Annotated in this window: 56 protein-coding genes (2 of these 56 running past the window's edge); 17 read left to right on the forward strand and 39 right to left on the reverse strand. The window is 53.3% G+C overall.

The window, feature by feature from the left end; genetic code table 11:
• From PGR10_RS17180 to PGR10_RS17220, 9 genes are all read right to left on the reverse strand, one after another.
• Positions 1–2,253, reverse strand: the 5' portion of a protein-coding gene (locus PGR10_RS17180; protein WP_430923827.1) for a beta-ketoacyl synthase N-terminal-like domain-containing protein. The gene continues 306 nt to the left of window position 1, outside the view; 2,253 of the gene's 2,559 nt are visible here — the first part of the coding sequence; it begins with the start codon at positions 2,251–2,253; the stop codon falls past the left edge of the window.
• A 71-nt stretch (positions 2,254–2,324) separates the two neighbouring features.
• Positions 2,325–3,494 (reverse strand): aminomethyltransferase family protein, encoded by a 1,170-nt coding sequence (locus PGR10_RS17185; RefSeq protein ID WP_430923828.1) that lies wholly within the window; start codon positions 3,492–3,494, stop codon positions 2,325–2,327.
• A gap of 29 nt (positions 3,495–3,523) precedes the next feature.
• Complete coding sequence (locus tag PGR10_RS17190) at positions 3,524–3,805, reverse strand: acyl carrier protein (RefSeq protein ID WP_087860388.1); 282 nt, start codon at positions 3,803–3,805, stop codon at positions 3,524–3,526.
• 19 nt (positions 3,806–3,824) lie between these two features.
• Complete coding sequence (locus tag PGR10_RS17195; protein WP_087860389.1) at positions 3,825–4,373, reverse strand: 3-hydroxyacyl-ACP dehydratase FabZ family protein; 549 nt, start codon at positions 4,371–4,373, stop codon at positions 3,825–3,827.
• A gap of 3 nt (positions 4,374–4,376) precedes the next feature.
• Positions 4,377–5,132, reverse strand: coding sequence for an SDR family oxidoreductase (locus PGR10_RS17200; protein ID WP_087860390.1), 756 nt, complete (start codon positions 5,130–5,132; stop codon positions 4,377–4,379).
• 19 nt (positions 5,133–5,151) lie between these two features.
• Positions 5,152–5,520, reverse strand: a complete 369-nt coding sequence (acpS, locus tag PGR10_RS17205) for a holo-ACP synthase (protein ID WP_087860391.1) — start codon at positions 5,518–5,520, stop codon at positions 5,152–5,154.
• 18 nt (positions 5,521–5,538) lie between these two features.
• Positions 5,539–7,185: a ShlB/FhaC/HecB family hemolysin secretion/activation protein gene (locus PGR10_RS17210; RefSeq protein WP_087860392.1), complete on the reverse strand. Its 1,647-nt coding sequence runs from the start codon at positions 7,183–7,185 to the stop codon at positions 5,539–5,541.
• A gap of 58 nt (positions 7,186–7,243) precedes the next feature.
• Entirely contained in the window at positions 7,244–9,943 is a 2,700-nt protein-coding gene (locus PGR10_RS17215) for a filamentous hemagglutinin N-terminal domain-containing protein (protein WP_271031996.1), read from the reverse strand.
• Between the two features lie 735 nt (positions 9,944–10,678).
• Positions 10,679–11,170: a YajQ family cyclic di-GMP-binding protein gene (locus PGR10_RS17220; protein WP_087860394.1), complete on the reverse strand. Its 492-nt coding sequence runs from the start codon at positions 11,168–11,170 to the stop codon at positions 10,679–10,681.
• Between the two features lie 138 nt (positions 11,171–11,308).
• Between PGR10_RS17220 and panE the strand changes: the two genes are divergently transcribed.
• Genes panE through PGR10_RS17235 form a run of 3 tightly spaced genes read left to right on the forward strand, consistent with a single transcriptional unit; the run spans position 11,309 to position 13,305 of the window.
• Positions 11,309–12,220, forward strand: coding sequence for a 2-dehydropantoate 2-reductase (panE, locus tag PGR10_RS17225; protein WP_308958233.1), 912 nt, complete (start codon positions 11,309–11,311; stop codon positions 12,218–12,220).
• Positions 12,183–12,776, forward strand: a complete 594-nt coding sequence (gene yajL, locus PGR10_RS17230) for a protein deglycase YajL (protein WP_430923830.1) — start codon at positions 12,183–12,185, stop codon at positions 12,774–12,776. Before panE ends, yajL begins: the two co-directional genes overlap by 38 nt.
• Positions 12,777–12,828: 52 nt before the next feature.
• Positions 12,829–13,305: an SRPBCC family protein gene (locus tag PGR10_RS17235; RefSeq protein WP_395226812.1), complete on the forward strand. Its 477-nt coding sequence runs from the start codon at positions 12,829–12,831 to the stop codon at positions 13,303–13,305.
• Positions 13,306–13,362: 57 nt separating this feature from the next.
• On the opposite strand, the gene thiI is transcribed toward PGR10_RS17235, so the two are convergent.
• Complete coding sequence (gene thiI / locus PGR10_RS17240; RefSeq protein ID WP_087860398.1) at positions 13,363–14,811, reverse strand: tRNA uracil 4-sulfurtransferase ThiI; 1,449 nt, start codon at positions 14,809–14,811, stop codon at positions 13,363–13,365.
• A gap of 234 nt (positions 14,812–15,045) precedes the next feature.
• Here thiI and xseB point away from each other — a divergent pair, with 234 nt between their 5' ends.
• The 4 genes from xseB to PGR10_RS17260 are packed head-to-tail and all read left to right on the forward strand — an operon-like array spanning position 15,046 to position 19,103.
• Positions 15,046–15,288 (forward strand): exodeoxyribonuclease VII small subunit, encoded by a 243-nt coding sequence (gene xseB, locus PGR10_RS17245; protein ID WP_015367987.1) that lies wholly within the window; start codon positions 15,046–15,048, stop codon positions 15,286–15,288.
• Positions 15,289–16,188, forward strand: coding sequence for a (2E,6E)-farnesyl diphosphate synthase (ispA, locus tag PGR10_RS17250; RefSeq protein ID WP_087860399.1), 900 nt, complete (start codon positions 15,289–15,291; stop codon positions 16,186–16,188).
• Positions 16,189–16,206: 18 nt separating this feature from the next.
• Positions 16,207–18,069, forward strand: coding sequence for a 1-deoxy-D-xylulose-5-phosphate synthase (gene dxs, locus PGR10_RS17255; protein WP_430923831.1), 1,863 nt, complete (start codon positions 16,207–16,209; stop codon positions 18,067–18,069).
• 59 nt (positions 18,070–18,128) lie between these two features.
• Positions 18,129–19,103, forward strand: a complete 975-nt coding sequence (locus tag PGR10_RS17260; RefSeq protein WP_045381017.1) for an aldo/keto reductase — start codon at positions 18,129–18,131, stop codon at positions 19,101–19,103.
• A gap of 38 nt (positions 19,104–19,141) precedes the next feature.
• Here the strand turns inward: PGR10_RS17260 and pgpA are convergent, their stop codons facing one another.
• The 6 genes from pgpA to nrdR all read right to left on the reverse strand — a co-directional run bounded on the left by pgpA (position 19,142) and on the right by nrdR (position 23,239).
• Positions 19,142–19,654 carry a phosphatidylglycerophosphatase A gene (gene pgpA, locus PGR10_RS17265; RefSeq protein ID WP_259678433.1) on the reverse strand — a complete coding sequence of 171 codons (513 nt, stop codon included), beginning with the start codon at positions 19,652–19,654 and terminating at the stop codon, positions 19,142–19,144.
• Positions 19,635–20,612, reverse strand: coding sequence for a thiamine-phosphate kinase (thiL, locus tag PGR10_RS17270; RefSeq protein ID WP_430923832.1), 978 nt, complete (start codon positions 20,610–20,612; stop codon positions 19,635–19,637). The genes pgpA and thiL overlap by 20 nt, the downstream gene beginning before the upstream one ends.
• A 73-nt stretch (positions 20,613–20,685) precedes the next feature.
• On the reverse strand, positions 20,686–21,105 hold the full coding sequence (gene nusB / locus PGR10_RS17275; protein WP_015367993.1) for a transcription antitermination factor NusB: 420 nt from the start codon (positions 21,103–21,105) through the stop codon (positions 20,686–20,688).
• Positions 21,106–21,125: 20 nt separating this feature from the next.
• A complete protein-coding gene (gene ribH / locus PGR10_RS17280) occupies positions 21,126–21,596 on the reverse strand; it encodes a 6,7-dimethyl-8-ribityllumazine synthase (protein WP_001021161.1) in 471 nt (156 codons plus the stop codon).
• Between the two features lie 86 nt (positions 21,597–21,682).
• Entirely contained in the window at positions 21,683–22,786 is a 1,104-nt protein-coding gene (gene ribD / locus PGR10_RS17285; RefSeq protein WP_430923833.1) for a bifunctional diaminohydroxyphosphoribosylaminopyrimidine deaminase/5-amino-6-(5-phosphoribosylamino)uracil reductase RibD, read from the reverse strand.
• Positions 22,787–22,789: 3 nt separating this feature from the next.
• On the reverse strand, positions 22,790–23,239 hold the full coding sequence (nrdR, locus tag PGR10_RS17290) for a transcriptional regulator NrdR (protein ID WP_002890417.1): 450 nt from the start codon (positions 23,237–23,239) through the stop codon (positions 22,790–22,792).
• Positions 23,240–23,386: 147 nt separating this feature from the next.
• Here nrdR and PGR10_RS17295 point away from each other — a divergent pair, with 147 nt between their 5' ends.
• Complete coding sequence (locus PGR10_RS17295) at positions 23,387–23,926, forward strand: DUF3251 domain-containing protein (protein WP_316425285.1); 540 nt, start codon at positions 23,387–23,389, stop codon at positions 23,924–23,926.
• A 301-nt stretch (positions 23,927–24,227) separates the two neighbouring features.
• Positions 24,228–25,112 (forward strand): nucleoside-specific channel-forming protein Tsx, encoded by an 885-nt coding sequence (locus tag PGR10_RS17300; protein WP_015367996.1) that lies wholly within the window; start codon positions 24,228–24,230, stop codon positions 25,110–25,112.
• A 56-nt stretch (positions 25,113–25,168) separates the two neighbouring features.
• On the opposite strand, the gene PGR10_RS17305 is transcribed toward PGR10_RS17300, so the two are convergent.
• The 7 genes from PGR10_RS17305 to queA form a co-directional block, all read right to left on the reverse strand.
• Positions 25,169–25,858, reverse strand: a complete 690-nt coding sequence (locus PGR10_RS17305) for a helix-turn-helix transcriptional regulator (RefSeq protein ID WP_087860406.1) — start codon at positions 25,856–25,858, stop codon at positions 25,169–25,171.
• A 24-nt stretch (positions 25,859–25,882) separates the two neighbouring features.
• Positions 25,883–26,248 (reverse strand): VOC family protein, encoded by a 366-nt coding sequence (locus PGR10_RS17310; protein WP_015367998.1) that lies wholly within the window; start codon positions 26,246–26,248, stop codon positions 25,883–25,885.
• A gap of 568 nt (positions 26,249–26,816) precedes the next feature.
• Positions 26,817–27,788 carry a protein translocase subunit SecF gene (gene secF / locus PGR10_RS17315; protein ID WP_015367999.1) on the reverse strand — a complete coding sequence of 324 codons (972 nt, stop codon included), beginning with the start codon at positions 27,786–27,788 and terminating at the stop codon, positions 26,817–26,819.
• Between the two features lie 10 nt (positions 27,789–27,798).
• Entirely contained in the window at positions 27,799–29,646 is a 1,848-nt protein-coding gene (secD, locus tag PGR10_RS17320) for a protein translocase subunit SecD (RefSeq protein WP_015704558.1), read from the reverse strand.
• Between the two features lie 26 nt (positions 29,647–29,672).
• Positions 29,673–30,005, reverse strand: coding sequence for a preprotein translocase subunit YajC (yajC, locus tag PGR10_RS17325; RefSeq protein ID WP_003859109.1), 333 nt, complete (start codon positions 30,003–30,005; stop codon positions 29,673–29,675).
• 22 nt (positions 30,006–30,027) lie between these two features.
• Positions 30,028–31,155: a tRNA guanosine(34) transglycosylase Tgt gene (gene tgt, locus PGR10_RS17330; protein WP_015368001.1), complete on the reverse strand. Its 1,128-nt coding sequence runs from the start codon at positions 31,153–31,155 to the stop codon at positions 30,028–30,030.
• 108 nt (positions 31,156–31,263) lie between these two features.
• A complete protein-coding gene (queA, locus tag PGR10_RS17335; protein ID WP_015368002.1) occupies positions 31,264–32,328 on the reverse strand; it encodes a tRNA preQ1(34) S-adenosylmethionine ribosyltransferase-isomerase QueA in 1,065 nt (354 codons plus the stop codon).
• Between the two features lie 150 nt (positions 32,329–32,478).
• Here queA and acpH point away from each other — a divergent pair, with 150 nt between their 5' ends.
• Positions 32,479–33,060, forward strand: a complete 582-nt coding sequence (gene acpH, locus PGR10_RS17340) for an ACP phosphodiesterase (protein ID WP_430923834.1) — start codon at positions 32,479–32,481, stop codon at positions 33,058–33,060.
• Positions 33,061–33,229: 169 nt separating this feature from the next.
• Positions 33,230–33,832, forward strand: a complete 603-nt coding sequence (locus PGR10_RS17345; RefSeq protein WP_015368004.1) for a peroxiredoxin — start codon at positions 33,230–33,232, stop codon at positions 33,830–33,832.
• A 102-nt stretch (positions 33,833–33,934) separates the two neighbouring features.
• On the opposite strand, the gene PGR10_RS17350 is transcribed toward PGR10_RS17345, so the two are convergent.
• The 3 genes from PGR10_RS17350 to PGR10_RS17360 form a co-directional block, all read right to left on the reverse strand.
• On the reverse strand, positions 33,935–35,803 hold the full coding sequence (locus tag PGR10_RS17350) for an amidohydrolase (protein WP_430923835.1): 1,869 nt from the start codon (positions 35,801–35,803) through the stop codon (positions 33,935–33,937).
• 25 nt (positions 35,804–35,828) lie between these two features.
• Positions 35,829–36,374 (reverse strand): antibiotic biosynthesis monooxygenase, encoded by a 546-nt coding sequence (locus PGR10_RS17355; protein WP_015368006.1) that lies wholly within the window; start codon positions 36,372–36,374, stop codon positions 35,829–35,831.
• Between the two features lie 184 nt (positions 36,375–36,558).
• Positions 36,559–37,200 (reverse strand): hydrolase, encoded by a 642-nt coding sequence (locus PGR10_RS17360; RefSeq protein WP_020079504.1) that lies wholly within the window; start codon positions 37,198–37,200, stop codon positions 36,559–36,561.
• A 278-nt stretch (positions 37,201–37,478) separates the two neighbouring features.
• On the opposite strand from PGR10_RS17360, the gene PGR10_RS17365 reads away from it, so the two are divergent.
• Positions 37,479–38,381: a LysR family transcriptional regulator gene (locus PGR10_RS17365; protein WP_087860411.1), complete on the forward strand. Its 903-nt coding sequence runs from the start codon at positions 37,479–37,481 to the stop codon at positions 38,379–38,381.
• Here PGR10_RS17365 and malZ read toward each other — a convergent pair.
• From malZ to phoB, 5 genes are all read right to left on the reverse strand, one after another.
• Positions 38,378–40,195, reverse strand: coding sequence for a maltodextrin glucosidase (gene malZ / locus PGR10_RS17370; protein WP_430923867.1), 1,818 nt, complete (start codon positions 40,193–40,195; stop codon positions 38,378–38,380). The genes PGR10_RS17365 and malZ overlap by 4 nt on opposite strands.
• Before the next feature lie 146 nt (positions 40,196–40,341).
• Positions 40,342–41,715 (reverse strand): proline-specific permease ProY, encoded by a 1,374-nt coding sequence (gene proY / locus PGR10_RS17375; protein ID WP_430923836.1) that lies wholly within the window; start codon positions 41,713–41,715, stop codon positions 40,342–40,344.
• 123 nt (positions 41,716–41,838) lie between these two features.
• A complete protein-coding gene (brnQ, locus tag PGR10_RS17380) occupies positions 41,839–43,158 on the reverse strand; it encodes a branched-chain amino acid transporter carrier protein BrnQ (RefSeq protein ID WP_316425280.1) in 1,320 nt (439 codons plus the stop codon).
• Positions 43,159–43,571: 413 nt separating this feature from the next.
• The gene (phoR, locus tag PGR10_RS17385; RefSeq protein WP_015704551.1) at positions 43,572–44,867 is read right to left on the reverse strand and encodes a phosphate regulon sensor histidine kinase PhoR; all 1,296 of its coding nucleotides are present in this window, start codon (positions 44,865–44,867) and stop codon (positions 43,572–43,574) included.
• Positions 44,868–44,888: 21 nt separating this feature from the next.
• A complete protein-coding gene (gene phoB, locus PGR10_RS17390; protein ID WP_004099401.1) occupies positions 44,889–45,578 on the reverse strand; it encodes a phosphate response regulator transcription factor PhoB in 690 nt (229 codons plus the stop codon).
• A gap of 219 nt (positions 45,579–45,797) precedes the next feature.
• Between phoB and sbcD the strand changes: the two genes are divergently transcribed.
• The gene (sbcD, locus tag PGR10_RS17395) at positions 45,798–47,000 is read left to right on the forward strand and encodes an exonuclease subunit SbcD (protein ID WP_113373725.1); all 1,203 of its coding nucleotides are present in this window, start codon (positions 45,798–45,800) and stop codon (positions 46,998–47,000) included.
• Positions 46,997–50,131: an exonuclease subunit SbcC gene (gene sbcC, locus PGR10_RS17400; RefSeq protein ID WP_430923838.1), complete on the forward strand. Its 3,135-nt coding sequence runs from the start codon at positions 46,997–46,999 to the stop codon at positions 50,129–50,131. Before sbcD ends, sbcC begins: the two co-directional genes overlap by 4 nt.
• Before the next feature lie 36 nt (positions 50,132–50,167).
• On the opposite strand, the gene mak is transcribed toward sbcC, so the two are convergent.
• Positions 50,168–51,073, reverse strand: coding sequence for a fructokinase (gene mak / locus PGR10_RS17405; RefSeq protein WP_047740009.1), 906 nt, complete (start codon positions 51,071–51,073; stop codon positions 50,168–50,170).
• Positions 51,074–51,164: 91 nt separating this feature from the next.
• Between mak and rdgC the strand changes: the two genes are divergently transcribed.
• Positions 51,165–52,076 carry a recombination-associated protein RdgC gene (rdgC, locus tag PGR10_RS17410; RefSeq protein WP_047050739.1) on the forward strand — a complete coding sequence of 304 codons (912 nt, stop codon included), beginning with the start codon at positions 51,165–51,167 and terminating at the stop codon, positions 52,074–52,076.
• A 54-nt stretch (positions 52,077–52,130) separates the two neighbouring features.
• Here rdgC and ppnP read toward each other — a convergent pair whose 3' ends face one another.
• The 4 genes from ppnP to aroL all read right to left on the reverse strand — a co-directional run bounded on the left by ppnP (position 52,131) and on the right by aroL (position 54,219).
• A complete protein-coding gene (ppnP, locus tag PGR10_RS17415) occupies positions 52,131–52,415 on the reverse strand; it encodes a pyrimidine/purine nucleoside phosphorylase (protein WP_015368017.1) in 285 nt (94 codons plus the stop codon).
• Positions 52,416–52,502: 87 nt separating this feature from the next.
• A complete protein-coding gene (locus PGR10_RS17420; protein WP_015704547.1) occupies positions 52,503–53,180 on the reverse strand; it encodes an AroM family protein in 678 nt (225 codons plus the stop codon).
• Positions 53,181–53,431: 251 nt separating this feature from the next.
• Positions 53,432–53,623: a YaiA family protein gene (locus PGR10_RS17425; protein ID WP_015368019.1), complete on the reverse strand. Its 192-nt coding sequence runs from the start codon at positions 53,621–53,623 to the stop codon at positions 53,432–53,434.
• A gap of 71 nt (positions 53,624–53,694) precedes the next feature.
• Complete coding sequence (gene aroL, locus PGR10_RS17430) at positions 53,695–54,219, reverse strand: shikimate kinase AroL (protein WP_032707531.1); 525 nt, start codon at positions 54,217–54,219, stop codon at positions 53,695–53,697.
• A 334-nt stretch (positions 54,220–54,553) separates the two neighbouring features.
• Between aroL and PGR10_RS17435 the strand changes: the two genes are divergently transcribed.
• The gene (locus tag PGR10_RS17435) at positions 54,554–55,261 is read left to right on the forward strand and encodes a DUF2076 domain-containing protein (protein WP_047078667.1); all 708 of its coding nucleotides are present in this window, start codon (positions 54,554–54,556) and stop codon (positions 55,259–55,261) included.
• On the opposite strand, the gene PGR10_RS17440 is transcribed toward PGR10_RS17435, so the two are convergent.
• Positions 55,258–55,716: a YaiI/YqxD family protein gene (locus PGR10_RS17440; protein WP_015368022.1), complete on the reverse strand. Its 459-nt coding sequence runs from the start codon at positions 55,714–55,716 to the stop codon at positions 55,258–55,260. The genes PGR10_RS17435 and PGR10_RS17440 overlap by 4 nt on opposite strands.
• 115 nt (positions 55,717–55,831) lie before the next feature.
• Here PGR10_RS17440 and proC point away from each other — a divergent pair, with 115 nt between their 5' ends.
• Complete coding sequence (proC, locus tag PGR10_RS17445; protein ID WP_015368023.1) at positions 55,832–56,641, forward strand: pyrroline-5-carboxylate reductase; 810 nt, start codon at positions 55,832–55,834, stop codon at positions 56,639–56,641.
• Positions 56,642–56,687: 46 nt separating this feature from the next.
• On the opposite strand, the gene PGR10_RS17450 is transcribed toward proC, so the two are convergent.
• Positions 56,688–56,999 carry a PsiF family protein gene (locus PGR10_RS17450; RefSeq protein WP_045390969.1) on the reverse strand — a complete coding sequence of 104 codons (312 nt, stop codon included), beginning with the start codon at positions 56,997–56,999 and terminating at the stop codon, positions 56,688–56,690.
• 91 nt (positions 57,000–57,090) lie between these two features.
• Positions 57,091–57,671: the 3' end of an alkaline phosphatase gene (phoA, locus tag PGR10_RS17455; protein WP_087860418.1), read on the reverse strand. Its footprint extends 835 nt past the window's final position; 581 of the gene's 1,416 nt are visible here — the last part of the coding sequence; the start codon falls outside the window, past its right edge; the stop codon is at positions 57,091–57,093.

A 57,671-nucleotide genomic window follows, 5' to 3' on the forward strand; every position in this document is an offset into this window, starting at 1 on the left:
GCTACCATTACTGGTTCCACAGACTAGATCAATTTCCTTTGCGGTAATACCCGCGTCTGCAAGCGCGCGCGCGATCGCCAGAGACATCGCGATAGATTTTTCTTCAATTTGCGTTGCATCAAAGTAGGTATTACTGCATGACTTACCGTAACCCGCAATTTCCCCCAGTACTTCAGCGCCACGGGAAGCAGCGGCAAGCGCGTCTTCCAATAACAGCATACAAGCACCCTCACCCGGAACATATCCATGCGCTTCTTTGGCATATATCTGATAATCAGCGGCATTCGACGTCATATGAATCTTATTGGTCACCGCATCCATATACAGAGACATCGACGGAAAGTGTTCATCAGCTCCACCAACAATGACCTGCGGCTGTAGTTGCTGACGAACAATTTCGTAGCCATAGGTCAATGCGCCAAGTGCCGCATTTTCACCGGTCGCTAATGTTGTCGTATATCCTTTTATACCTTCTGAAATCCCACAAAACGTCGTCATCGAGTTCATCAGTGAACCAGGGAACTCTGATGTGCGTACTTTGCGCGGGTCAGGTTTTAAACTTTGTAAGTACTTATAGGTAGTTTCTTGCGGTCCACGGGCCATCCCCAGAACCATTCCCAGATCATCTCCATCGCGTTTAATCTTACGTTTCGCCAAATTCAGCGCTTCTGAAAGTGCCATCAGCGCAAACGTACCGCCACGTGTTGCTTTGCGCGGGTCATAGCGGCGTAGATGTTTACGTGGTTCGAGGTCTTTCACCTGATAAGTTTTAAAGTGCTTTTCTGACTCCGGTTGTTGATAGGCCGCGTCTTGATATTCTGCGCCAAATATTTCCGCAAATTGATGGGTTTTTGCCACAACGTCCAACAGCGCTTTAGCCTCATCGAGAGTGTCATCAGGAAAGACTACGCCGCTCAACTCCACCGTTTTGTCGCCTTCATGGATATAGCGAAGAATTTCATTAAGAGTATGTCCAATAGCCGATACGGCACCTATCCCAGTTATGGCAACACGTTTAGCATCATAGGTGGTAAGAGGAACTGAACATGGTTTCGTACTGACAATCATGCAGCAATTATTACCGCCGAATGCGTAGTTATTCTTCATAAAGATGTTGATATCTTTGTGTCGAAATTCATTCGCAACGTAGTCCAGATCGCAGTTAGGGCGCGGCTGCGAAAAATTCAACGTTGGCAAAACATGCTTCTGCGGAAGGGTGACTAAGCATGCAATGAGCTCGACAATACCGGCGGCGCCAATATTGTGACCAAAATAGGATTTAGTTGAGCTGATCAATATATGTTCGGCGCCAGAGAAAACTTTCTTCATCGCCAGAGTTTCTATTTGGTCATTAGCTTGCGTCCCCGTACCATGCGCATTAACGTAATCAATTTGCTCCGGTTTGAGACCTGCATTCGCCATAGCTTTTTGCATAACCTGCACTGCGCCGCTGGCGCGCGGATCGGGTCCCGTTTCATGATATGCATCACACGAGGTGGCGTAAGAGAGAATTTCTCCGAGAATCGTCGCGCCGCGTGCGACGGCATGCTCATACTCTTCCAGTACTATTGCCCCTGCACCTTCGCCAATAGACATCCCTGAATGTCCCGAAAATGGCGAACACGATTGCGGGTGCATAACATTCAGAGCATAAAAACCAGCAAAGGTTGGTAAATAAATGGGTTCCGTTCCAATAGCCAGCATAGCCTTGCTTTTGCCATTTTGAATGTAATCAAAAGCCATGCCGACGGCGTTCGGGCTCGCCGTACAAGCTGTTGCGACGAGTTCCACTCCCCCCTTCAAACCCAATAAGGTCGAGGCGCTGGAACAACACGATGAAAAGCTGCCTGAAAAAAGAGCCTTACGTAACGAAAAGTCCTGAATACGCTGCTCAAATAGCGGAAGGAAAGCTTCAGTACCCGCCGAAGAAACGCCAACAATCAGCCCCATCTGTTCCAGGCACGGTCGATTGGTCGCCAGTCCTGCCTGCTCGAGCGCTTCCTTGCCAACTTTGTAGGCCCAAAGCGCAGCATTATCTAGCGATGAGATAACCTCTTTTGATAATTCGGGGCAATGAATTTGATGCAGCATTTCAGCCGCACGAGCGTTCGCAAACCATTTAGAGAAACGCGCACTATCAGCGATGCCATTTTTTTTCTCCAGCAGTGCTTGCCTGAAGTCTGTTATATTGTCAGCCAGAGACGACAAAATCCCCATGCCGGTAATAACCACTCTTTTTCTGCTCGTTTCCATAATTTTATTTTCTATCCCGATTTTTATTCTCTACCGACCGATGCTGGATACAATATTGTCGTCGCTAAATGTTATACCGTGACAAGCGCGCTCTTTGCTTTCGACGCATCAACATAGCTATGTGTTGTTGGGTTAACCAATAAGCTCAAGTTATAAATAAATGGTAAATTTTGTGTTTTTGCGGTGATTTCGCCATTTGCGGTTTTAAGGCTAAAACCTGCAATATCAGCTAACGCATAACCCTCATCAATAAGGGCCAGCGCAATCCATGCTTGCTTTGCCGGAGAATATGCTGCATTGACAATAACTCCAACCTGACATCCATTAACTATCACCAGATCATCTGAGTCGATCCGGCTACATTCATCGCAGGGGGAGATCCCAACAAGCTTACGTTTTGCGCCATTTCGCGATAACTCCACTACTGCATTCTTACCTATGAAGTCCTCTTTGTCATACTGGATAGCCCACTGCATTTGTAGTTCAACAGGATTACTGGAATAGCGAGGATAAATACTTTCATCCCATCCTGTATTTTCAATCCTCACCAAACGTTGAAAATCTAAGCCACCGGTTTTCAGCGAATATCTGGCGCCTATTTCTTGTAATTTCATCCACATCGTAACAAGCGTTGCTTGTGCGCCAATCAATTGATATGCGAATTCGCCATGTTTTCCACAACGAAAAATCATTAGCCCATCATCGGTGTTCATATATTCATAATAAGGCAAGCCAATGATATCAAAACCATAAACCTCAGCCATTACCTCCCAGGCATACGGCCCTTCCAGCATAATGACGCCCCAGTCATCCTCTTCCATCGATTTTATCTCAGGAATTTCCTGGATATCTAAATCATCGGCCTTTATAAGGGTTTCATTCAGGATATCTACAACTTCTTTCGCGGTGAGATTCTCGGATAAAATATAATAACCTTCAGCGGCACACAGAATATAAGCATCACCGCGGATGGTTCCATCTGCGTTGAGCAGCAAAGAGTAAATACCCTGTTCATCACGAATGATTGATACATCAGCAGAGACCATATAGTTCACAAGCGCCCATGCATCTTCACCCATCACGCTGGTAATGGACATATGAGAATAATCTACCAACAAGACATTTTCACGAACGGCTTTATATTCTTCAAAAACATCATGATATGAAGATGGTACGCATTGATGATTATAGATTCCCATAACCGCATTGTTTTTAAAATGGAGGTCAGAAAGTAACTTCATAGAATGCCCTTCAATGTAACTGTTTCAATTCAGGATGCTTTTTTCTTTAGTATGAAAGATGCCAGATTATTTATACTTCGCATATAAGCGGGATCATCGCCTTCCGATACCTGGATGTTGAAGGTTTTATCAAGCATAACGATAATTTCCGTTGCATCTACAGAGTCAAGTTTCAATCCGTTACCAAACAACGGCGTGTCATCATCTATTTGATGAGCCTCACGCTGAACATTTAGACGTTGAATAATTTCGCTTTTAATCGTAACGATTATTTTTTTTCTTTCATTGATTTCATCATGGATGTTTGTCACACCGAATCTCCTTGGAAAACTAAATGGTTTCTCTAAAGTTAATAATGACGCCCTGACTAATGACTCTTTTGCCAACGTTGGCTGTAACTAAATAATGTTTAAACCCGCGTTCATCAGAAAATGAGAGTTTACTTACCACTTCAATCGTATCTCCCGGGTAAGCCGCTTCTTTAAACTTCAGGTTCTGTGAGGCTAATACACCCCGTACCTCAGCACGCCTTGTATGTATTATGTTCAACATATCCGGATGCTTGATATAAGTATGGATGTCACGCAATGTCCTGAGTTCTTCTCCCGTGTGATGTTGATAAATGTCACAGATATCAGTGAGGAAAGAATAATACTCGCTTGCCTGGCCAAATATTTCAGAAATGATAGCCCCCGGCATAATGGGGTCTTCTGGAAAATGCCCAAGCAGATAAGGATCATTATAAGTTACATGTTTTATAACTTTGATGAAGCCATTCTCTCCATATTTATAATCGACTATTTTATCTACCATAAGTAGAGGTTGACGCCAGCCGCCCATGGCAAGAAAAATTTTTGGCGGTATCGAATACTTAGACATAAATCACCGCATTACCATGCCACCATCGACCACGATGGTTTGCCCTATGATGTAGCTGGATGCCGTAGAGCTTAAATAAACAATAACGTTGGCTACTTCGTCACATTTCCCGAGTCGTTTTAAGGGAATTGAATTAGTCACTTCACGAACAACTGTACGTGGAACCTTCTTCGCCATTTTGGATTCAATCATCCCCGGCGCAACCGCATTAACGCGTACGCCCCGAGGCGCCAGCTCAGCTGCAAGAGTCCTGGTGAAACTTAATATTGCACCTTTTGATGCGCTATAGTTTGCCTGACCAACGCTTGGTACAAGAGCAGCCACAGATGCGACATTGATAACCACAGGGCTTTCTGCGGAACGTAATAACATTAATGCTTCTTTCGTTAACCGGAACAGGCTAAGTAAATTAATGTTGATAACCGAATAAAAATCATCAAAGGTCATTGATGCAAAAAGGCTATCCTTGACAATGCCCGTGTTATTCACCAGCACGTCCAGTCTTCCGGCTTCGATGGCCAACTGCTTACACAACGCAATGACTTCTTCCTGGCTTGTGAGATCACACGGAAAAATATTAAGTAAATCACCATTAGCATGATGTTCTTTCAGAGAAAGCAAGGGCTCGACATTTGATTTATATAACGCATAAACCGTGCATTTTTGCTCAAGAAATTTCGCACAAATTGCAAGACCTATATCGCCGCTGGCACCAGTAATCAGCACTTTTTTACTTACAAGATCGCTATACCTATACATTTTACATAAATGCCTTTAATTAATAGATTATGGTTGCGGCTATCGCATATGTCCGGCAGTGAGAAATACTTAATGATATATTCATAATATTTTGTTCGTTAAGTATGTACTTTACCCTCCCTGACAATAGAAACTCAGGTTTTCCATTTTCGTCATGGACAACCTCGATGTCATGGAAACGAATTCCGTGACTAAATCCATACCCAATAGCTTTTACCAGCGACTCCTTAGCAGCCCAAAAGCCTGATACTCGTTCGTAATTAATGGTAGTAATACCAATATCTTTTATTTCATTATCCGTAAATACTCGATGAAGAAATCCTGACTTATCATTAGCAATAGCTTTTTCTATTCTTGCCACTTCAACAATATCTGTACCAATACGCATTACAGAGTTCCCGATGAATTAAATCTGGTACGCAAGATTGAAATTAATTTTATATTTATCGACATCCAAATCATGGGGATATATAAAGGGCGCTGATATCGAACCATCATACTCCAAAGCTCTGACACTCCCTTTGACACCTAAAATACCACCCATTAATTTCTTGCCGCTAAGATTTTGTGAAGGTAACTCACCAATTATTTGACCGTAATCAGCGCCGATATAAGGTATGAGACCTTTATATCCTGTAACAACATTTAGCGTGTTTTGTAAAAAGAAGCCTTTATTGCCATAGATACCATCACTGTTTTGAAAGCCACGTACACTCCAACGATCGCCTATCGTGAATTGATCTTGTAACGTCAAATTATCTGGTGAGTATTGAGCTCCAAAATTAAGTTCATAATAGGCGTTAGTTGGCAGCATTGTTAACCATTTCACGTAATTAACATTAAGGTTCACAATCTGACTTTTCTTACTAACAGTGCCAGTGCGCATATCAGGCGTGTCGGTACCGCCAAAAGCTTTGGTAAACCGCTGCCAGCTCAGCGTTGAGTCCAGCGCAGCTCCGGTAAAGTTTCTCTTATAATTTAAACCTAACCGTACATTACCCATATCACGTTTTTGCAGTACCAGTTCTGTCCCGCCCAATGTGTAGTCATATTTACGTCTGATCAGTTCAGCACTGGTAGACAATTTTGAGTTCACATTGCGGTATAGCATTCTATTGCCCTTGAGACTGAAGTATTCCGTTTCTCCAACATAATCAAAAGTATATGCACCGATATCTATACCTTGATGGGATTTACTTTTACTATAATAAAGACTGAATTCAGAATATCCGAATGGCACACTATAATAAGTACTCACGTTCTTATAACCACCAGTGTGGCTACCTGTTCCTGCCAGATAAAAAAGGTCACTCAAGCCTGTAACATTATATAAATAACTTGTCCCACCTATAAGTTCACTACCAGTACTCTTATCCCCGAAATTATTATAAGAAGCCCTTAAGCTCCACTTTTTTTTACGCTGGGGATTTATTAGCACTTTGCTTGTACCATTTTCAGCGCCTGGTAGGATGTTTATCTTGACATCCACTTCAGGGGTTCTCTGGATATTTTCCAGCCCTTGCTCTAAATCTCTGATGTTTAGTATATCGCCATCTGAAAACGGTAAAATCCACCTGCTTACATCATTATCAGCCACAACAATCTCGGAAATTCTTCCTGGAACTACCGTCAGATTTAATTTTTTCGTTGACAAATCCTGTGAGGGAATTTCAACTCTCGTAGTTATATACCCGGCATTTATATAATAATCCTGGAACAACACAGCAGCCTTTTTGAGCCCATTCATTCCCAGGCATTTACCAATCACCTTATTTTTTATTTCCTTTAACCCATTGTTATCTAAAAAGTCATTATTAAGAATCAATTCATTGATCTGAAAACAAGGTGTTTCTTGCGGGAATGTGCTATCAGTGTGCTTCTTTGTCGTGGCATCAGAATACACATCTTTCTGCTCTATTTTTCTGTCTTGTAAGGACGCATTATCGTTACTTTGCTGTTCTTTTATAAGTCGCCCTAACTGAACATCAGCGGCGGTCACGGGTAGCGTGGCTAAAAAAAGAGAAGCAATGATAAAGGTGTATCGAATATCCATTTCATATCCTGATAATGTGAAAGCAGTAATCCCTTACTGCTTTCACCCACTACCTAATTTATTTACCGACAACGGTACCAAATACGTTTACAACATTGGCTGTAGTCTCAAACCCTTGAGCCCCACCTAATACAGCCCAGAAACCGGTATTGACGATTTTCTTAGCATTGATTACCGCCTTACCCGCTGTATAAAGATTGCCATAGTTGTAGATGTTATTACTTGCAGTGACATTCAACTGGCTATCAGCAACCAGGTTTGACCAGTTTGAGATATTTTTAGCGGTGACATTAGTAGTCTTAGCTGTAATATTCGCGCCGAGATTATTAGTCAAATCATTAGCAGTGGTGATATTAAGCGTATTACCCGCTGCAATGTCGCTGTTATTAGTAATAGTTTTGCCAGTCAGATTTAAATCACCACCTGCATTAAAGGCGTGATTATTTGTCAGGTAACCGGAAGTATTTACTGTCAGATTGCCTGCAGCATTCACCCATCCAGTGTTATTATAGTCACCAGTAATATTAATTAAAATATCACTATCTGAAGAGATGATGCCGGTAGCGGTATTTTTAGCAACAGAACCACTTGCTTTTGATGATATCGCAGTTGCGTCAATCTGCATATTTCCTGAACTATAAATTGTTGCGTAATCAGCAGCCACTTTCTTCGCAGCAATCGTCATCTTCCCTGAATTAGCAACAATCTGCCCTTTGTTACTTGCGAGATCGCCAGTCAGATTAATATTTACATCACCGGTTTGCGCAATGATACGACCTGATTCGTTATTCAGGCTTTTCGCCGTAATATCAACACCCTCACCACCAATTAAACCACCTTGTTGGTTTCCATAACCGAAGTATTGGCCGACATAGAAGCCAAACTTGTCGCTATCGGTGCTGGTGATTTTGCCTGCCGCATTAAGCGCTAGTTTTTGATCAGCAACCATCATAGTATACTTAGCATCGATATCAGCTCCGGACTCAATACTGATATTTTTAGCTTTAATGACTGAACTATCTGTGCTCACGGTGTTGGCTTTGATAGTAACATCACCGTTTACTGAAGTTATCACTCCCAATCGGCTGTAGTAATTATCGAGATCGATATTTACACCATCACCGCCGTTAATACCGGATTGGCTGGTATTTATGTCGCGACCAGTAATTGAAACAGTCTTACTGCTTTCAATTTTACCCATATAGTTATCAATATCACTGGTGGTTTGGATGCTCACATCACCATCTGAGGCAATTTCGCCAGCCCAGTTGAATAAGTAGTCAGCAGCAATCTCGATGCCGTTACCTGAGACGATGCCCAAGGATTCACCGCCCGTGGTATCGGCCGATTTGTTGTCGTTGTTTTTAACTGCTTTAGTTGTCGTTAATTTTACAGCACCAGCACTGGAGCGGATCAAACCAGTTACGTTTTCAATGTTTCCAGTACTTTCAACTTCGACATTGCCCGTTGAATCAATAGTGCCGCCATTATTGGTTAACGATGTATTTTTCAGGCCGACATAGCCAGCATGAATCTGACCGTCGTTATTATTAAAATCACCTGATTCGATTGCAACGACACCCGCCTCAATACCCGCCGTTTTAGCTTTGCCGGTATTGGTAAAAGTATTACCACTGGTATTGACAGCCAGCGTTTGTCCGGCAGCCAGTTTACCATTGCTATTATCGAATTTACCGCTGGTAATATAGTTATTAGTGGTTGCTAAAATATTGCCACCGTTGATATTACTAACTTTATTACCCGCAGTATCAATAGCGATCATTTTATCGCTGTTGATTTTCCCTGCGCTATTTTCTAAAACACCGTTGGTGTTCAGGGTGATATCGCCGCTGGATTGAATAACCGCATTGTTGTTAAGCAGTTTACCGTTACTGGTAATCTTAATACCGCTATCCCCGGCAGAAATCGTTCCCAGATTACGTACGCCTACGCCGCTTTCAGTGCTGACAAGGCTAATTTTATTCGCATACATACCACCGAGCTTAGAAACATCCACACCATAGGTACTTGCGTTACCGGTAGGCGTTACGGAGTCGGTGACTACACCGTCGGCGTTGACCGCATTACTCCCCGCGACGATCTTAAGCTCACTGGCAGAAAGCGCGCCATTCACAACGATACTACGCGCCAGGATTTCGGTTGGTGATTCGCTCTGAAATCCACTTACAGTAATCGTTCCGCCATTAACCGAATAGCCATTTAATAACCCATCGTCACCTATCTTTGGCGTACCCGTGGTTAATGTCCCTTTTTCAGCGTTGATGAACCCGCCTCCCTGAGTCGTGATGCCATTAGGGTTGGCAATGATCAAGTGAGCGGAATCACCGGCAACTTCCATCATGCCATTAATGGTACTGGCATTCGTTGAAGTCACCTCATTAAGAATAACCATTGCGCTGCCGTCCGTAAGGTTCGGGTTGGCTGCAATCTGTCCGGCCAGTACGGACTGTGCTGCGCTTGTCGCGTTATTAAAAATGACGCCTTCAGCGCCAACATTCAGCGTGTCGTATACGTTATGTGAAAGGCCATTGCTATTCGGTTTCGCGATATTAACAATCGGCACCCCATTGGAAGCTTCAGTAACGCTGCCATTTTTAATAGAAATTTCCGCTTGCGCCATTACGGGCATCAGCAGTAATAATGACGCTGCAATCGGGTTTAACTTCACTGACCTTTTTTTGTTTTCGTGGTATTTCATATGAACCTTTCTAAGATAGTATTGATTGAGTGCAGCCATAATGAATAACCTGCACTTATGCAGCGTTACTCACTCTGACTATTTTAAGTACGCGTCATGCGTACAAAATCCCTGTGAAAAGCACGTAAACTCATCAAATGTTATATGCAGCTCTATTCAACAAATTAATTTTAAATACATAAAAATGTATTTCTGCGCCCACCTACGCCGAATGCATATACTTACCTGGAACAAAGAAAGCTGATTCAATTCATACAAAATATGAGACATTCCCTGTCCACGCATCGAGCGTAATAATTCGTTTCAACGCTGGTAGCTCATCATTTCTCATCTCGCCTGCTAAACCAAATCAAAATATGTTTTAGCGACACACAGTAAACAATGACATACACAACTCCATATCCTTACTCCGTTACAGTTTCCCCGATTAAAATAATGAATAAAAAGTGAATTCGTTCCATACAGAAGCAACTTCCTTTACTTCATGATTGAGATCAATACTGCATGCCCACTTCTCGCGGGTATTATTCATTCTCAAGTTTGAACCGATCAGCATGAATTCATATTCATGAATTTTAATTTGAGAAAATAATCAGAAAATTTAACCTGGCGTTGATAATGAAACAAATATGCTGAACGCCTTGAGGAAGGATTAAAAAACAGGTCAGAAGAGTTAAGTAGTAAGATTTTTAGTTGCCGGAGAACGGCTTAAATCTTCTCCGGCATCGACATCAGCGCAAAGCCTGATGGCATTACGCCATCAGGCTTTGCGTGTTAATCGCGGAAGTTCTTAAACTGGAATGGCTGGCCAAGGTCGCCACCGCGCACTAAGGCCATAACCGACTGCAAATCGTCACGAGATTTACCAGTGACGCGAATTTCTTCGCCCTGGATCTGCGTCTGTACTTTGAGTTTGCTGTCTTTAATCAGTTTGACGATTTTCTTCTGAATCGCACTTTCAATGCCCTGCTTCAGCTTAGCTTCGACAAACCAGGTTTTCCCGCTATGTACAAAGGCTTCCGGCACATCGAGCGAACTTCCCTCAATGCCGCGCTTGAGTAGCTTGGCGCGAAGAATATCCAACAGCTGATTGACCTGGAAATCAGACTCGCTCAGTACCTTGATGGTTTTACTGGTTTCGTTCAGCTCAAAGGTGGCTTCAACATTACGAAAATCAAATCGTGACTCGACTTCGCGGCTTGCGTTTTCGACCGCATTACGCGCTTCCTGAAGATCGACTTCAGAGACAATATCGAAAGATGGCATCTTTTCCTCTCCTTCCGTTTCTTTTGCGTTGCATAATACCCACAACGCGGCATAACTCAACTTGTTATCCCGGAAGCTTAGCTGATAACGCTATACTTTAGCTACAAGCGCCTGGGAAGTCGCAGGTGAGGAGGAATAATGAAAGTAACCGTACTGGGATGCGGTGCACTGGGACAATTATGGTTAACCGCGCTGTATAAAAACGGACATGAGGTCCAGGGCTGGTTACGCGTCCCGCAACCATTTTGTAGCGTTAATCTTATTGAGACTGACGGTAGTAATTTCAATGAATCAATGACCGCTAACGATCCTGATTTTCTCGCCACCAGCGATTTGCTACTGGTGACGTTAAAGGCATGGCAGGTTTCGCAGGCGGTGAAAAATCTGGCCGCTATATTACCGGCTTCAGCCCCTATTTTGCTAATTCATAACGGCATGGGCACCTTGAATGAATTAAAAAGCATCAAGCAACCTCTATTGCTGGCGTCCACCACCCACGCCGCCCGCCGCGATGGCAATGTCATCATTCATGTCGCGCAGGGGACTACCCATATCGGGCCTGCTAAAAGCTATAGCCAGGATTACAGCGGCCTCGCTGACATCCTGCAAAACGTACTGCCGGATGTCGCCTGGCACGACAACATTCATCCGGCATTATGGAGTAAGCTGGCTGTCAACTGCGTCATTAACCCCCTGACCGCGCTGAAAGATTGCCGAAATGGCGATCTGCGTGATTTCCCGCATGAGATCAATGCCATTTGTCAGGAAGTCGCAGCGGTGATGGAGCGCGAAGGAATTCATACATCGGCGGAAAACCTGTTATTGTATGTGAATCAGGTCATTGAAAGTACTGCAGATAATATTTCATCGATGTTGCAGGACATCCGCGCGCAGCGGCATACGGAAATCGACTATATCACTGGTTTTCTGCTTAATCGCGCACGCGCCCACGGCCTGCCAGTGCCGGAAAATGCCCGTTTATTTGAACAGGTAAAGCGAAAGGAGAATATTTATGAACGCGTCGGCACTGATTTGCCTCGCCCCTGGTAGCGAAGAGACCGAAGCGGTCACCACTATCGATTTATTAGCGCGCGGCGGCGTGAAAGTGACCACCGCCAGCGTCGCCAGTGATGGCAATCTGACCATTGTCTGCTCGCGAGGCGTGAAGCTCGTCGCGGATGCGCCGCTGGTCGAAGTCGCCGATGGCGATTTTGATATCATCGTTTTGCCTGGCGGTATTAAGGGTGCCGAGTGCTTTCGCGACAGCCCTTTGCTGGTAGAAACCGTACGACAATTTCATCTATCCGGGCGCATCGTGGCGGCTATCTGCGCCGCGCCAGCGACCGTTCTGGTGCCACATAATCTGTTTCCTATCGGCAACATTACCGGTTTCCCGGCGCTAAAAGCGCAAATCCCCGCCGAACAGTGGCAGGATAAGCGCGTCGTTTGGGATCCAAGGGTTAATTTGTTGACCAGTCAGGGTCCAGGAACATCCATTGATTTCGCTCTCAAAATGATTGACCTGCTGGTTGGCCGTGAAAAAGCGCATGAAGTTGCTTCGCAGTTGGTCATGGCTGCTGGCATCTATAATTACTACGAATCCTGATAGCCGGTCCGCGCAGCGGACTGGCGCCCCTTATTTCCTGAGGAGCCGTAGCATGTCCCGTAGCGCAACCGATTCTCGTGACCTCGTCATCAGCCGCTGGCTCAGCGCCCCCACTGCAGCTCTCTGGCGCGCGTGGGCCGATCCTGCATTACTCAAAACCTGGTGGTGCCCGAAACCGTGGTATACCGACGTCCTGGCTTTTGATTTGCGTCCTGGCGGGGCTTTCCACACCGTGATGCACGGCCCTGACGGTGAACGTAGCGATAACCCCGGCTGTTTTCTTGAAGTCATTCCGCAGCAAAAAATAGTTATGACCTCAATGCTAACTGAGAACTTTCGGCCGGCCGTTACCCCTTTTGCCATGACGGCTATTATTACCTTTGCGGATGAAAACGACGGTTGTCGCTATACGGCAACGGTACTGCATGCGGACGCGGAAACCCGAGAGCAGCATGAAAAGATGGGATTTTTTGAAGGCTGGAATATCGTTATCGATCAGTTGAATGCACTGGCGATGACGCTACGCTAACCCTCAGATGTAAAAAAGCCTTCCCTTAGGGAAGGCTTTTTCATCAGTACAGGCGAATTACGGACGATACACTTTCACGTTAGTAAAGCCCTGCTCGCGCAGGTATAGCGCCTGCAGACGGCTCATCACGCCGCGTTCACACCACAACAGCCAGGTTTTACTCTGATCGAGATTGCCAAATTGGGTGCTCAGTTTATAGAACGGCAGCGAAACAACATCGACGCCTTCCACTTTCAATGGTTTATCATCCTGCTCATCGACAGAACGAATATCGAGAATCACGTCGTTCGCGCTGAAGCCGCTGACGGTTTCGACTTCCACCACGTCCTGCTGCGTTTGCTGAGCGATGTCGCGAATGTCGATGTTATTCGCTTCCTCAACCACTTTATCCAGAATGCTAAAATCGAAGTTTTCTTCTTCCGCTTCGATCTTCGCTTTTACCGCTTTCACGGTTGGGCTCTTCGAGATAACGCCGCAGTATTCCGGCATGGTACGGGCAAAATCTTCCGTGCCGATTTCACGCGCAAGATTGATGATGTGTTCTTTATCATGCGAAATCAGCGGACGCAGGATCAGCGTGTCGGAGACATTATCGATAAGACGCAGGTTGGTCAGCGTCTGACTGGATACCTGGCCCAACGCTTCGCCGGTCACCAGCGCCTGCACGCCATAACGCTCAGCCACTTTCGATGCCGCACGCACCATCATACGTTTGAGCACCACGCCCATCTGGCCATCATCGACTTTTTCAAGGATTTCGCCAACCACCGGCTCAAAATTGATTGCCACGAAGCGAACACGATGAGAGCTGCCGAAGCGGTTCCACAAATAGTGCGCCACCTGGCGAACACCGATTTCATGCGCGGCGCCGCCGAGGTTGAAGAAGCAGTAGTGTACGCGACAGCCGCGACGCATCAGCATATAGCTGGAGACGCCGGAGTCGAAGCCGCCGGAGATGAGCGACAGCACATCTTCCTGAGTACCGATAGGGAAGCCGCCAATACCTTCATAGCGCCCTTTCACCAGCAACAGACGATCGTTTTCGATCTCCAGATTAACCGTCACGTCCGGGTCGGTGAGCTTCACGCGCGCCGATTCGATATGCTGGTTCAGGCCGCCGCCAACGTAGCGCTCAACCTCAATTGAGGTGAATTCATGTTTACCACGGCGCTTCACACGTACGCAGAAGCTTTTGCCTTCGAGCTGCTCGCGCCACAGCGGTAATGTCTGCTCAAAAATATTGTGCAGCGAGGTGAAAGGAACGTCTTCCACTTCCAGAATATGGTGAATGCCCGGGATACGGGTCAACGCGTCGCGAATAGCCGGTCGCTGGTTTTCGTCTTTCGCGCGAACTTCGATATGATCCCAATGACGAACGACGGCGAGCGTCTCATCATAGTTTTTGAGAACGTTACGAATGTTCCCGGTTAAAATTTTAATAAAGCGCAACCGCACAGATTGGCTTTTGATGGTGATTTCCGGGAACAATTTAATGATAAACTTCATAGCGACATTAGTTCGTTGGCAAGCCCGACGGGGCTTTAAGCAAAAAAATTGTACAGGCGCAACACAGCGTCTGCATCCAGGGCGCGGAGTATACCATCATTGTTCGCTTTTCGCCTGGCATTGCGCATTTTCGCAAAAATGTATCCGTAGGGTGAATGCCGCGAGTTTGCTTAACCGCCCGACTCCGTTACCATACTGATAGCCATCGAGACATAACAAGAGTCTATATTCACTATGCCAAAGAAAAATGAGGCCCCGGCCAGCTTTGAGAGCGCTTTAGGCGAACTCGAGCAGATCGTTAATCGTCTGGAAAGCGGCTCACTACCGCTGGAAGAAGCGCTCAGCGAATTTGAACGCGGCGTGCAGCTCGCGCGCCAGGGGCAGACGAAACTGCAACAGGCCGAACAGCGTGTCCAAATCCTGCTGGCCGATAGCGAAGATGCGCCGTTGACTCCCTTTACGCCGGACGCTGAATAAATGGACTTCCCGCAACAATTACAGGCCTGTGTCTCCCAGGCCAATGACGCGCTGCGCCGTTTTATCTCTCCGCTGCCGTTTCAGAACACTCCGCTGGTTGAAGCCATGCACTATGGCGCATTATTAGGCGGTAAACGCCTGCGCCCTTTCCTGGTTTACGCCACCGGCGAGATGTTCGGCGTTAGCCGTTCTACGCTGGATGCCCCAGCCGCCGCCGTCGAATGTATTCATGCCTACTCGCTGATGCATGACGATCTGCCGGCGATGGACGACGACGATCTGCGCCGCGGTCAACCCACGTGCCACATCAAGTTTGGCGAAGCGAACGCAATTCTTGCCGGCGACGCCCTGCAAACGCTGGCATTTTCTATACTGAGTGATACGCCGATGCCGGAAGTGCCGGATCGTGACCGTCTGGCGATGGTTTCCGAACTGGCCCAGGCCAGCGGCGTCGCCGGAATGTGCGGCGGTCAGGCGCTGGATCTCGAGGCGGAAGGCGAACAGGTCAATCTACAGGCGCTGGAGCGAATTCATCGCCATAAGACCGGAGCGCTTATCCGCGCGGCGGTTCGTCTTGGCGCGCTGAGCGCCGGCGAGCGTGGCCGTCAGGCGCTGCCAGCGCTCGATCGCTTCGCTGAGAATATCGGCCTCGCCTTCCAGGTGCAGGATGACATTCTCGATGTGGTAGGTGATACTGCGACTCTTGGCAAACGTCAGGGTGCCGACCAACAGTTAGGCAAAAGTACCTATCCGGCGCTTTTGGGTCTTGAGCAAGCCCAGCAGAAAGCGCGCGATCTGATTGCCGATGCCCGCCAGGCTTTAGATGAGCTGGCAGCGCAATCGCTGGATACCACGGCACTGGAAGCGCTCGCTAATTACATTATTCAGCGCGATAAATAAACAATAAATGAGTCTCTGATGAGTTTTGATATTGCCAAATACCCAACCCTGGCGCTGGTAGATTCCACCCAGGAGTTGCGCCTGCTGCCAAAAGATAGCCTGCCTAAGCTTTGCGATGAGCTGCGCCGTTATCTTCTGGACAGCGTGAGCCGCTCAAGCGGCCATTTTGCCTCTGGCCTTGGCACGGTTGAACTGACCGTGGCGCTGCACTATGTCTACAATACGCCTTTCGACCGCTTAATCTGGGACGTCGGCCATCAGGCTTACCCGCACAAAATTCTCACCGGCCGTCGCGATAAAATCGGCACTATTCGCCAGAAAGGCGGGTTGCATCCGTTCCCGTGGCGCGGCGAAAGCGAATATGACGTACTGAGCGTCGGTCACTCCTCTACCTCTATCTCCGCGGGTATTGGGGTCGCTATTGCCGCCGAAAAAGAAGGCAAGCAGCGGCGCACCGTTTGCGTCATTGGCGATGGCGCGATCACCGCCGGGATGGCATTTGAGGCGATGAACCATGCGGGCGATATCAAACCAGACATGCTGGTCGTGTTGAACGACAATGAAATGTCGATCTCAGAGAATGTCGGCGCGTTGAACAACCATCTGGCGCAGCTGCTGTCCGGTAAGCTGTACTCTTCGCTACGTGAAGGCGGCAAAAAAGTCTTCTCCGGCGTACCGCCGATTAAAGAACTGCTTAAGCGTACCGAAGAGCATATTAAAGGTATGGTGGTGCCCGGCACGCTGTTTGAAGAGATGGGCTTTAACTACATCGGTCCGGTAGATGGCCACGATGTACTGGGTCTGGTCAACACGCTGAAGAATATGCGCGATCTGAAAGGACCGCAGTTCTTGCACATCATGACCAAAAAAGGCCGTGGATATGAACCGGCTGAAAAAGATCCCATCACCTTCCACGCGGTACCGAAATTCGATCACACCAGCGGCGTGCTGCCAAAAAGCAGCGGCGGCCTGCCAACATATTCGAAAATCTTTGGCGACTGGCTGTGCGAAACCGCGGCGAAGGATGACAAACTGATGGCCGTCACCCCGGCGATGCGTGAAGGTTCGGGCATGGTCGAGTTCTCGAAGAAATTCCCCGATCAATATTTTGATGTCGCCATTGCCGAACAGCACGCGGTCACCTTTGCCGCCGGGATGGCGATTGGCGGCTATAAGCCGATCGTGGCGATTTACTCAACCTTCCTGCAGCGCGCTTACGATCAGGTGATCCATGATGTCGCCATTCAAAAGCTGCCGGTACTGTTTGCAATCGATCGCGCGGGCATCGTCGGCGCCGACGGTCAGACGCACCAGGGGGCATTCGATCTCTCCTTCCTGCGCTGCATTCCGGAAATGGTGATCATGACCCCGAGCGACGAGAATGAATGTCGCCAGATGCTCTACACCGGATACCACTATAACGACGGCCCTAGCGCAGTACGCTATCCGCGAGGCACAGGTACTGGCGCGGAACTGGCACCACTGGCGTCGCTGCCGATCGGGAAAGGCGTGGTGAAACGTAACGGCGAGAAGCTGGCAATTCTTAACTTCGGGACTTTACTGCCGGAAGCCGCTCAGGTTGCGGAAAAACTCAATGCGACGCTGATCGATATGCGTTTTGTGAAACCGCTTGATGACGCGCTAATTCTGCAGCTTGCCGCCGATCACGATGTGCTGGTCACGCTTGAAGAGAACGCCGTCATGGGCGGCGCTGGCAGCGGCGTCAACGAGCTGTTGATGGCCCACCGTCGCGCGGTACCGGTGCTGAACATCGGCCTGCCGGACTTCTTTATCCCGCAGGGGACTCAAGAAGAAGTTCGCGCCGACCTCGGCCTGGATGCCGCCGGTATCGAAGCCAAAATCCGCGACTGGTTGGCATAATTGCCCATACCGCTCCTGCTATTCTTAAAGGATTCCCTTTAAAGTAGCAGGAGCGTCTTATGCACTACATCCCTCTTGGCGATACCCATCTTCGCGTTTCCCGACTCTGTCTTGGCTGCATGACCTTCGGCGAGCCTGACCGCGGCAATCACGCCTGGACGCTGCCCGAAGAAAGTAGCCGTCCACTGATTAAACGTGCGCTGGAAGGCGGAATTAACTTCTTTGATACCTCGAACAACTATTCCGATGGCAGCAGCGAAGAGATCCTTGGCCGCGCGCTGCGGGAATATGCTCGCCGCGATTCAGTGATCGTCGCCACCAAAGTTTATCATCAGGTCGGCGATCTGCCGCAGGGGCTGTCACGCGCGCAAATCATGCGATCCATCGACGATAGCCTGCGCCGTCTGGGAATGGACTATGTCGACCTGTTGCAGATCCACCGCTGGGATTACGCCACGCCCATCGAAGAAACGCTGGAGGCGCTGAGCGACGTCGTTCGCGCCGGGAAAGCGCGCTATATCGGCGCATCATCTATGCATGCCCGACAGTTCGCCCAGGCGCTCGCTCTGCAGGAACAGAACAATTGGGCACGCTTCGTCACCATGCAGGATCACTACAACCTGATTTATCGCGAAGAAGAAAACGAGATGTTGCCGCTATGCCAGCGCAAAGGAATTGCGGTCATGCCGTGGAGCCCGCTGGCGCGCGGCCGTTTGACGCGGCCATGGGGAGAAACGACTGCACGCCTCGTCTCCGATGAGTTCGGTAAATCGCTGTATAGCGCCACCGACGCCAATGATGAGCAGATAGCGCAGAAGCTGGAGGAAGTGGCTGAAGAATTAGATGCCAACCGCGCACAGGTGGCGCTGGCCTGGCTCTTAAGCAAGCCCGGCGTGGCTGCGCCGATTATTGGCGCCTCGCGGCAGGAACAGCTGGATGAGCTCCTGCATGCCGTCGATTTAACCCTGACGCCGGAACAGATCGATAAGCTGGAAGCGCCCTATCGGCCCCACCCAATCGTCGGCTTCAAGTAACGCCGCAATTTAAACCCCGGCCGTGCCGGGGTGCAGATTTAAATTAGACCTATCGGCCAGTGGTGGCCTATCAGATAAAGTACGCCGGCGGAGATCACCCCGGCGACGATATCGTCGACCATGATCCCCATTCCGCCATGGATGTTGCGGTCGAACCAACGAATTGGCCATGGCTTCCACATATCGAAGATACGGAAAATAACGAAACCGGCAGCCACCCACTGCCAGTCCATCGTCGGTAACGCCATCAGGGTGATCCACATCCCGACAAACTCATCCCAAACGATGCTGCCGTGGTCATGGGTGCCCATATCTTTGGCCGTACGGTGACAAAGATAGACGCCGATACAGATGCTCATCATCACCACCAGCGAATAGAGCTGCCAGGGGAGAAAGGTCATCAGATACCAGAACGGAATCGCCGCCAGCGACCCCATAGTTCCCGGAACCACCGGACTCAGCCCGCTACCGAACCCGGTCGCCAGCAGGTGCCAGGGATTGCGCATATTAAGGCGGCTTTTCGCCTCGTCTCTACTGCGTGCCAAAATGATCGTACCCCTTTAAATCCAATTTAATCGGCTTACCCTCACGGGTAAACTGCAGTCCATCTGCTTCCGCCACGATCTGGCCGATACAGGTAAAACGCGCGCCAAGCTGACCAATCGCAACATCCAACGCCCCGCGGTTTAGCTCGGGTACGGTAAAGCACAATTCATAATCTTCGCCGCCGGCGAGCGCCCAGCGCAGCGCCTGCTCAGGATCAACCTGGCGCAGCATGGCATCGGAATACGGCATCGCATCGAGATCGATACGCGCGCCGCAGGCGCTGGCCTTCAGGATATGACCAAGGTCAGAAATCAGACCGTCAGAAAGATCGATCGCTGAATTGGCCAGATCGCGCAGCGCCTGGCCCTGCAGTACGCGGGGCATCGGACGCAAATGGCGCGCCAGCAGGTAATCGGCATCCGCTGGCGAATCAACCGTTAACCGGTCCTGTAAAAGCGCCAGCCCGGCGGCGCTATCACCGGGCGTGCCGGTGACATAAATCCAGTCGCCTGGCTTGGCACCGGAACGCTTCATCGCGCGGCCCGGCGGTACAAAGCCGTGGATACCCAGCGTCATCGATAGCGGCCCACGCGTGGTGTCGCCGCCGATTAGCTGCATATCGTAATAGTTAAGCTGGACAAACAGACTGTCGCTAAAGGCTTCAAGCCACGCTTCGTCTGCTTCCGGCAAAGTGAGCGCCAGCGTCAACCACGCCGGTTCCGCGCCCATCGCCGCCAAATCGCTCAGGTTCACCGCCAGCGCTTTATACGCCAGGTCGGCAGGGTCGATGTCGGCTAAAAAGTGGTTGCCCGCCACCAGGGTGTCGGTGCTGATTGCCAGCGTTTTTTTCTCGGGGATATTCAGGAGCGCGCAGTCATCGCCGATGCCGGTTTCAACATCAACGCGGGCGCTTTTAACGCGATCAAAATAACGGGCAATCAGGGAAAATTCGCCGCATGCCATACGTTATGCCTCAGCAAAGAAAAGAATAAGGCCGGGTTCGCAGGATCTGATCCTACAAAGCCCGGCCTGCAGTTTACTTTTTGCGGGGACGGATTACCGGGGCCGCTTTATCCAGCACGCCGTTGACAAACTTGTGGCTATCTTCAGCGCCGAAGGTTTTCGCCAGCTCGATAGCTTCGTTGATAGCCACTTTATACGGCACGTCATCACGCTTCGACAGCTCAAACAGCGCAATACGCAGTACCGCTTTTTCTACCTGGCCCAGCTCTTCCAGCTGGCGCGACAGGTATGGCTTCATCAGACCGTCGAGATACGCGCTGTTAGTCGCCACTCCGGACAGCAGTTCACGGAAATACAGAACGTCTACATCTTTTACATCCTGTTCCGCCAGGAACTGGTATTCAACATCAGCGATGTCGTTCTGGGACAACTGCCAGGAGTAGAGCGCCTGGACGGCACACTCACGGGCGCGGCGACGAGCAGCAGGTTTCACGGAATTCCCCTTACAAAAAATCAGGCCTTGATGGCTTTCAATACGTTAATCATTTCCAGCGCGGTCAGCGCGGCTTCTGCGCCTTTGTTACCGGCTTTGGTGCCAGCGCGTTCGATGGCTTGTTCAATACTTTCAGTAGTCAGAACACCGAAGGCTACCGGGATTTCACTGTCCTGAGCGACGTGCGCCAGGCCATTGCTTGCACCGCCAGCCACATATTCAAAGTGGGCGGTACCGCCGCGAATCACCGTACCCAGCGCGATCACCGCGTCATATTTACCGGTTTTTGCCAGTGCGCCAGCCGCCAGCGGCAGCTCATACGCGCCTGGAACCCAAACAACGGTGATGTTTTCATCTTTTACCTGACCAATGCGCTTGAGAGCGTCAATCGCGCCTTCCAGCAGGCTGTCATTGATAAAGTTGTTGAAACGCGCAATGGTGATGGCGACGCGAGCGTCCGGGGTAGCAACGTTAGCTTCAATAATGTTCATACTCTTCCTTCGGGTTCATGTGCCCCGCAAGGGGGGCGGATTTTATCATAATATTCTGGGCGCTGCTTCCTAATATTAGGAATACATCACGCAGTCGTTAAATGCAGGCAGACATCGGGTCCGACCTGACGTATCTCGTTGAATTTGAAATGGGGGGCCTGGCTCAGTTTCTCAAGCCCCGGCAGCGCGCATAAACCGCGCGCGTCACTGCCTAACAGTTTAGGCGCAATGTAGACGATAAGCTCATCCACCAGCCCGGCCTGTAGCAAAGCGCCGGCCAGCGTCGGCCCCGCTTCCACCCAAATGCTGTTCACCTGCTGTTTACCGAGCTGCATCATCAGCAGCACGAGATCGAGATGGCCGTTATGTTCCGGCACCAGCAAGGTACGCACATTGTCAGGCCAGGTACGTTCATCGGCATGGGTGCGGGCAAACAGGGTTTCACCTTGCTGATGAACAATTCGATGCTCAGGCGTGACGCGGTTTTGGCTATCGATGACGATACGCAGCGGCTGACGCAGATTTTCCTGCGGATAGAGCGCCTGCGTATCGGCGCTCAGCTCTTGCCAGCGCACAGTCAACGCCGGATCGTCTGCCAGCACGGTCGCGCTGCTGGTCAGAATAGCGTGGCTCTGCGCGCGCAGGCGCTGCACGTCGCGTCGCGCCTGCGGCGAGGTGATCCACTGGCTTTCGCCGCTGGCCATCGCCGTACGGCCATCAAGCGAAGCGCCCATCTTCAGTTGGATCCACGGAAAACCGGTGCGCATCCGCTTCAGAAAACCTTTATTCAGCGCTTCCGCTTCATTCATCATCAGCCCATGGCTGACGTCAATACCTGCCTGCTGCAGGCGATACAGGCCGCGACCGGCCACCTGCGGATTCGGGTCCTGCATTGCCGCTACCACGCGAGCAACGCCCGCGGCGATCAGCGCATCGCAGCACGGCGGCGTGCGGCCATGGTGGCTGCAGGGCTCGAGAGTGACGTAGGCGGTCGCGCCTTTGGCTTTCTCGCCGGCCATAAGCAGCGCGTGCACTTCGGCGTGCGGCTCGCCGGCCCGATAGTGGAAGCCCTCGCCGACGATCTCGCCGTCTTTTACAATCACGCAGCCGACGTTGGGATTAGGATGGGTAGTAAAGCGTCCGCGCGCGGCAAGCTTCAGCGCTCGCGCCATGTACATTTCGTCCTGCATGACTTAGTCCTGTAAACGGGCGATTTCTTCGCCGAACTCTTTAATATCTTCGAAACTGCGATAGACGGAAGCGAAGCGAATATAGGCGACCTTGTCGAGCTTCTTCAGCTGTTCCATCACCAGATTACCGATCATTTTACTCGCGACTTCACGTTCACCGGTGCCGCGCAGATGGGTTTTGATGTGATTTACCGCCATTTCGACGTCATCGGCGCTGACCGGCCGCTTTTCCAGCGCTTTCAACATCCCGCTACGCAGCTTGTCTTCGTTGAAAGGTTCGCGCACGTCGTTGCTTTTTACCACCCGCGGCATTACCAGTTCCGCCACTTCAAAAGTGGTAAAGCGTTCATTGCAGACCAGACACTGCCGACGACGACGCACGGAGGAGCCTTCGCCGACCAGGCGAGAATCGATGACTTTGGTATCCACGGCGAAACAGAAAGGGCAATGCATGGCGCGTCCTGACAGGTAGTTAATCTGAAGGGTAGTTTACCCTGAAGTCAGCGGACTACAAAGAAAGAGCTTTTGAGACAAAGGATCTATGGTAGGCCAATTCAGTTTAGCTACCATTAATCATCCTCTGTAAACGGAACCCTGACCATGACAAGACGTTACCTACAACTGGCTATCATCGGCAGCCTGTTCACCCTTACCGCCTGCGCCCAGCAAAGCGAAGTTCGTCAGATGAACGAGAGCGTCAGTACGCTGAGCAAAGAGATGACCCAGCTGAATCAGCAAACGATAAAAATCACTCAGCAAAACGCACTGAATGCTAAATCCACCAGCGGCGTCTACCTGCTACCGGATGCTAAAACGCCGGCGCGACTGGAGAGCCAGATCGGCACCCTGCGCATGTCAGTGGGCAGTATTACGGCCGATGGCGACGGTTCGCGCCTGACCTTACGTATCCAGGGCGAGTCTAACGATCCGCTCCCGGCCTTCACCGCGACCGTCGCTTCCGGGCAGATCACCGGTACCACCCACAGCTATCAGGAAGTCAACGTCCAGGATCAGCTGATTAGCGCCCCGGCCAGCATCCTGGCGCCCAGCGATGTCGATATCCCGCTGCGCCTGAATGTGACGCCTGATAAAGTCGGCTTTATTCGTATCCACGATATCCAACCTGTCAGCGCGCAGTAAGCGCTCACGCCGGGCAAAACGGCCCGGCGCCCCACTTTTCATCTATCGAAGTTATCCATTTACAACTTTTCATAAGAGTTCATTAGAAATCGCTCCTGAAGGCGATTTTCAGTAGCATTTTGTCAAGAAATGCATAAAATCGTGAACGCAATCGATTACGCATGTTCTGGTTATGTGAAACAACACGTATTTTTGTGAGCAATGATTTCTATAATAGACCCCCACAGAAAGACGAAATATTTAGCAACGCTTCGGCAATTTTCTTAACGCCTTTTGGCTTAATTTAAACAGTGGCATCAACATGAAAAAAACATTACTGGCAGCGAGCGCTGTTGTGGCGCTTTCCGCTTCTTTCACCGCTGGCGCGGCAGAAACTGAAAAACCGCAGTACCTGTCTGATTGGTGGCACCAGAGTGTGAACGTGGTCGGTAGCTACCACACTCGTTTTGGACCGCAGATCCGTAACGATACCTATCTGGAATACGAAGCGTTTGCTAAAAAAGATTGGTTTGATTTCTACGGCTATATCGATGCGCCGGTCTTCTTCGGCGGCAACAGCACGGCGAAAGGTATCTGGAACAAAGGCTCCCCGCTGTTTATGGAGATCGAACCGCGTTTCTCTATCGACAAGCTGACCAACACCGACCTGAGCTTCGGGCCGTTCAAAGAGTGGTACTTCGCGAACAACTATATCTACGATATGGGCCGCAACGACTCTCAGGAGCAGAGCACCTGGTATATGGGTCTGGGTACCGACATCGATACCGGTCTGCCGATGAGCCTGTCGCTGAATATCTATGCTAAATACCAGTGGCAGAACTACGGCGCCTCCAACGAAAACGAGTGGGACGGCTACCGCTTCAAGGTGAAATACTTCGTTCCGCTGACCGACCTGTGGGGCGGTTCGCTGAGCTATATCGGCTTCACCAACTTCGACTGGGGTTCTGACCTTGGCGACGACAACTTCTACGATATGAACGGTAAGCACGCGCGTACCAGCAACTCTATCGCGTCCAGCCACATCCTGGCGCTGAACTACGCGCACTGGCACTACTCTATCGTCGCGCGTTACTTCCATAACGGCGGCCAGTGGGCTGATGATGCTAAGCTGAACTTCGGCGATGGCGATTTCAGCGTACGCTCTACCGGCTGGGGTGGTTACTTCGTTGTCGGTTACAACTTCTAAGCGCCTTTTCCTGTAACAGAGCGCCCGGTACGCGTTTACGCCAACCGGGCGTTTTTTTATCGCTCCTCACATCTCACCTTGCGTAAGAAATCACTCAATGAACGGTCGGCGCACTCGCTGAAACGACGCTCGGTCGCCCTTACCTCCAGACAACGGTCGAGTCGAAAGTTACGATAATCACTGCGCAGTTCGCACCAGGCCACCAGCAGCCAGCGCTCCCCCCAGAAAAACAGCCCCAGCGGCAGCACTTCACGCCGCGTCACCTGACCGGATTCATCCTGGTAGTGAAGCTGTAATACCTGCTGATTGGATACGGCCTGATGGATAACGTCAAAATGGGTTTTAGCATAACGATGCGCGCCAAGGTCGGGGGCAAACAGCCGGGTCTGCTCCGCTTTGCGCCGCCTCTCCTCCGGCAAAATCGCCAGCATTTTTTCCTGGGCTGACTCCAGCGACTGCGAAAGCGCATCGCCGCCCCAGGTTTTTAACAGTCGAATCGCCGCAATGAGCGCTTCGGATTCTTTGGTGGTCAACATGAGTGGAGGCAGATCGTAACCCGCCAGCAGACGATAACCGCTCCCGGCCTCCCCCTCAACCGGGACGCCTGAGAGCGAGAGGTCGCGGATATCGCGATAGACGGTACGCTCCGACACGCCCAACCGTTCCGCCAGCAGCGCCGCAGTAGTTAGCCGCCTGCCGCGCAGGATCTGCACTATCTGAAATAAACGGTCGGCGCGTCGGGTCATTTCTCGTTTCGCTAAATAGTCAGGTTAAGCTGGTTGATGCAAACCGACACGGTTGCCTTCGCTGTCGGTAAACAGGGCGATGGTACCAATATCATTCGGCAGCGCCAGCGGGCCAAATACGCACGCTCCTCCCGCCGAGGCGATACGATCCAGCGTCGCGGCAAGGTTGTCGGTATGCAGATAAATAATAGCGCCCTGCGGCGATGGCGCGATACCGTCAAATTTAGCCAACGCGCCGCCGGGGGCCGGGTCCTGATGTGGGAAGACGGCCAGGTCCGCGCAATCCATGGTTTCACGACGTAACGTCACCTGCATTACCGGCTCATAAAACGCGACGGCGCGATCCATATCTGCGACCGGAATTTCAAACCAGTTAATCACGTTGTTCATACTTCCTCCTGCTCGTTAGTGAGTTCACAAGCAGTGTACGAGAGGGCTCCTGACAGCATACTGTCAGCAGTGTGCTAAACGGTTTTCAGAATTTGGCATATCAGGTTGTGGGTATACTCAACCTGCGCAGATATCCCTTTTTGAAGGGTTATTGCAAGCGCAGCGCCGCCGGGCAATATCCGCAAGGAGCCGCTTTTGCGCCGGATGGCGGCTGCGCCTTATCCGGCCTACGGTCCGTGCGGCCTGCCGTTAATTTATTCACCATGCTGGCTGAAACTGCCGGTGTTGGTGGCCTCAAAATCGCAGAGACGTTCCCGGAAGGTCGGAGCAGCCCGCATAGATGCGGGCTGAGGGCCGTGATTTGCAGGGAGAAATGTTGCAGGTAGCGAGCTGCCTGGCGAAGGTTTACTAAGTTTGTTTTATGCTGAAGATGAAGGTTGAAGCGAGGTTTTCTGGAGAAATGAGGGCTAAAGAGGCGATTTTTCCGCACTTGTAGCCGAGGCCGGATAATTTTGGCAAAAAAAATCCCGGCCACAAAGCCGGGATTGCTTTATCTCAACTGAACCGATTACGGCAGAATAGACGGCTGATCCGCCCCTTCTTTTTCGACCTTCTGCTGGATCAGATGCTCGCGCTTCATGCCCAGTTTCAACGCCAGCGCGGACGCGACGTAGATAGAAGAAGCCGTACCGATGGATACACCGATCAGCATGGTCAGCGAGAAGCCTTCCAGAATCGGGCCGCCGAAGAGGAACAGCATCAGGATCACCATCAGGGTGGTACCAGAGGTGATCAAGGTACGGTGCAGCGTCTGGGTCAACGACACGTTAAAGATTTCGTACGGCGTACCGCGACGGATCTTACGGAAGTTTTCACGGATACGGTCCGATACCACGATACTATCGTTCAACGAGTAACCGATGACCGACATCAATGATGCGACGATGGTCAGGTCAATCTCGATATGGAACAACGACAGCACGCCCATGGTAATCACCACGTCGTGCGCCAGTGCGATAACGACCCCAGCCGCCAGTCGCCATTCAAAGCGGAAGCCGACATAGATAAGGATACACACCAGCGCCGCAATCAGCGCCAGAGCGCCAGTTTGCGCAAGGTCCGCGCCCACGCTCGGGCCAACGAACTCAATACGTTTCACCGTCGCGCTTTGGCTGGTCGATTCGTTAATTACGTTAACGACTTTGCTGCCCAGCTCCTGGCTGCCGTTGGCATCGTGTACCGGCGGCATACGCACCATGATGTCGCGGCTGCTGCCGAAGTTCTGCAGCTGCGGCTCCTCAAAGCCCGCTTTCTGCAGCGAATCGCGCAGCTGGTCCATATCAACCGGTTTTTCGAGGGTAATTTCAATCACCGTACCGCCGGTGAAATCGAGACCCCAGTTAAACCCGCGGACGCCGATGATGGCGATCGACACAATCAGCAGAAAACCTGAAATGCCGAAGGCCCAGTAGTCCCAGCGCATAAAGTCCCAGACTTTACGGCCGTGGTTCAATTGTTCAACAGTATATTCCTGTGCCACAACGCACTCCTCAGATAGACAGCTTTTTCACGCGCTTGCCGCCGTACAGCAGGTTCACGATGGCACGGGTGCCGACGATAGCGGTAAACATTGAGGTCGCGATACCGATACCGGTAGTAATCGCAAACCCTTTAATGGCACCGGTACCGACCGCGTACAGGATGATAACCTTAATTAGCGTCGTCACGTTGGCGTCGAAGATAGAGCTAAATGCGCCCTTATAACCTTCGTCAATCGCCTGCTGAACGGTACGTCCGTTGCTCAGCTCTTCTTTGATACGCTCGTTAATCAGTACGTTAGCATCGACCGCCACCGCAAGGGTTAAGACGATACCCGCGATCCCCGGCATGGTCAGCGTCGCCCCAGGAATCAGGGACATAATGCCGACAATCAGCACCAGGTTTGCAATCAGCGCGGAGGTCGCAATCAGGCCGAACTTCTTATAGAAGAAGATCATAAACAGGATGGAGACCACCAGACCGGCCAGACACGCTTCCAGGCCCTGCTTGATGTTCTGCATACCCAGAGTCGGGCCGATAGTACGCTCTTCAACAATCTGAATCGGCGCAATCAGGGCGCCCGCACGCAGCAGCAGAGAAAGCTGACGCGCTTCGGTCGGGTTGCTGATACCGGTGATACGGAAGCTATTGCCAAGGCGAGACTGGATATTGGCGATGTTAATCACCTCTTCCTCTTTCGCAAGGATAGCGCGACCGTTGGCATCTTTCTTACCGCTGTCTTTGTACTCCACGAACAGGGTCGCCATCGGTTTACCGATATTGTCCTTGGTGAAGTTAGACATGATGTTACCACCTGCGCTATCGAGCGAGATGTTAACCTGCGGCTGGTTGTACTCGTCCATGCTGGAAGTGGAGTCGGTGATATGGTCGCCGGTCAGGATCACGCGCTTATACAGCACCACCGGACGGCCTTCACGGGTGTCTTTCACTTCCGAATCGCCCGGTACGCGGCCAGAAGCGGCTGCGGACTGATCGACGTTGGTGTTCACCAGACGGAATTCCAGCGTCGCGGTCGCGCCAAGGATTTCCTTCGCACGCGCGGTATCCTGGATACCCGGCAGTTCAACCACGATACGGTCGGAACCCTGACGCTGAACCAGCGGTTCGGCCACGCCGAGCTGGTTTACACGGTTACGCAGAATGTTGATGTTCTGCTGAACGGCGTATTCACGGGCTTCTTTCAGACGTTCGTCGGTCATCACCGCTTTCAGCGCATTGTTACCCTGGCTTGAAATAACCAGATCGCGATGGCGCGGGCTGAGATAAGAGATAGCCTGGTCGCGCGCCGCGCTGTCGCGGAAGACGATGCTCAGACCGTAGTTGTCTTCCTTACGCACGGTGGAGTAAGGAATGCCTTTGTCACGCAGCTCGCTGCGCAGGCTATCGATGTTTTGTTCCTGCAGTTTGCCTAATGCGGTGTCCATGTCCACTTCCATCAGGAAGTGCACGCCGCCGCGCAGGTCAAGACCCAGCTTCATCGGCTCGGCATACATCGCCGCCAGCCAGCGCGGGGTAGCAGGAGCAAGGTTTAGCGCCACGACGTATTTGTCACCCAGCAGATTAACCAGCGCTTCGCGCGCTCGCAGCTGAGTGTCGGTGGTGTCGAAGCGCGCAAGAATTGCGCCCTCTTCCAGTGCCACAGACTTCGCGGTGATTTTTTCTTCTTGTAAAGTTTTCTGGACCTGGATCAGCGTTTGCTCACTGGCGGCGACGCCGCGCGCGCCAGTGATTTGAACAGCCGGATCCTCACCATACAGGTTGGGAAGCGCGTAAATCAGGCCGACGATAATCACGACGACCAGCATAACGTACTTCCACAAAGGATAACGGTTTAACACGGCAGTTCCCTTAGGGAAAATGGTAATTACAGCGCCTTCATGGTGCCTTTCGGCAGAACGGCAGCTACGAAGTCACGTTTGATAACCACTTCGGTGGTATCGTTCAGCGCGATAGCGATGTAGCCGTTTTCCGCGACTTTAGTCACGCGACCAACCAGACCGCCGTTAGTCAGGACTTCATCACCTTTGGCGATGGAGTTCATCAGATTCTTGTGCTCTTTAGTACGTTTCTGCTGTGGGCGCAGGATCATGAAGTAAAAAATCAGACCGAACACCACCAGCATCAGAATCAGAGACATTGGGCTGCCCTGCGCCGGCGCGCCGGTTGCTGCTACCGCATCAGAAATAAAAAAGCTCATTGAAATTCCCTCATTATTAAAATTAATCAACGTTCAAAGGAGGAACGGAACGCCCCTGACGTTGGTAAAAATCGGTCACGAAGCTCTCTAATTTACCCTCTTCGATAGCCTTGCGTAAACCAGCCATTAAACGCTGATAGTAGCGCAGGTTATGAATGGTATTGAGGCGCGCGCCCAATATTTCGTTGCAACGATCAAGATGATGCAAGTAAGCACGTGAATAATTGCGACACGTATAGCAATCGCACTCGGCATCCAGCGGCGATGTATCGCTTTTATGCTTCGCGTTGCGGATTTTCACTACGCCATCGGTCACGAACAGATGGCCGTTACGCGCGTTGCGCGTCGGCATAACGCAGTCAAACATATCGATGCCGCGACGTACCCCTTCCACCAGGTCTTCCGGTTTCCCGACGCCCATCAGGTATCGCGGTTTATCTGCCGGGATCTGCGGGCAAACGTGCTCCAGGATACGGTGCATGTCTTCCTTCGGCTCGCCGACAGCCAAACCGCCGACAGCGTAGCCATCAAAGCCAATCTCTACCAGACCTTTAACCGAGATATCTCGTAAATCTTCGTAAACGCTGCCCTGAATGATGCCAAAGAGCGCGTTTTTGTTGCCGAGGCCATCGAAACGGTCGCGGCTGCGCTTGGCCCAGCGCAGAGACATTTCCATCGAACGCTTAGCGTAATCCCAGTCCGCCGGGTACGGCGTACATTCGTCGAAGATCATCACGATATCGGAACCGAGATCGTACTGAATCTCCATCGATTTTTCCGGATCGAGGAAAATCGGATCGCCGTTGATCGGATTGCGGAAGTGCACGCCCTGTTCGGTGATCTTACGGATATCGCCAAGGCTGAAGACCTGGAAGCCGCCGGAATCGGTGAGGATCGGCCCTTTCCACTGCATGAAATCATGCAGGTCGCCGTGCAGCTTCATGATTTCCTGGCCCGGGCGCAGCCACAGGTGGAAGGTGTTGCCGAGGATGATTTGCGCGCCGGTGGCTTCAACTTCTTCCGGCGTCATCCCTTTGACGGTGCCGTAGGTGCCAACGGGCATGAAGGCTGGCGTTTCAACCACGCCGCGATCAAACACCAAACGGCCGCGACGCGCGCGGCCATCGGTGGTATCAAGTTCAAATTTCATCATTGCTCCTGCGTCAGAAAAACAGTCCGACGTTTAAATACTCGCCACGGAATGATTCCGTGGCTAAAAAATGCGTCAAGGCGTCAGAAAGCCGGCGTGCCGGCCTTTTTAGGGACGCTCAGAAATAGCCTGCGGATTGTACGTGATAAACATCGCGTCCCCGTAGCTAAAAAAGCGATATTTTTGTTCTACCGCAGCCTTATAGGCGTTCATGGTGTGCTGATAGCCAGCGAAAGCGGAGACCAGCATAATCAGTGTGGATTCAGGGAGATGGAAGTTAGTCACCAGCGCATCGATGACTTTGTACTGATATCCCGGATAGATAAAGATCTGCGTATCGGCAAAGAACGGCTCAATCAGGCCATTTTTAGCCGCCTGCGCCGCGCTTTCCAGCGAACGCACGGAAGTGGTGCCGACGGCGATGACGCGGTTACCGCGCGCTTTCGCCGCCAGAACCGCATCGACCACATCCTGCGGCACTTCCGCATATTCAGAGTGCATGATGTGCTCTTCGATGCTGTCAACGCGCACCGGCTGGAAGGTTCCTGCGCCAACATGCAGCGTCACAAACGCCATCTCAATGCCTTTCGCGCGCAGCTTTTCCAGCAGCGGATCGTCAAAATGCAGGCCGGCGGTCGGCGCGGCGACCGCGCCCGGCTTGGTGCCGTAAACCGTCTGGTACAGCTCGCGATCCGCGTCTTCGTCCGGGCGGTCGATATACGGCGGCAGCGGCATATGACCGATGCTGTTCAGGATATCGAGCACCGGGCGCTCATCGTTGAATTCAACTTCAAACAGCGCGCCGTGGCGCGCCAGCATCGTGGCGTTAATGCTTTCGTCATCGCCTAACAGCAGCTCCGCCCCCGGCTTCGGCGCTTTAGAGGCGCGAATATGTGCCAGAATACGTTTATCATCCAGCATGCGCTCGACCAGCACTTCAATCTTGCCGCCGCTGGCTTTACGCCCAAACAGACGCGCCGGGATCACCCGGGTGTTGTTAAAGACCAGCAGATCGCCAGGGTTGAGCTTATCGAGCAGATCGGTGAAAGTACCGTGCGTCAGCGCGCCCGTCGGCCCGTCCAGCGACAGCAAGCGGCAGCTACTGCGCTCCGGCTGCGGATAGTGAGCAATCAGGGATTCAGGTAATTCAAAGGAAAAATCGGTAACGCGCATGACGATGACTCAGACTAAATAAAGAGGCGGGTAGTCTAGTGCCGGGCGGGTCTTCCTGCAACCGTTACCCTATTCAACGCTGGATATAATAGCGGAATACCATGATTAACCAGCAAGAACGGCATGGCCGTGTGAAGGATTGAAGTCGATATGAATTTTCTCGCGCATTTACATCTCGCCCACCTTGCAGATAGCTCGCTGCCGGGCAACCTGCTGGCCGATTTTGTCCGCGGTAACCCGCAGGGCGAGTATCCTGCGGATGTGGTTGACGGCATTTATATGCATCGGCGTATAGATGTAATGACCGACAATCTGGCGGAAGTCAAAACGGCGCGCGAATGGTTTCGCCCCGAGACCCGCCGCGTCGCACCAATTTCCCTCGACGTGATGTGGGACCATTTCCTGTCGCATCACTGGGCGCAGCTGTCGCCGGATCTGCCGCTAAACGAGTTCGTCCGCTACGCCCACGCGCAGGTGGCGCAAATTCTGCCGGATTCGCCGCCGCGCTTTGTTAATCTCAACGAATATATGTGGTCCGAACGCTGGCTGGAACGTTATCAGGATATGGAATTCATTCAGCGCGTCCTGAACGGTATGGCCAGCCGCCGCCCGCGCCTCGATGCGCTGCGTGATTCATGGTACGACCTTGATAACCACTATAGACAACTGGAACAGCAATTCTGGCGTTTTTATCCGCGAATGATGGACCAGGCGAAAAAGCGAACGCTGTAAAACCTTGCGCTTTCTCACAAAACGATTATTCTGAAAGCGCTATTGAATAATTATCAATAGGCAAAACCTATCTCATCGATTGTCAGCGCCGCATTGAGTTCCTGCCCGCCTCTGCCTATACTGGCCCGCGTTGCGTTCCAATTAACCTTAGTAATAACAGGAGAATCATATGGTTCTGGTTACTCGTCAGGCTCCGGACTTTACCGCTGCAGCAGTATTAGGTAACGGCGAAATCGTTGAAAAATTCAACTTCAAACAGCACACCAACGGTAAAGCTACCGTCCTGTTCTTCTGGCCAATGGACTTCACTTTCGTTTGCCCGTCTGAACTGATCGCTTTCGACAAGCGCTACGAAGAATTCCAGAAACGCGGCGTAGAAGTGGTTGGCGTTTCCTTCGACTCCGAGTTCGTTCACAACGCATGGCGTAACACCCCGGTAGACCAGGGCGGTATTGGCCCGGTTAAATACGCGATGGTTGCCGACATCAAACGTGAAATTCAGAAAGCTTACGGTATCGAGCATCCGGACGAAGGCGTTGCGCTGCGCGGTTCCTTCCTGATCGACGCTAACGGCATCGTTCGCCACCAGGTTGTTAACGACCTGCCGCTGGGCCGTAACATCGACGAAATGCTGCGTATGGTTGACGCGCTGCAGTTCCACGAAGAGCACGGTGAAGTTTGCCCGGCTCAGTGGGAAAAAGGAAAAGAAGGTATGGCCGCTTCTCCGGAAGGCGTAGCTAAATACCTGACTGAAAACGTATCCAGCCTGTAATCGGCTAGACGTTTCCATAAAAAGGCTCGCCAATGCGAGCCTTTTTTGTGCCTGTTATATTCGCTGTAGTCCCGGTAAGCGCGGCGCCACCGGGCAAAAGTATCAGAACGCGAAGCAAGAACAGCCTAATACGCCCCAGAAAGCCTGCTCATCCGCCACCGGAATCGACGACTTGCGCGCAATATCATGCTGATGTCCGTGCACGCCGCAGCTGCCGCAGCACTGGTGCATCTGCACTACCGCGCCAATCTTCGCGGCCGCAGGCGGCGCCGAGCGATAATGCCCTGGCACTTTTACCACCGGCGACCACTCCGGCAATACCGGAATTGGCGGCGGCGCCAGCGGCGAGAAATGACCGGCCGCGTACACTACCTTGCCATCCACTACCGTCAGCACTGACTCTATGCCCTTAATTTCTTCTTCGGCAACGCTGAAGTAGTCTTTTGACAGCACCACCAGGTCAGCCAGTTGCCCTTTCTCAATGCGTCCTTTTTTACCCTGCTCGCTGGAGAACCACGCGCTACCGGCGGTCCATAGCTCAAGGGCGACGTCGCGCGGCAGACGGTTGTTATCGTCGTACATCGCCATGCCGCCGACGGTACGCCCGGAAACCAGCCAGTACAGCGCGGTCCATGGGTTATAACTGGCGACGCGGGTCGCATCGGTCCCCAACCCTACCGGCACGTCCAGTTCCAGCATTTTCGCCACCGGCGGCGTATGTTTCACCGCCTCTTTGCCGTAACGATCGACGAAATATTCCCCCTGGAAGGCCATCCGGTGCTGTACCGCGATGCCGCCGCCTAACGCCTTCACGCGTTCAATATTACGTTCGGTGATGGTTTCGGCGTGGTCAAAGAACCAGTGCAGGCCGTTAAATGGAATATCGCGGTTCACCTTCTCGAACACATCCAGCATTCGGCTAATCGACTCATCGTAGGTGGCATGCAGACGGAACGGCCAGCGGTGTTCTACCAGATGACGAACCACCCGCTCCAGCTCATCCTCCATGCCTTGCGGCAGATCCGGCCGCGGCTGCAGGAAGTCTTCAAAATCCGCCGCCGAGAAGACCAGCATTTCACCAGCGCCGTTGGCACGGTAGAAATCGGTGCCCTGCCCCGGCTTCAGCATGTCGGTCCAGCGCTCGAAATCTTCCAGCTCCTGCTTCGGCCTCTGGGTAAAGAGGTTGTAGGCGATACGCACGGTCATCTGCTCTTTGGCGTGCAGTTGCTCGATAATTTCGTAATCTTCCGGGTAGTTCTGGAAACCACCGCCGGCATCGATAGCGCTGGTTAATCCTAAACGGTTCAGTTCGCGCATAAACTGGCGCGTGGAGTTAACCTGTAGATCGAGCGGCAGCTTCGGTCCTTTGGCCAGCGTGGCATACAGGATCATGGCATTCGGTTTGGCGATCAGCATCCCGGTCGGGTTGCCGTTGTTATCGCGAACGATCTCGCCGCCCGCAGGATCCGGCGTCTCTTTGGTATAGCCAACGGCTTTCAGCGCCGCGCGGTTAAGCAGCGCGCGATCGTACAGATGCAGCACGAATACCGGCGTGTCAGGCGCCGTTTCATTCAGCTCTTCCAGCGTCGGCATGCGGCGTTCGGCAAACTGGAATTCGCTCCAGCCGCCGACCACCCTCACCCACTGCGGCGACGGCGTACGATCGGCCTGATCTTTTAGCATACGCAGCGCATCCGCCAGCGAGGGCACGCCTTCCCAGCGCAGCTCGAGGTTATAGTTCAGGCCGCCACGAATCAGGTGCAGGTGGGAGTCGTTAAGACCCGGGATCACCGTATGGCCTTTAAGATCGACAATTTGCGTCCCCTCGGCGGCGAACGTCATGATTCGATCGTGGCTTCCGGTCGCGAGAATTTTTCCATCGGCGATGGCCACGGCTTCCGCCAGTGGGTTCGCGCGATCGAGCGTATGAATCTGACCGTGGGTCAGAATCAGTGTGGCAGTTTGCGACATAACGCACTCCTTTAAGCTGGTTGAGCTAGTTTTTTTTCAACCAGCCGGCAAACAGACGGGTCACGATAGGCATCCACAACCAGACCACCAACGCAACCACCAGGGCATCGTTTATCAGATGCAGTAACAAGCTTCCCCGTAACTCCGGCAGCGCCATGCCGGTCAGCCACGGCACCAGGTTGGTACTTGGGAAGATGACCAGCAGGGTTATCAGGAACTGTTTCCAGCGCAGCGGCTGGCGAATGTTGGCCGCAGGCGGGGTAAACCAGAACGCCGGTTCGGTGCGAATTTCGGTACGATCGCCATCATTGAGAAACGGCGCGATTTCCGCGACTAATTCACGACGGGTTTCCGACTGCGTCCAGGCGTAGAGATGTTCAATGGTGTCGAAGCGAATTATCACGCTCCAGAGATTTTGCCCGGCCGCCGGACGGATCACGTTGGCGCCAAGATGGCCGGGAAACTCCGCCGCAACCGGCATGATTTTGCCCAACCATGCTTCATACCGCTGGCCGTTTTGTGGATCGAGATGATGACTGATGACCAGCGTCACTGATTTCTGTTGCGCCATTAAGAGTTCCTTGCTTCAGGGGAATGACGGGATTTCTCCCGCCATCAGCCATAAATGACAATACACAAAATCATTCATGCCGCATTGAGGCGGCAAGATTGCCCGCCCTCGAGCACTGACATCAGCCAGTGACCGGGGCGGGCAAGCGAAGCCAACAAAGAGGCAGCTTGCAGGATGAAGTGTTTTAGGCTTTACGTTCCGGCGCGCCGTGCACCATGGTATAAGCATAATCCACGCCCATACCGTAAGCGCCGCTATGTTCGCGAACCAGATCCATCACCGCATCGTAAGTCTCTTTACGTGACCAGTCGCGCTGGTACTCCAACAGAACCTGCTGCCAGGTCACCGGTACCGCGCCGGCCTGCACCATACGGTCGATGGCGCGCTCGTGGGCGTCAACGGAGGTACCGCCGGAGGTATCGGTGACCACGTACACTTCATAACCTTCTTCCAGCGCCATCAGCGCCGGGAAGGTCAGGCACACTTCGGTCCACAGCGCGGAAATAATCAGTTTTTTACGTCCAGTGGCTTTCACCGCATTAACAAAACCGGCGTCTTCCCAGGAGTTCATAGAAGTACGTTCAATCGGTTTCACTTCAGGATGAACCGCCAGCAGTTCAGGCCAGATATAGCCGCTGAAGCTTTTGGTTTCGACAGAGGTATAAATAACAGGAACGTTAAAAATCTTGCCCGCTTTGGCCAACGCGACGGTGTTATTTTTCAGCGTCTGGCGATCGATATTGGCCACGCCAAAAGCCATTTGCGGCTGGTGGTCAATAAAAATAAGGGTGGAATTAGACGGATCAATCAGTTCACGAATAGACATAACACATCCTATTAATCAATTAGTTAGGAAGATAATACACTGCCGTTGTGCTGTGCTGATTGTGGCCAATAACGCATGATGAGTATAGTCAGTAATTTCTAACGAGTTATTAAAGAAATCTTTCCGTTTTAATTCACTTGAGTAAAAATAGTGACCGTTTGAATAATTAAAAAAAGACTAATCAAAAAATTACGGGGAACTGTTCTAATTTATTCACTGGAATTGAACATCGGCCTTCGGTAAAACAACATTATTATTAGACTGGCGGATCGAGACTAATGCGTTTAAACCTTGATGTACTTTTGATTCTTGATGCTCTGGATAGACATGGCTCGTTCGCGCTGGCGGCCGAGTCGCTATTTAAAACCCCCGCCGCGCTGAGCTATATGATCCAAAAACTGGAAAACGATCTGAACATCAGTCTGCTGGATCGTTCCGGGCACCGGGCGAAATTTACCGATACCGGTAAAATGATGCTGGAAAAGGGGCGCCTGCTGCTCAATGCCGCCAACGATCTGGAAAAACAGGCACAGCTACTGAGTTCCGGCTGGGAGCGGGATCTGGCGATTGCGCTAGACGACTCTTTTCCTTTCCAGGCCCTATTGCCGCTGATTGAAAAGTTTTACGCGCAATATCCGCAAACCCGGCTCAACTTTACCCACCATACTCTGGCGGGCTCGTGGGAAGAGCTGACTCACAACGGCGCGGATATTATTCTTGGGGCGATTAACGAACCGCCGACCTCCGCGGAATGGTCATGGAAAATGCTCGGCGCGATGGACAACGTGTTCGTTGTCGCACCCGGCCACCCGCTGGCGGAAACAACCCAGCCGCTGACCAACAAACAGCTCAGCCTGCATCGCGCGGTGGTTATTAGCGATAGCGCCCGCTACTGTCATCCACTGAACAGCAACCTGCTCGATGAGCAGGAGCAAATCCGGGTCGATGATTTCGCCACCAAAGTCGCGCTCCTGCGCGCCGGTTTGGGATGCGGGTTCCTGCCCCGCCACATCGCCCGCCCGTGGCTGGAGAGCGGTGAGTTGCTGGAGAAACCGGTGATTTCGAGCCGTGAGAAAGATATTACCTATATGGCCTGGCGTAGCGGCAATAACGGTCTGGCTCAGCGCTGGTGGCGAGAGGCTATTCTCGAAGACAGCTGTCTGAGCCAGCTCTACCGTTAACGGCTACACCAGACGCTTGCGGAAATCGCGGGCAGACTCAGCACATCATCGTGCATGTCGCCCGCGCCTTCTTTACGCTGCCACGTTTTCCCCTCCAGCAACGGCGATGCGTCGATTACCACCTCGCAGGCGTGACCGCGGTTTATCGCCACCAGCACCCGCTGCTGTTTATAAACGCGAACAAAGACCACCACGTTATCTTCCGCATAGATGATCTGGCAGCCGCCGTAGCGCAGCGCCTGATACCCCTTACGCAAGGTAGTCATACGCTTATATAACGCCAACAAGGTTTCATCCTGCAGTGCCGGATCCCATGGGAAGGATTTACGGCAGAAGGGATCGTTGTTGCCATCGACGCCGACTTCATCACCATAGTAAATACACGGAACGCCCGGCCAGCAGAACAGCCAGACCACCGCCAGCGGTAGTCGCGCCACATCTTTACCCAGCAAGGATTTGAAACGCGCGGTATCGTGGCTATCCAGTTGGTTAAACATCCGCAATTGCTGCTGATGCGACAGCCCGGCGCGATAGTTGTCCATCCACGCCATACAGGTTTGCGCATCGATGTGCTGCGGATCGTAGGAAATATCGGTATTAGCGAGGAACCCCCACAGCGGGAAGGTAAAACCGCGATAGTTCATCGCCGCATCTTCGGCATCAGCCTGCAGCCACTGACGCGCGTCGCCAAAATGCTCGCCGAATACAAAAGCCTCCGGCTGCTCCCGCTTCGCCGCCTGGGTGATACCGGCAATATGGCGCAGATTATTACGCGCGCCGCCATCTTCGCCCAGCATATGCACCACGTCCAGCCGCCAGCCATCCATACTCCACGGCGCTTTTAACCAGTGCCGCACCACGCTGTCTTCGCCCGCATAGATTTCGTTAACCAGGCTCGATGAACGGTAGTCAAGTTTTGGCAGACTGGCGTAACCCAGCCAGTTATGCGCCACCCCTTCCTGCGAAAAATTAAACCACTCACGCCAGGGTGAATCCGGCTGATGGCAGGCGCCGTTACTCGTCTGCTGGTGGCGATCGAACCACGGGTGCGAATCACCGGTATGGTTAAACACGCCGTCGAGGATTAGGCGCATCCCTTCACGCTGCGTATTGTGGCGCAGACGCAACAGCGCGGCATCGCCGCCGAACTGCGGATCGACACGGCGGTAATCAGCGGTATCGTATTTATGTACGCTGGGCGCGACGAATACCGGGTTAAGATACAGCGCGGTCACGCCAAGCTGCTTCAGATAGGGAAGTTTCTCGCTAATACCGTCGAGGTCGCCGCCATAAAAGGTCGAACCGCCCGCTTCGCCGGTTAACGGCTCATCCCACGCTTTTAGCACAATATCCTGGCCGGCCGCATGGTGGTAATAAACCTCGTCCTGCCCGGCTTCTCGCGCCTCGCTACGGGCGAAACGATCGGGGAAAATTTGATAAAAGACCTGATCGGCGACCCACTGCGGGCCGCTATCCGGCACATCAACCGCAAACTGCTCCAGCCTCGCGGGCGGGAAACGCTGGAATCCCTGCGGCGTAAACCACAACTGACGGTCCGCCCACAGCAGCTTAAAGCTATAGCGGCGGCGCGGCTGGCCGTTCATCAGGTTTATCTCTCCACGCCAGGCGACGACATCGGCGTGTGGGGATTGGCGCAGGCGCTGCATGGGCAACGACAGCTCTTCATTGTCTTCTTCCGCGCGCAGCGTAATTCGCTGCGGCATTGTTTCGCCGCTTAGCCACAATGTGATAACGAGTCGTTCCTGCTGCTCTTTAATAAAAGGAGCAACCGGCAGGTGCCAGGCCTTCAACATCATCATTCCTCTTTTTGCGTAATGGCCACACCTTGCCACAGTGAACAGGCGTATAACTCATCATCAATAGAATAATTGGGGGAGGAGAACGGAGGAGGATGTGATTTTCCGGGCCGCGGCTAAGCCGGACCCGGAAGAGCGGAGAATTACTGCGCCTGGGCTAACTGGCGATCGCGGCGGGTCTTAATTTTCCAGCCAACCAGCAGCAGCACGATCCACGCAAAGCCGACGTACAGCGAAATGCGGGTATCCGGATGGTAGCCGATAAGCGCGATGATAAAGACCAGGAACAGCAGGCCGACCACGGTAGTAGCTACGCCGCCCGGCACCTTAAACTTCAGCGCTTTCACCTCTTCCGGCGACAGGCGACGACGGAAAGCGATTTGCGACAACAGGATCATAATCCACACCCACACGGTGGCGAAGGTCGCCAACGACGCAATCACCAGGAAGACGTTTTCCGGCATGATGTAGTTGAGATAGACCGCAAACAGCAGCGCCACGGTCATCACCAGCACCGTCACCCACGGCGTACCGCGACGCGACGTTTTGGCGAACACCTTCGGCGCGCTCCCCTGTTCGGCCATTCCGTGCAGCATACGGCCAACGCCAAATACGTCGCTGTTAATCGCCGATAGCGACGCGGTTAACACCACGAAGTTCAGGATGCCGGCGGCAAAGGTAATTCCCATATGCTGGAAGGTCAACACGAACGGGCTGCCGTTAGTACCCACCAGGTTCCAGGGATAGATAGACATAATGACGAACAGCGTCCCCACGTAGAACACCAGGATACGCATCGGCACCGAATTAATCGCCCGCGGAATGGATTTTTCCGGATCCTTCGCTTCACCGGCGGTGATACCGATAATCTCAATCCCGCCGTAAGCGAACATCACCATCTGCAGCGACATCACCATTCCCAGCCAGCCGTTACTGAAGAAGCCACCGTTACTCCATAAGTTATGAATCCCGGTTGGCTGACCGCCGTTGCCGATACCCCAGATGATGATGCCGAAACCGGCAAGGATCATGATGATAATCGTGGCGACTTTAAAGAATGAGAACCAGAACTCCAGTTCGCCGAACACCTTCACGCTCATCAGATTGACGGCGCAGATAATCATCACCACGCTCAGTACCCATATCCAGTGCGGCACCGCCGGGAACCAGACGCCCATATAGATACCGAAGGCGGTCACGTCGGCAATCGCGACGATCAGGATTTCAAAACAATAGGTCCAGCCGGTGATATAGCCGGCCAGCCCGCCGAGGTTTTCCTGCGCATAACGCGAGAAAGAGCTGGCGGAAGGGTTATGCACCGACATTTCGCCCAGCGCGCGCATGATGATATACGCCGCCACGCCGCCGATAATGTATGCCAACAATACGCTCGGACCCGCCATTTTAATGGCGTCTGCCGAACCATAGAACAGGCCGGTACCAATAGCGGAACCAAGGGCCATAAAGCGAATGTGCCGGGTACTTAGCCCGCGCTTAAGCTTGTTACTACTTTCCATCGTGTTCCATGCCGTTTTTCTCGTTTGTGCTTTGCGGGGGCAAAACGCAAAAGGGAATGACCAAAAAAACAAAAAACCACGGGACCTTAAGTCCCGTGGTTAAACACCTGCGTAAAGCGTCGGTTAGTGGGCTTTTGAGACCACCGGGCTACCCGCTGCGCGATCGATGATCGCGGCCAGCACAGCCATCACCGCGGTTGGCAGCAACCATGCCAGACCTTGCGCTGCCAGCGGCAGGCTCGCGGTCCATTGCGGCAGGATATCTGCGAACGCCGATGCTTTAACACCGTCAATGATACCAAACATCAGGCTGATAAACATTGCCGGCGCGATAACGCGGGAGGAATTATGCCACCAACCGCGGGTAAAGCTTAATACCACCAGTGCGATACACGGCGGATAAATAGCGGTTAACACCGGAATCGAGATCTGAATCAGATGGCTGAGCCCCAGGTTAGAAACTGCCATGGAGAACAGGCCGAGAATAAACACCAGCGAACGATACGACAGCGGCAGATACTGCGCGAAGAACTCAGCGCAGGCGCAGGTCAGGCCAACCGCGGTGACCAGACAGGCGATAAATATCAATGCCGCCAGCAGGAAGCTGCCCGCGCCGCCGAAGGTATGCTGCACGTAGGAGTGCAAAATAGCCGCGCCGTTTGCCGACTGATCGACCAGCGTCGCGCTATCGGAACCCAGGCGGAACAGCGCCAGGTACAGCAGCGTCAGGCCCACGCCGGCCATCAGACCAGCCCAGACGGTGTATCGGGTCAGCAATCGGGCTTCGCTAACGCCGCGGGAACGCGCGGCATTAACGATAACGATACCGAAGACCATCGCTCCCAGCGTGTCCATGGTCAGATAGCCATTAACGAAACCATTAGAGAACGGCGCGGTACGATAGGCTTCCATCGCGTCGCTAATCGGGCCAGCCGGCCAGATTACCGCGGCCACCGCGAGCACGACCAGGGCGATAATTTTCAGCGGCGCCAGGAAGTTGCCGACGGTATCCAGCAGTTTGCCCGGATAGAGGGAAACCAGAATCACCAGCGCGAAATAGATAACGCTATAGATAAGCAGCGGCAGCCTGCCGTCGCCGGTCAGCGGGGCAATCCCTACTTCAAATGAAACGGTGGCGGTACGCGGGGTCGCGAACAGCGGCCCAACCGCCAGATAGCACACCACGGCCAGCAGAATGCCCGCAACTTTGCCGATTGGCGAGCTCAGACGCTCAACGCCGCCGCCGACTTTCGCCAGCGCGACTACCGTTAGCACCGGCAAACCCACGGCGGTAATCAGGAAGCCAATGGCTGCGGTCCAGACGTGTTCGCCGGCCTGTAAGCCAACCATCGGAGGGAAGATAATGTTGCCTGCGCCAACGAACAGCGCGAAGGTCATAAAGCCCAGCGCGATGATGTCGCGAGATTTTAACTGATGGGTCATAAATTCATTACTGCCTGTGGATGTGGTGTTGTAAAAAACGGAAAAATACCGTGCCTTCCTTTCGGGATGATACAGCGGCCATTGCCTGTAAACTCAGCGAGATATGCTCTCGAAGCGGCGTGGAAAAGAATTGTTTTTTGAATTACCACGCAAAAGCAGTCTTACCGGGACTGCATAGGGGGCAATTTAAACGCTTATAACGTTTTAAAGCAAGGTGGGATCGTAAAACCAGATGATTATGCTAACTATGATTTTTAACCTGGATTAATTGACCATAACGACGCAAAACGCGTGGCTAATCATGCGAACAATAAATAACCAGGCGTTCGTTTAATACGCAACGAAAAGTTGACTGCAAATGAAAATGACCAGCCGAAGCTGGTCATTGGCAAGGAAAGCTGACAGACGCCGCGTCAGGCGACATTTTTGGCAATTAAACGTTCCGGCAGCAGGAAGCTAAAGCGCGTTCCCTTCCCGACCGTACTTTCGATTTCCAGCCGGCTTTCGTGATGGCTAACCGCATGTTTCACAATAGCCAGCCCTAAACCGCTGCCGCCGGTTTGCCGGGAGCGCGCCTTGTCGACGCGGTAGAACCGCTCGGTCAACCGGGGGAGATGTTCAGGCGCGATGCCAGGGCCGTTGTCCTCAACGCTAAACAGCGCGCCGTGTGGCGCCCGCTGCCAACTGACGTGAATCTCAGTTCCCGCTGGCGTATGGTTAACGGCGTTGTACACCAGATTAGAAATCGCGCTGCGCAACTGCTCTTCGTTGCCCATCACCTGGAGCGTTTCGTCGACGCTAAAGTGCAGCTGATGCTTACCCTGGCTAAGGGTTTGCGCCTCGCGCTCAACCACCCGCAGCATCATCGGGACGTCGATTTTATCATTCATCGCCAGCACCGGCGCGGCTTCAATACGCGAGAGCGTCAGCAACTGCTTCACTAACCCTTCCATCCGCTGCGTTTGCTCACGCATGGTATGCAGCGCTTTTTCTCGCGTCGGCCCTTCCAGCACCTGCTCCTGCATCATCTCGAGATAACCCTGCAGTACGGTGAGCGGCGTGCGCAGCTCGTGGCTGACGTTGGCGAAAAAGTTGCGCCGCGCGCCTTCCAGCTGGTGCATTTGCGTGACATCGCGCGCCACCATCAACCACTGTTTATCGCTATAAGGCATCACGCGAATTTCCAGATGGCGGGCGTTATTGAGCACCAGATTAAGGGGCTTAGTGAAATCACGGTTTTTCAGATAGTTAGCAAACTCAGGGTAGCGCAGCAGGTTGAGGATATTCTGCCCGCTATCGTCCGGCCAGCGTAGATTAAGGATTTGTTGCGCCAGGCCATTACACCAAAAGATGGCGCCCTCTTCGGTGGTGAGCACCACCGCATCGGGTAAGGATTCCGCCCCGCTGCGAAAGCGCTTGATAAGGCTTCCCAGCTCGCGGCGACGTTTTTTATTACGCATCTGCATTTGATGCAGACCATACAGCAGCGGTTCCCAACTGCCGCTTCCCGGCGGCGGCGTCATACTGCGGTCGACCCACAGCCACCATGACAGACGTAACAAATTCCAGAAATGCCAAATAAGCAACCCGGTCACCGCCGCCAGTAAAAACCACGGCAGATGACCGAAAAATGCCCCGAGGATCAGGGCCGGGATACAACATAAGAAAAGCTCAAGCGCCAGCCTTTTCCATGACAGCCGTTCCAGCACGGGTCACACTCCTGTCAAAATTCAGAAACGGGCGGAGAAACGATATCCCGTGCCGCGAACCGTCTGTACCATCCGGTCATGGCCGCTATGTTCCAGCGCTTTGCGCAGGCGGCGAATATGCACATCCACCGTCCGGTCTTCAACGTAAACGTTGGTTCCCCAAACGTGATTCAGCAGCTGCTCACGGCTGTATACGCGTTCCGGGTGGGTCATAAAGAAGTGTAATAATTTAAACTCGGTCGGCCCCATATCCAGCGGGTTTTCACCGGTCATGACGCGATGCGAGGAGGGATCCAGGCTCAGCCCCTGCATCTCAATCACCTCTTCGACCGCCATTGGCGAAATACGCCGCATCACCGCCTTAATTCGCGCCACCAGCTCCTTCGGCGAAAACGGTTTGGTAATGTAATCATCCGCGCCGGTTTCCAGACCGCGAACGCGATCTTCCTCTTCGCCGCGCGCCGTCAGCATCACCACCGGAATATCGCGGGTCATCGCTTCGCGCTTAAGCTGTTTAATAAACTGTAGCCCCGATCCGCCCGGCAACATCCAGTCGAGGAGAATCAAATCAGGCCAGGGTTCATTGAGTTGATTCACCGCACTGTCAAAATCTTCCGCCTCGACGGGCTGAAAGCCGTTTTGCTCCAGAACAAAGCAGACCATTTCGCGGATTGGAGCTTCATCTTCAACGACCAGAATTCTTCTCGCCATTATTTACCCTGTGTTTTTTAGCCATCAGTATAGAAGTGCGCGGCCATTATGCGTCAGATTTGTGACAGATTTATGAAAAAATGACCGTCTGATGAATGCGGATTTTTAATGATGACACGCACTTAACGCATCCAGTCTCACCGTAATATGGCAAAAGGAATACGGGCGGCGGGATCGACGTTATAATGGCCGCCTGGCTTTTATCGCAACGGAATTTTTATGCGCATCCTTCATACCTCCGACTGGCACCTCGGCCAGAACTTCTACAGCAAAAGCCGCGCGGACGAACACGCCGCCTTTCTCGACTGGCTGCTGGCGCGCGCGCAGGAACACGAGGTGGATGCCATTATCGTCGCTGGCGATATTTTTGATACCGGCTCTCCGCCGAGCTACGCCCGCGAACTGTATAACCGTTTTGTCGTTCAACTGCAGCAAACCGGCTGCCAGTTGGTGGTGCTGGCGGGCAATCACGATTCGGTGGCGACGTTAAACGAGTCGCGCGAAATTCTCGCCTTTCTGAAAACCACCGTGGTCGCTAACGCCGGCCACGCGCCCTTTATCTTACCGCGGCGCGACGGCACGCCCGGCGCGGTCTTCTGCCCGGTGCCGTTTTTGCGCCCGCGCGAACTGGTGGTCAGCCAGGCTGGCCACTCCAGCGGTGAAAAACAGCAGCAGTTACTGACCGCCATCAGCGACTATTATCAGCAGCAATATCAGCAGGCCTGCGATCTGCGCGGCGAACGCGTATTACCGATCATTGCCAGCGGCCACCTGACCACCGTCGGCGCCAGCAAAAGCGACGCGGTCCGTGAAATCTATATCGGCACCCTCGACGCCTTCCCGGCCAACCGCTTCCCGCCCGCCGATTACATCGCGCTCGGCCATATTCATCGCGCCCAGGTGGTTGGCGGCTGCGAGCATATTCGTTACAGCGGTTCGCCACTGCCGCTGAGCTTTGATGAAACCGGAAAAAGCAAAAGCGTTAATCTGGTCTCATTCAGCGAGGGCAAGCTCAGCGAGGTGACGCCGCTGCCGGTGCCGATCACCCAGCCGCTGGCGGTATTGAAAGGTGATTTCGCCAGCATCAGCGAACAGCTTCAGCAGTGGCAGGATAGCGCGCAGCAGCCGCCGGTCTGGCTGGATATCGAAATCACCAGTGATGAATACCTGCACGATATCCAAAGAAAAATTCAGCAGCAGACCGAATCGCTGCCGGTGGAAGTGCTGCTGGTGCGCCGCAGTCGCGCCCAGCGTGAACGCATTCTGGCCGGCGTTCAGCGAGAAACGCTGAGCGAACTGCAGGTTGAGGAGGTGTTTGCCCGCCGCCTGGCGCTGGAAACCCTTGATGCTCCGCAGCAACAGCGGCTGGAGCAACTGTTTACGGAAACGCTGCATAGCCTGAACGGTGAGGAACACCTGTGAAAATCCTGAGCCTACGCCTGAAAAACCTCAACTCGCTGAAGGGCGAATGGAAAATCGACTTTACCGCAGAACCATTCGCCAGCAATGGGTTATTCGCGATTACCGGGCCGACCGGCGCCGGGAAAACCACCCTGTTAGATGCCATCTGCCTCGCGCTGTACCACGAAACGCCGCGCCTGAGCAGCGTATCGCAATCGCAAAACGATCTGATGACCCGCGACACCGCCGAGTGCCTGGCGGAGGTTGAATTTGAGGTACGGGGCACCGCCTATCGCGCCTTCTGGAGTCAGAACCGCGCCCGCAACCAGCCGGATGGCAATCTGCAGGCGCCGCGCGTTGAGCTGGCGCGCTGCGACGACGGTAAAATTCTTGCCGACAAGGTCAAAGACAAACTGGAGCTGACGGCATCGATCACCGGCCTCGACTATGGGCGCTTTACCCGTTCAATGCTGCTTTCGCAGGGGCAATTCGCCGCTTTCCTCAATGCCAAACCGAAAGAGCGCGCCGAGCTGCTGGAAGAGCTCACCGGAACGGAAATTTACGGGCAAATTTCCGCGCAGGTCTTTGAAAAACATAAACTCGCCCGCATTGAGCTGGAAAAGCTGCAGGCGCAGGCTTCCGGCGTCGTACTGTTAAATGATGAGCAAGAGCAGGCACTACAACAAAGTTTGCAAGTACTTACTGCTGAAGAACAGCAGCAGCTTGCCGAACAAACCCGTCAGCAAAATGGCCTACAGTGGCTGCGCCGCCGTCAGGAGCTAAACGCGGAAGCCACCCAGGCGCAGGCCGCTTTACAGCAGGCGTTACTGGCGCAGGAAGCCGCCGCACCGCAGCTGGCTGCGCTACAAGCCGCGCAGCCGGCAGAGCAACTGCGCCCAATATGGTCGCGGCTCCAGGAACACAGTACCGCGCTGGCGCAAACCCGCCGTCAGGTTGAGGAAGTAAATACTCGCTTACAGGACAGCCTGCGCCGTCGCGCCGGGATCCGCCAGGCTGCCCAACAACGGCTGGCTCAACTTGAAACCAGCCAGCAATCGTTGAATGAGTGGCTTAAAGCGCACGAACGATTCCAGCAGTGGAGCACGGCGCTGGCGGGCTGGAAAGCCACCTTCCAGCAGCTTAACCGCGACGCTCAGCAACAGTTGACGCTACAACAGCGCCTGCAGGATGCCAGCCGCAAGCTCGGAGAATTGCCGGCCACCGCGCTAACCCTCGATGCGCAGCAGGTCAGCCGCGAGCTGGCACAGCATGCCGCCGCCCGCCCGCTGCGCCAACGGCTCTCAACCCTCCATCGCCAGCTGCAACCGCTGTACCTGCGTTTGCAGCAGCTGCAGAGCGCGGAAAACGCATCGCAGCAGGAAAAAGAGAAGCTTGAAGCCGCGCTACAACAGCGGCGTCAGGCGTGGAAGGAAAAAAACCAACAATTCAGCGATGTAAAAGCCATCTGCGAACTGGAAGCGCGTATCGCCGGGCTGGAAGCCGAGCGCGCCCGCCTGCAGCCAGGCGCGCCTTGTCCACTGTGCGGTTCCGAGCATCATCCGGCGGTCGCGGAATACCAGGCGCTGGTGCCCGGCATCAACCAAACTCGCCGCGACGCGCTGGAGCGTGAAGTGCGACAGCTGGCGGAAGAAGGCGCGCAGCTGCGCGGCCAGCTTGAAGCGCAGCTTAAACAACAGCAAAAAGACGCTGACGAGAAAACATCGCTTCTGCAGCAGGAGCAAGCGCTCACCTCTCAATGGCAAGACACCCTCGCGGAATTGGCGATTGCGCTGACGCCGCAGGATGATATTGCTGGCTGGCTAGATAGCCAACAGCAGCATGAACAGCAGCTGTATCAGCATCAACAACGGCTGGCCTGGCAGGCGCAACAGCAGGAGAGCCAGCTGCAGCTGCAGCAGTTACAGCAGGATCTCGAACAGCGCCGTCGCGCGCTGCAGGCAGAGCTGGACGTTTATACCCTGGCGCTGCCGCCTGCCGCGGAGGCTAACGACTGGCTGGCCCAGCGTGAAGCCGAAACCCGCGGCTGGCAGGCGAAACAAAATGAAGCCGCCGCGCTGCAGGAACAGCGCCAGCAGCTAACGCCGCTGCTGGAAACCCTGCCTGAGTCAACGGAAGCCGCGGATCCCGCGCCGCTGGAGGGCTGGCGGCAGGTGCATGATGATTGCCTGGCGCTACAGAGCCAGTGGCAAACGCTGGGCCAGCAAGAAAGCCAGCAGCAGGCACAGGTGAAGGAAAGCGAAAAGCAGTTTACTGCCGCGCTGGCCGCCAGCCCGTTTGCCGACCAAGCGGCCTTTCTTGCCGCTTTGCTTGACGAGGCAACCCGCCAGCGGCTGGAACAACTCAAGCAGACGCTGGAAAAAGAAGTTCAGCAGAACCAAACGCTGGCCCTGCGGGCGCAGACGTCGCTTGAACGCCATCAGCAACAGCCGCCCGCCGATATTGATATTAACCAGCCGCTGGAGCAGCTAGAGAATAGGCTGGAGCAACTGGCACGCCAGTTGCGGGAAAACAGCGCCCGTCAGGGTGAGATCCGCCAGCAGTTGAAGCAAAACAGCGATAACCAACAGCGCCAGCAATCATTACGTCAGCAGATGGAACAAGCCGCGCAGCAGGTCGAAGACTGGACCTGGCTGAATGCGCTCATCGGTTCAAAAGAAGGCGATAAGTTCCGTAAATTCGCCCAGGGGCTGACGCTGGATAATCTGGTGTGGCTGGCTAACCAGCAGCTCAACCGCCTGCATGGCCGCTATTTGTTGCAACGTAAAGCCAGCGAGGCGCTGGAGCTGGAAGTGGTGGACACCTGGCAGGCCGACGCGGTGCGCGATACCCGCACGCTTTCCGGCGGCGAAAGCTTCCTTGTGAGCCTCGCGCTGGCGCTGGCGCTATCTGACCTGGTGAGCCATAAAACGCGGATTGATTCGCTATTCCTTGATGAAGGATTCGGCACCCTCGATAGCGAAACGCTGGATACCGCGCTGGATGCGCTCGACGCGCTTAACGCCAGCGGCAAAGTGATTGGCGTGATTAGCCACGTCGAGGCGATGAAAGAGCGCATCCCGGTGCAGATTAAAGTGAAGAAGATAAACGGTCTGGGATACAGCCGGTTGGATAAAGCGTTTGCGGTGGAGTGAAGTCTTCCCTCTCCCCACAGGGGAGAGGGAATGAGATCACAGCGGCCACAGCCATGCCGCGCCGCGTACGCCGCTGGAATCGCCGTGCATCGCCTGGCGAATCGGCGTCTCGCATTCTCCACCGAACACCCACTGCTTCACCAGCCCCGGTACCGTTTGATACAGGCGTTCGACATTGCTCATCCCGCCGCCTAACACAATGACATCCGGGTCGAGGATATTCACCACATGCGCCAGCGATTTCGCCAGCCGCTGCTCGTAGCGGCTCAGCGCCAGTTCGGCCTTTTCGTCACCTTCACCCACCAGGCGCATAATCTCGCTGCCGGTTAACGGGTTTCCGCTCAGCCGCTGATAGTCGGTGGCGAAGCCGGTGCCGGAAATAAAGGTTTCAATACACCCCTGCTTGCCGCAGTAACAAGGCACTTGCTGACGATAGCGCAGCTCATCTTCATCCATCCACGGCAGCGGGTTGTGCCCCCATTCGCCGGCGGTGCCATTGCCGCCGATATGCGCGCGCCCGTTCAACGCCACCCCCGCGCCGCAGCCGGTACCGATAATGACCGCAAACACGGTTTGCGCCCCCGCGGCCGCGCCATCAACTGCTTCCGAAACCGCCAGGCAGTTAGCATCGTTGGCAAGACGGACCTCACGATTGAGGCGCTGGCTGAGGTCTTTATCGAAGGGTTGTCCGTTCAGCCAGGTCGAGTTGGCGTTTTTCACCACCCCGCTATACGGCGAAATCGAGCCGGGGATGCCCATACCGACGGTGCCGCGCTGCCCGGTCGCCTGCTCGGCCATCTCCACCAGCGAGGCAATGGTCTCGATGGTCTGGCGATAATCCTCCCGCGGGGTTGGCAAGCGGTGGCGAAATAACTGCTGGCCCTGCTCACTCAGGGCGATGACTTCTGTTTTTGTTCCACCTAAATCAATACCAATACGCACAGTCTGCTCCTCACCCCGATTAACAATGCAAGCATAGCGACAATTCGCTATCATGCCCGCCTGATTTAACGACAAAGCCGTGGAAATTATCATGCTGTGGTTCAAAAATTTAATGGTTTACCGTCTGAGCCGCGATATCGAATTGCGTGCCGAAGAGATGGAAAAACAGCTGGCCGAGCTGACATTTACCCCTTGTGGCAGCCAGGATATGGCGAAAACCGGTTGGGTATCGCCGATGGGATCGCACAGCGACGCGCTGACGCATACGGCAAACGGCCAGATCGTTATCTGCGCCCGTAAAGAAGAAAAGATCCTGCCGTCGCCGGTGATCAAACAGGCGCTGGAAGCGAAGATCCTCAAGCTCGAAGCCGATCAGGGCCGCAAGCTGAAGAAAACGGAAAAAGATTCGCTGAAAGATGAAGTTCTGCACTCGCTGCTGCCGCGCGCCTTTAGCCGCTTCAGCCAAACGATGATGTGGATCGATACCGTCAACGGCCTGATCATGGTGGACTGCGCCAGCGCGAAGAAAGCGGAAGATACGCTGGCGCTGCTGCGTAAAACGCTGGGCTCGCTGCCGGTGGTGCCGCTGACGCTGGAAAACCCGATCGAGCTGACGCTGACCGAATGGGTGCGCTCCGGTAGCGTGGCTCAGGGCTTCCAGCTGCTTGACGAAGCCGAATTGAAAGCGATGCTGGAAGATGGTGGCGTGATCCGCGCGAAGAAACAGGATCTGGTGAGTGATGAGATCGCCGTACATATCGAAGCGGGTAAAGTGGTCACCAAACTGGCGCTCGACTGGCAGCAGCGTATCCAGTTTGTGATCTGCGACGACGCATCGATTAAACGTCTGAAGTTCTGCGACGAATTACGTGACCAGAATGAAGATATTGACCGCGAAGATTTTGCGCAGCGTTTTGACGCCGACTTTATTTTAATGACCGGCGAGCTGGCGGCATTGATTCAAAATCTGGTGGAAGGCCTGGGCGGCGAAGCCCAGCGCTAATGCGTCACCTTCCTGCCGGGCCCGCAAAGTGGACGCGGCAGGAAGGCGCTTAAATTACAGATAACGGCACAGGTAGGAAGTTGGTTCAGCCACCTGCAGGTGGAATTCGCTATTACCCGGCACGTTAAACACTTCGCCTGCCGCATAAACTTTCCATTCCGTTTCCCCAGGCAACAGTACGTTCAGTGCGCCGCTGACCACGGTCATCTCTTCCGGCTGGGCGGTGCCAAAGGCGTATTCACCCTCTGCCATCACCCCAACGCTGGCGCGGCCGGTACTGCTGCTGGTGAAGCCGATAGATTTCACTTTCCCTGAAAAATACTCATTGCTTTGAAGCATAAACAAGACCTTATCATCGTTGGTTGAAGCTTCAATATAGGGGGCGCTCCTTGCCCCTGTCACGTAAAATTAATCGATAACGTCGGGTTAAACTAATAGTTCTGCCGCCAGTCGCGAAACCAGCACATTTGACAATAATACCGGGACATCCAGCGCTTTTTGTAATACGTCGCGATGATGCTGATGATAGCCAAGACAGTCGAGCACCAGTACATCCGCCCCCTGTTCGACTAAACCTCTTCCTGCATCCAGCAGATCGCTGTCGCTGCCGCCCATCGGGTTCGCCAGCGCATAGTAAGGCGTATTTTCTAAAGTGAGCCACTTTTGCCGCTGTAGAGGCAAGACTTCTTCAACGGGTACAATCACGCCCACCTGATGGCCATCGACGATCGAGGCCACCAGCGGCGGAATAATCCGTTCAGGCTCAAGAAGGATAGCGTTGTGCGTCGCAAGGCCGCTCAACTGCTCGGAACTGAGAAGAAGAATGACATCATATTCCTGCCGATCCAGCATCTCGATAACGCAGCGCAGATCGCGCTCCACCTTTTGGCGGGAGACTTCCACCAGTTGGTTGTCATTGAGTAAGGTCAGCAGCCCCTGGTCGCCGGATTCCACGGCATAATCTTCCATAACGTCTTCACGCGTCATTTTACCTAACAGGCTAATATGGGTGATCTGCTCTTCCCTGATATGTTCGGTTAACAGCGGCAAAACTTCCGCCACCGGCGCTACGCCAATGGTCAAAATTGCCATCGTTGCACTCATATCATGTACCTTTTCACTACCACTGCTTCAACACAGGCTTTTCACACACGACATCCGCCCCCCTGGTGAGTAAAAATCAACCGTCGAGAAGCGTAGCAGCTCAGCGGCGCTGCGGAATGTAAAGATTCCAGAAGTTTCAGAGTCGCTCCTGAAAAATCCGTATGTTAGGTATTCATTAGTACCATTGATGAATTAAAAATGTGAGCTGGGCCCGGTATTGCCATCTTCATGACGCAAACCGGGCCGGGGGATTAGGTTTTCTCGGGATCTTCGTAACGCCGTTTGGCGTCTAACGCTTCCTGCTCGGAGGGATGTTCGCTGATTAGCGAATCGGGTGTCGGGTAATCCGCACGCAGCTGATACCAGGTGACCGTCTGACCCGCGGCGCCTTTTTCGACGGCGACAACGCGTGCTTGTCTCGGATAAGGGGGTCTGTTTGGCATTGTTCTTCCTTTTTCGGCTGTCAGAACAATTAAGTATAGGCTCCGCTTTCCCCCCTGACCCAGGTAAAATCCTAACTTACCGTCACATCGCACAGCATGGTCATAATCTGTTCAACCACCGCATCCGGCGTGGCGGTGGCGTCTACGGTATGATGGGCGGTTTCGCGGTACAGGGCTTCCCGCTGCGCCAACACTTCGCCGACTTCCTCGCGGACGGGCTTACCGGTCAGCGTTGGACGCTGTTCCGCCTGTGGGTATGCTTCCAGACGCTCAATCAAGGCGTTAACAGAAGCCTGCAGATAAATCACGATGCCGTTTTCACGCATAAACAGACGATTGCGTTCAGCAAGAATAATCCCTCCGCCGGTCGCAATCACCGTATCCGGCAGCGTAACGGCCTTCAGCGACAGCGTCTCCAGTTCACGAAAGCGCTCCCAGCCCTCTTTCTGCACGATTTCCGCTACCGTGCGTTTCTCATGAGCCTGTAAACGATGATCGGTATCGGAAAACTGGAAATGCAGCGCGCGCGCCAGGGCATGGCCGATCGTCGTTTTACCGCAGCCTCGCGGCCCGATGAGAAAAATTGGTTGTGTCATTACCGAAGACCCCCTGGTTCCGCGTGTCGCGGAGAAATAAAGGCGAAAAGTACGCCATGATACCTGCAAATGCCTGCCACGATAACCGTAAAATAATCGTTACATTTTTTAGGGAACCCTATTTACCATAGAGTTTGAATGGATTCCGCATGTAAACTTATCATTGCATTTAGTGTTATGCCAGCTTTACTTAAAGTCGAAGGATTATTTTTTATCCATCGTTTGCCGTAAACGGTAACACATTTCTGCACAGCTTTACGCTGCAACATATTTACAACACCGGCCGACCGTCGCACTCTGACGGTAAATGACCCGTGTGACAGAGGAATGTATCATGCAATCTGAAGAACAACGCCTTATTGATGGCCTGTTTTCCCGTTTAAAAGAGGCCGAGACGCACAGCGCATCGCGCGACGCCAGCGCCGAGGAGCGGATTGCCCAGCACGTAACCCAGCAGCCGGCGGCCCCGTACTATATGGCGCAAACTATCCTGATTCAGGAAGCGGCTATCAAACAGCTTAACGACCGCATTCAGGCGCTGGAGGCGCAGGTTAGCCAGCTGCAGGCGGCAAAACCGAGCAGCGGCGGCTTCCTGTCGGGCCTGTTCGGCGGCGGCCAGTCCCGCGGCTCCGATCCGATTCCCGGGGCCGAGCAATATGGCCGCCCGCAGGCCAATAACGCGCAACCGCAGTATGCGCCGCAGCAAAACTATGCCCCGCAGGCGGCCGGGCGCAGCGGCGGCGGCTTTATGGCGGGCGCGCTACAAACCGCGGCCGGGGTGGCAGGCGGCGTGGTGCTGGGCAATATGCTGACCAATATGTTCAGTGGTTCACATCCTCAGGAGATTGTGAACATCATCGATGAACAGCAGCCGCAGCAGCAACAAGACGTCAGCCCGGCGCTGGATAATAACGCCGCCGAGGATCCGTTCCGCCAGCAGGACGATCCTTTCCTGGCGGACAACAACACCCTTGACTCCGATTTCGACGCCGGCTTCGGCAATGACGATGATTTCGGTAGCGATGACGACAGCTGGGTTTAATCCTGCTGACGTTTAACCGCAAGCAGCCACTTTTCCAGCTCGGCGGCAAATAACTGCCGATCGCGCTGCGATAAACTATCCGGGCCGCCGGTCTGTACGCCGCTGGCCCGCATCGTCTCCATAAAATCACGCATCGTCAGGCGCTCGCGAATGGTCGCTTCACTGTAGCGCTCGCCCCGCGGATTCAGCGCCGCTCCCCCTTTCGCCAGCACTTCCGCCGCCAGCGGGATGTCGGCGGTGATCACCAAATCGCCCGGTTCACAGAGACGGACAATCTCGTTATCGGCAACATCAAAACCCTGTGCCACCCGCAGCGCGCGGACGTAGCGCGACGGCGGAACCCGCAGCGACTGGTTGGCGACCAGCGTCAACGGCGTCTGCGTGCGTTCGGCGGCGCGGAACAAAATTTCTTTAATGACATTCGGACACGCGTCCGCATCTACCCAAATCGCCATTTCGGCTCCTGTCGTTGGCAAAGGTTGCGACATTGTCGCCTGCTTTTCTCCCCCAGAAAAGCGCCAGGATGATAAGCTAGTGGGATCGTAACGAAAAATGCAGAGGGGAAAGGTAATGGATAAGAAAATTGGCTTTATCGGCTGCGGCAACATGGGTAAAGCCATTCTCGGCGGCCTGATCGCCAGCGGACAAGTGCAACCGGCGCAAATCTGGGTCTATACCCCATCGCCGGACAAAGTTGCCGCCCTGCATGACCAATACGGTATTAATGCGGCGGAAAGCGCACAGGAAGTCGCTCAGGTCGCCGATATCGTCTTCGGCGCGGTGAAGCCGGGGATCATGACCAAGGTATTAAGCGATATCGCATCCAGTCTGAACAAAGATTCGCTGGTGGTTTCGATAGCCGCAGGCGTCACGCTGGATCAGCTGGCGCGGGCGCTGGGCCACGATCGCAAAATTATTCGCGCCATGCCGAACACGCCGTCGCTGGTGAACGCCGGGATGACCTCCGTAACGCCAAACGCGCTGGTCAGCGCGGAAGAGATCGCCGAGGTGTTAACCATTTTCCGCTGCTTCGGCCAGGCGGAAACCATCGCCGAACCAATGATTCACCCGGTGGTTGGCGTTAGCGGTTCCGCGCCGGCTTACGTCTTTATGTTTATCGAAGCCATGGCCGATGCCGCCGTTCTCGGCGGTATGCCGCGCGCGCAGGCCTACAAATTCGCCGCGCAGGCGGTCATGGGGTCAGCGAAGATGGTACTGGAAAGCGGCGAACATCCGGGCGCGCTGAAAGATATGGTCTGCTCGCCGGGCGGCACCACCATTGAAGCGGTTCGCGTACTGGAAGAAAAAGGTTTCCGTTCAGCCGTTATCGAAGCAATGGCGAAGTGTATGGAAAAATCAGAGCAACTGAGCCGTTCCTGATAAGCCTTAAAGAGACTACGGGTGAGGCGCCGCCCCACCCGTCATCTTATTTCTTCAGGCAGGTACTCATAAACTTATTACGATCGTCACCCTTCAGCGATTTCGACGACGCTTCTTTACTACAAGCGCTCATCTTCTGCTGTTGAGGCGTCAGCGTCTTGCCGGCCGCTGGCGCATCTTTCTTCAGGCAATTGCTCATAAAGGTTTTACGTTCATCACCTTTCAGCGACTTTGACGCCGCTTCGGTATTACATACGCTCATTTTCTGCTGCTGAGGCGTTAACGTTTTATCTGCGGCACTCACCGCGGCAACAAAGACCAAACCAAAAAGTAGGGTTACCAGAAATGTTATTTTCATCACACCATCCCTCTGTTAGTGGATCTCTGTAAGTCTGGTCGCTATCAGCAAAAAAACCAGCCGGTAACGCAAATTCATTACCGGCGCCGGATTATTTCAGGCCCAGCGCGTCTTTCATGGTGTAAAACAGATCGGTTTGATCGGTGAGCCCCACCACATTGCCCGCATGCGGTCCGTATGCGGCAATGCGCAGTTGGGTACCGGTGTGCTCCATTGACTCTTCTTCAGAGTTGCCATAGCTCATCACCATTACCGCGCCATCTTTAGTGGTCAGCGCCTGGGTCAGGCCCGGCGCCTTGGTGTCTGCCGGGATAATCTGGCTGGAGTGGGCGTGATCGGCGGTGACGATAACCAGGGTATTGCCCTCTTTTTTGGCAAATTCCAGCGCTTTCTGTACCGCTTCATCGAGGTCGACGGTTTCGCCAATCTGGCCGCAAGGGTTTGCGGCATGGTCCTGTTTATCGATAGACGCTCCCTCAACCTGCAGGAAGAAACCTTTCTCGTTGCGGCTCAGGAGATCAATCGCTTTTTCGGTCATCTGCGCCAGCGTCGGTACGGAAGCATCGCGTTTCGGGTTTGGCGTACAGGTTACCGGCGGTTTGTCGATATTGCCGTGATAAGAGGCTTTCGGGCCTTCCCACCGCACCGGCATATTGCCGTCGGAGAACAGAC

Source organism: Klebsiella sp. 141198 (assembly GCF_050600785.1).
Classification (GTDB): domain Bacteria; phylum Pseudomonadota; class Gammaproteobacteria; order Enterobacterales; family Enterobacteriaceae; genus Klebsiella; species Klebsiella aerogenes.

Excerpts from the sequence above, each read along its gene's own strand:
- PGR10_RS17185 (WP_430923828.1), bottom strand. The coding sequence starts at position 3,494 with ATGAAGTTACTTTCTGACCTCCATTTTAAAAACAATGCGGTTATGGGA.
- PGR10_RS17195 (WP_087860389.1), bottom strand. The coding sequence starts at position 4,373 with ATGTCTAAGTATTCGATACCGCCAAAAATTTTTCTTGCCATGGGCGGC.
- PGR10_RS17200 (WP_087860390.1), bottom strand. The coding sequence starts at position 5,132 with ATGTATAGGTATAGCGATCTTGTAAGTAAAAAAGTGCTGATTACTGGT.
- acpS (WP_087860391.1), bottom strand. The coding sequence starts at position 5,520 with ATGCGTATTGGTACAGATATTGTTGAAGTGGCAAGAATAGAAAAAGCT.
- PGR10_RS17210 (WP_087860392.1), bottom strand. The coding sequence starts at position 7,185 with ATGGATATTCGATACACCTTTATCATTGCTTCTCTTTTTTTAGCCACG.
- PGR10_RS17215 (WP_271031996.1), bottom strand. The coding sequence starts at position 9,943 with ATGGCTGCACTCAATCAATACTATCTTAGAAAGGTTCATATGAAATAC.
- PGR10_RS17220 (WP_087860394.1), bottom strand. The coding sequence starts at position 11,170 with ATGCCATCTTTCGATATTGTCTCTGAAGTCGATCTTCAGGAAGCGCGT.
- panE (WP_308958233.1), top strand. The coding sequence starts at position 11,309 with ATGAAAGTAACCGTACTGGGATGCGGTGCACTGGGACAATTATGGTTA.
- yajL (WP_430923830.1), top strand. The coding sequence starts at position 12,183 with ATGAACGCGTCGGCACTGATTTGCCTCGCCCCTGGTAGCGAAGAGACC.
- PGR10_RS17235 (WP_395226812.1), top strand. The coding sequence starts at position 12,829 with ATGTCCCGTAGCGCAACCGATTCTCGTGACCTCGTCATCAGCCGCTGG.
- thiI (WP_087860398.1), bottom strand. The coding sequence starts at position 14,811 with ATGAAGTTTATCATTAAATTGTTCCCGGAAATCACCATCAAAAGCCAA.
- xseB (WP_015367987.1), top strand. The coding sequence starts at position 15,046 with ATGCCAAAGAAAAATGAGGCCCCGGCCAGCTTTGAGAGCGCTTTAGGC.
- ispA (WP_087860399.1), top strand. The coding sequence starts at position 15,289 with ATGGACTTCCCGCAACAATTACAGGCCTGTGTCTCCCAGGCCAATGAC.
- dxs (WP_430923831.1), top strand. The coding sequence starts at position 16,207 with ATGAGTTTTGATATTGCCAAATACCCAACCCTGGCGCTGGTAGATTCC.
- PGR10_RS17260 (WP_045381017.1), top strand. The coding sequence starts at position 18,129 with ATGCACTACATCCCTCTTGGCGATACCCATCTTCGCGTTTCCCGACTC.
- thiL (WP_430923832.1), bottom strand. The coding sequence starts at position 20,612 with ATGGCATGCGGCGAATTTTCCCTGATTGCCCGTTATTTTGATCGCGTT.
- ribH (WP_001021161.1), bottom strand. The coding sequence starts at position 21,596 with ATGAACATTATTGAAGCTAACGTTGCTACCCCGGACGCTCGCGTCGCC.
- ribD (WP_430923833.1), bottom strand. The coding sequence starts at position 22,786 with ATGCAGGACGAAATGTACATGGCGCGAGCGCTGAAGCTTGCCGCGCGC.
- nrdR (WP_002890417.1), bottom strand. The coding sequence starts at position 23,239 with ATGCATTGCCCTTTCTGTTTCGCCGTGGATACCAAAGTCATCGATTCT.
- PGR10_RS17295 (WP_316425285.1), top strand. The coding sequence starts at position 23,387 with ATGACAAGACGTTACCTACAACTGGCTATCATCGGCAGCCTGTTCACC.
- PGR10_RS17300 (WP_015367996.1), top strand. The coding sequence starts at position 24,228 with ATGAAAAAAACATTACTGGCAGCGAGCGCTGTTGTGGCGCTTTCCGCT.
- PGR10_RS17305 (WP_087860406.1), bottom strand. The coding sequence starts at position 25,858 with ATGACCCGACGCGCCGACCGTTTATTTCAGATAGTGCAGATCCTGCGC.
- PGR10_RS17310 (WP_015367998.1), bottom strand. The coding sequence starts at position 26,248 with ATGAACAACGTGATTAACTGGTTTGAAATTCCGGTCGCAGATATGGAT.
- yajC (WP_003859109.1), bottom strand. The coding sequence starts at position 30,005 with ATGAGCTTTTTTATTTCTGATGCGGTAGCAGCAACCGGCGCGCCGGCG.
- tgt (WP_015368001.1), bottom strand. The coding sequence starts at position 31,155 with ATGAAATTTGAACTTGATACCACCGATGGCCGCGCGCGTCGCGGCCGT.
- queA (WP_015368002.1), bottom strand. The coding sequence starts at position 32,328 with ATGCGCGTTACCGATTTTTCCTTTGAATTACCTGAATCCCTGATTGCT.
- acpH (WP_430923834.1), top strand. The coding sequence starts at position 32,479 with ATGAATTTTCTCGCGCATTTACATCTCGCCCACCTTGCAGATAGCTCG.
- PGR10_RS17345 (WP_015368004.1), top strand. The coding sequence starts at position 33,230 with ATGGTTCTGGTTACTCGTCAGGCTCCGGACTTTACCGCTGCAGCAGTA.
- PGR10_RS17350 (WP_430923835.1), bottom strand. The coding sequence starts at position 35,803 with ATGTCGCAAACTGCCACACTGATTCTGACCCACGGTCAGATTCATACG.
- PGR10_RS17355 (WP_015368006.1), bottom strand. The coding sequence starts at position 36,374 with ATGGCGCAACAGAAATCAGTGACGCTGGTCATCAGTCATCATCTCGAT.
- PGR10_RS17360 (WP_020079504.1), bottom strand. The coding sequence starts at position 37,200 with ATGTCTATTCGTGAACTGATTGATCCGTCTAATTCCACCCTTATTTTT.
- PGR10_RS17365 (WP_087860411.1), top strand. The coding sequence starts at position 37,479 with ATGCGTTTAAACCTTGATGTACTTTTGATTCTTGATGCTCTGGATAGA.
- malZ (WP_430923867.1), bottom strand. The coding sequence starts at position 40,195 with ATGTTGAAGGCCTGGCACCTGCCGGTTGCTCCTTTTATTAAAGAGCAG.
- proY (WP_430923836.1), bottom strand. The coding sequence starts at position 41,715 with ATGGAAAGTAGTAACAAGCTTAAGCGCGGGCTAAGTACCCGGCACATT.
- brnQ (WP_316425280.1), bottom strand. The coding sequence starts at position 43,158 with ATGACCCATCAGTTAAAATCTCGCGACATCATCGCGCTGGGCTTTATG.
- phoB (WP_004099401.1), bottom strand. The coding sequence starts at position 45,578 with ATGGCGAGAAGAATTCTGGTCGTTGAAGATGAAGCTCCAATCCGCGAA.
- sbcD (WP_113373725.1), top strand. The coding sequence starts at position 45,798 with ATGCGCATCCTTCATACCTCCGACTGGCACCTCGGCCAGAACTTCTAC.
- rdgC (WP_047050739.1), top strand. The coding sequence starts at position 51,165 with ATGCTGTGGTTCAAAAATTTAATGGTTTACCGTCTGAGCCGCGATATC.
- ppnP (WP_015368017.1), bottom strand. The coding sequence starts at position 52,415 with ATGCTTCAAAGCAATGAGTATTTTTCAGGGAAAGTGAAATCTATCGGC.
- PGR10_RS17420 (WP_015704547.1), bottom strand. The coding sequence starts at position 53,180 with ATGAGTGCAACGATGGCAATTTTGACCATTGGCGTAGCGCCGGTGGCG.
- PGR10_RS17425 (WP_015368019.1), bottom strand. The coding sequence starts at position 53,623 with ATGCCAAACAGACCCCCTTATCCGAGACAAGCACGCGTTGTCGCCGTC.
- aroL (WP_032707531.1), bottom strand. The coding sequence starts at position 54,219 with ATGACACAACCAATTTTTCTCATCGGGCCGCGAGGCTGCGGTAAAACG.
- PGR10_RS17435 (WP_047078667.1), top strand. The coding sequence starts at position 54,554 with ATGCAATCTGAAGAACAACGCCTTATTGATGGCCTGTTTTCCCGTTTA.
- PGR10_RS17440 (WP_015368022.1), bottom strand. The coding sequence starts at position 55,716 with ATGGCGATTTGGGTAGATGCGGACGCGTGTCCGAATGTCATTAAAGAA.
- proC (WP_015368023.1), top strand. The coding sequence starts at position 55,832 with ATGGATAAGAAAATTGGCTTTATCGGCTGCGGCAACATGGGTAAAGCC.
- PGR10_RS17450 (WP_045390969.1), bottom strand. The coding sequence starts at position 56,999 with ATGAAAATAACATTTCTGGTAACCCTACTTTTTGGTTTGGTCTTTGTT.